The organism is Gordonibacter sp. 28C, from assembly GCF_003339845.1.
Lineage (GTDB): Bacteria > Actinomycetota > Coriobacteriia > Coriobacteriales > Eggerthellaceae > Gordonibacter.
In genome coordinates, this window is sequence record NZ_PPTR01000002.1 from 286,940 (window position 1) to 344,610 (window position 57,671).

The 57,671-nt window shown below is 65.1% G+C and carries 40 protein-coding genes and 3 rRNA genes (2 of these 43 running past the window's edge); 10 read left to right on the forward strand and 33 right to left on the reverse strand.

Going from position 1 to position 57,671, the window contains the following annotated elements; translation table 11 throughout:
* The 3 genes from C1878_RS03585 to C1878_RS03595 form a co-directional block, all read right to left on the reverse strand.
* Window positions 1-55: the 5' end (the start) of an oxidoreductase gene (locus C1878_RS03585; RefSeq protein ID WP_114600332.1), read on the reverse strand. The gene continues 287 nt to the left of window position 1, outside the view; 55 of the gene's 342 nt are visible here — the first part of the coding sequence; its start codon is at window positions 53-55; the stop codon falls past the left edge of the window.
* Window positions 56-64: 9 nt separating this feature from the next.
* Window positions 65-2,302, reverse strand: a complete 2,238-nt coding sequence (locus tag C1878_RS03590; RefSeq protein ID WP_114600333.1) for a molybdopterin-dependent oxidoreductase — start codon at window positions 2,300-2,302, stop codon at window positions 65-67.
* Window positions 2,303-2,547: 245 nt separating this feature from the next.
* Window positions 2,548-5,181: an RNA helicase gene (locus C1878_RS03595; RefSeq protein WP_114600334.1), complete on the reverse strand. Its 2,634-nt coding sequence runs from the start codon at window positions 5,179-5,181 to the stop codon at window positions 2,548-2,550.
* Window positions 5,182-5,387: 206 nt separating this feature from the next.
* Here C1878_RS03595 and C1878_RS03600 point away from each other — a divergent pair, with 206 nt between their 5' ends.
* Entirely contained in the window at window positions 5,388-6,506 is a 1,119-nt protein-coding gene (locus tag C1878_RS03600; protein ID WP_114600335.1) for a hypothetical protein, read from the forward strand.
* A gap of 131 nt (window positions 6,507-6,637) precedes the next feature.
* Here the strand turns inward: C1878_RS03600 and C1878_RS03605 are convergent, their stop codons facing one another.
* Complete coding sequence (locus tag C1878_RS03605) at window positions 6,638-7,093, reverse strand: MGMT family protein (RefSeq protein WP_241963587.1); 456 nt, start codon at window positions 7,091-7,093, stop codon at window positions 6,638-6,640.
* A gap of 170 nt (window positions 7,094-7,263) precedes the next feature.
* On the reverse strand, window positions 7,264-8,709 hold the full coding sequence (locus C1878_RS03610) for an ABC transporter permease (RefSeq protein WP_114600336.1): 1,446 nt from the start codon (window positions 8,707-8,709) through the stop codon (window positions 7,264-7,266).
* A 139-nt stretch (window positions 8,710-8,848) separates the two neighbouring features.
* On the opposite strand from C1878_RS03610, the gene C1878_RS03615 reads away from it, so the two are divergent.
* The 4 genes from C1878_RS03615 to C1878_RS03630 all read left to right on the forward strand — a co-directional run bounded on the left by C1878_RS03615 (window position 8,849) and on the right by C1878_RS03630 (window position 15,598).
* Window positions 8,849-9,493, forward strand: coding sequence for a TetR/AcrR family transcriptional regulator (locus C1878_RS03615; RefSeq protein WP_114600337.1), 645 nt, complete (start codon window positions 8,849-8,851; stop codon window positions 9,491-9,493).
* Between the two features lie 145 nt (window positions 9,494-9,638).
* A complete protein-coding gene (locus tag C1878_RS03620; RefSeq protein WP_158539703.1) occupies window positions 9,639-10,256 on the forward strand; it encodes a putative ABC transporter permease in 618 nt (205 codons plus the stop codon).
* Window positions 10,257-10,406: 150 nt separating this feature from the next.
* The gene (locus C1878_RS03625; RefSeq protein ID WP_114600339.1) at window positions 10,407-15,029 is read left to right on the forward strand and encodes an acyl-CoA dehydratase activase; all 4,623 of its coding nucleotides are present in this window, start codon (window positions 10,407-10,409) and stop codon (window positions 15,027-15,029) included.
* Window positions 14,954-15,598, forward strand: a complete 645-nt coding sequence (locus C1878_RS03630; RefSeq protein ID WP_147272898.1) for a TetR/AcrR family transcriptional regulator — start codon at window positions 14,954-14,956, stop codon at window positions 15,596-15,598. The genes C1878_RS03625 and C1878_RS03630 overlap by 76 nt, the downstream gene beginning before the upstream one ends.
* Window positions 15,599-15,661: 63 nt before the next feature.
* Here the strand turns inward: C1878_RS03630 and C1878_RS03635 are convergent, their stop codons facing one another.
* Window positions 15,662-16,306: a TetR/AcrR family transcriptional regulator gene (locus tag C1878_RS03635; protein ID WP_158539705.1), complete on the reverse strand. Its 645-nt coding sequence runs from the start codon at window positions 16,304-16,306 to the stop codon at window positions 15,662-15,664.
* A 305-nt stretch (window positions 16,307-16,611) separates the two neighbouring features.
* Here C1878_RS03635 and C1878_RS03640 point away from each other — a divergent pair, with 305 nt between their 5' ends.
* Window positions 16,612-17,712 (forward strand): putative ABC transporter permease, encoded by a 1,101-nt coding sequence (locus tag C1878_RS03640; RefSeq protein WP_114600342.1) that lies wholly within the window; start codon window positions 16,612-16,614, stop codon window positions 17,710-17,712.
* Between the two features lie 22 nt (window positions 17,713-17,734).
* A complete protein-coding gene (locus C1878_RS03645; protein WP_114600343.1) occupies window positions 17,735-18,337 on the forward strand; it encodes a putative ABC transporter permease in 603 nt (200 codons plus the stop codon).
* A gap of 164 nt (window positions 18,338-18,501) precedes the next feature.
* On the opposite strand, the gene C1878_RS03650 is transcribed toward C1878_RS03645, so the two are convergent.
* The 16 genes from C1878_RS03650 to C1878_RS03725 form a co-directional block, all read right to left on the reverse strand.
* Entirely contained in the window at window positions 18,502-19,074 is a 573-nt protein-coding gene (locus tag C1878_RS03650) for a hypothetical protein (RefSeq protein ID WP_114600344.1), read from the reverse strand.
* Between the two features lie 133 nt (window positions 19,075-19,207).
* Entirely contained in the window at window positions 19,208-20,137 is a 930-nt protein-coding gene (locus C1878_RS03655) for a DUF4013 domain-containing protein (RefSeq protein WP_114600345.1), read from the reverse strand.
* A gap of 240 nt (window positions 20,138-20,377) precedes the next feature.
* The gene (gene rplL, locus C1878_RS03660; protein WP_015540270.1) at window positions 20,378-20,755 is read right to left on the reverse strand and encodes a 50S ribosomal protein L7/L12; all 378 of its coding nucleotides are present in this window, start codon (window positions 20,753-20,755) and stop codon (window positions 20,378-20,380) included.
* A 90-nt stretch (window positions 20,756-20,845) separates the two neighbouring features.
* Window positions 20,846-21,367 carry a 50S ribosomal protein L10 gene (rplJ, locus tag C1878_RS03665; RefSeq protein WP_114600346.1) on the reverse strand — a complete coding sequence of 174 codons (522 nt, stop codon included), beginning with the start codon at window positions 21,365-21,367 and terminating at the stop codon, window positions 20,846-20,848.
* Window positions 21,368-21,650: 283 nt separating this feature from the next.
* The gene (locus tag C1878_RS03670; protein ID WP_114600347.1) at window positions 21,651-23,561 is read right to left on the reverse strand and encodes a Tat pathway signal sequence; all 1,911 of its coding nucleotides are present in this window, start codon (window positions 23,559-23,561) and stop codon (window positions 21,651-21,653) included.
* 98 nt (window positions 23,562-23,659) lie between these two features.
* Window positions 23,660-26,338 (reverse strand): aconitate hydratase AcnA, encoded by a 2,679-nt coding sequence (gene acnA / locus C1878_RS03675; protein WP_114600348.1) that lies wholly within the window; start codon window positions 26,336-26,338, stop codon window positions 23,660-23,662.
* 79 nt (window positions 26,339-26,417) lie between these two features.
* A complete protein-coding gene (locus tag C1878_RS03680) occupies window positions 26,418-27,506 on the reverse strand; it encodes an isocitrate/isopropylmalate dehydrogenase family protein (protein WP_114600349.1) in 1,089 nt (362 codons plus the stop codon).
* Between the two features lie 95 nt (window positions 27,507-27,601).
* Window positions 27,602-28,210 (reverse strand): hypothetical protein, encoded by a 609-nt coding sequence (locus tag C1878_RS03685; RefSeq protein WP_114600350.1) that lies wholly within the window; start codon window positions 28,208-28,210, stop codon window positions 27,602-27,604.
* 302 nt (window positions 28,211-28,512) lie between these two features.
* Window positions 28,513-28,626 (reverse strand): 5S ribosomal RNA (rrf, locus tag C1878_RS03690).
* A 107-nt stretch (window positions 28,627-28,733) separates the two neighbouring features.
* Window positions 28,734-31,700 (reverse strand): 23S ribosomal RNA (locus tag C1878_RS03695).
* A gap of 279 nt (window positions 31,701-31,979) precedes the next feature.
* Window positions 31,980-33,487: ribosomal RNA gene (locus tag C1878_RS03700) — 16S ribosomal RNA — on the reverse strand.
* The 16S, 23S and 5S rRNA genes sit together here, the layout of an rRNA operon.
* Before the next feature lie 761 nt (window positions 33,488-34,248).
* Window positions 34,249-35,172 carry a hypothetical protein gene (locus tag C1878_RS03705; protein ID WP_114600351.1) on the reverse strand — a complete coding sequence of 308 codons (924 nt, stop codon included), beginning with the start codon at window positions 35,170-35,172 and terminating at the stop codon, window positions 34,249-34,251.
* Window positions 35,169-35,660, reverse strand: a complete 492-nt coding sequence (locus C1878_RS03710; protein ID WP_114600352.1) for an RNA polymerase sigma factor — start codon at window positions 35,658-35,660, stop codon at window positions 35,169-35,171. Before C1878_RS03710 ends, C1878_RS03705 begins: the two co-directional genes overlap by 4 nt.
* Window positions 35,661-35,684: 24 nt before the next feature.
* A complete protein-coding gene (locus C1878_RS16530) occupies window positions 35,685-36,089 on the reverse strand; it encodes a hypothetical protein (protein ID WP_158539707.1) in 405 nt (134 codons plus the stop codon).
* Between the two features lie 152 nt (window positions 36,090-36,241).
* Window positions 36,242-37,453, reverse strand: a complete 1,212-nt coding sequence (tyrS, locus tag C1878_RS03720; RefSeq protein WP_114600354.1) for a tyrosine--tRNA ligase — start codon at window positions 37,451-37,453, stop codon at window positions 36,242-36,244.
* Window positions 37,454-37,753: 300 nt separating this feature from the next.
* The gene (locus C1878_RS03725; RefSeq protein WP_114600355.1) at window positions 37,754-40,219 is read right to left on the reverse strand and encodes a U32 family peptidase; all 2,466 of its coding nucleotides are present in this window, start codon (window positions 40,217-40,219) and stop codon (window positions 37,754-37,756) included.
* 240 nt (window positions 40,220-40,459) lie between these two features.
* Between C1878_RS03725 and C1878_RS03730 the strand changes: the two genes are divergently transcribed.
* Window positions 40,460-42,589, forward strand: a complete 2,130-nt coding sequence (locus C1878_RS03730) for a penicillin-binding protein (protein WP_241963588.1) — start codon at window positions 40,460-40,462, stop codon at window positions 42,587-42,589.
* A 121-nt stretch (window positions 42,590-42,710) separates the two neighbouring features.
* Here C1878_RS03730 and C1878_RS03735 read toward each other — a convergent pair whose 3' ends face one another.
* From C1878_RS03735 to C1878_RS03785, 11 genes are all read right to left on the reverse strand, one after another.
* Window positions 42,711-43,214, reverse strand: coding sequence for a hypothetical protein (locus C1878_RS03735; RefSeq protein ID WP_114600459.1), 504 nt, complete (start codon window positions 43,212-43,214; stop codon window positions 42,711-42,713).
* 75 nt (window positions 43,215-43,289) lie between these two features.
* Complete coding sequence (locus tag C1878_RS03740) at window positions 43,290-45,695, reverse strand: transglycosylase domain-containing protein (protein ID WP_199519280.1); 2,406 nt, start codon at window positions 45,693-45,695, stop codon at window positions 43,290-43,292.
* A gap of 346 nt (window positions 45,696-46,041) precedes the next feature.
* Complete coding sequence (argH, locus tag C1878_RS03745) at window positions 46,042-47,430, reverse strand: argininosuccinate lyase (protein WP_114600357.1); 1,389 nt, start codon at window positions 47,428-47,430, stop codon at window positions 46,042-46,044.
* A gap of 14 nt (window positions 47,431-47,444) precedes the next feature.
* Window positions 47,445-48,779, reverse strand: coding sequence for an argininosuccinate synthase (locus C1878_RS03750; RefSeq protein ID WP_114600358.1), 1,335 nt, complete (start codon window positions 48,777-48,779; stop codon window positions 47,445-47,447).
* A 238-nt stretch (window positions 48,780-49,017) separates the two neighbouring features.
* Window positions 49,018-49,446 (reverse strand): arginine repressor, encoded by a 429-nt coding sequence (locus tag C1878_RS03755; RefSeq protein WP_080143495.1) that lies wholly within the window; start codon window positions 49,444-49,446, stop codon window positions 49,018-49,020.
* Between the two features lie 280 nt (window positions 49,447-49,726).
* Window positions 49,727-50,995 carry an aminotransferase class III-fold pyridoxal phosphate-dependent enzyme gene (locus tag C1878_RS03760; protein ID WP_114600359.1) on the reverse strand — a complete coding sequence of 423 codons (1,269 nt, stop codon included), beginning with the start codon at window positions 50,993-50,995 and terminating at the stop codon, window positions 49,727-49,729.
* Window positions 50,996-51,026: 31 nt separating this feature from the next.
* Window positions 51,027-52,010: an acetylglutamate kinase gene (gene argB, locus C1878_RS03765; RefSeq protein WP_114600360.1), complete on the reverse strand. Its 984-nt coding sequence runs from the start codon at window positions 52,008-52,010 to the stop codon at window positions 51,027-51,029.
* Window positions 52,007-53,341 (reverse strand): bifunctional glutamate N-acetyltransferase/amino-acid acetyltransferase ArgJ, encoded by a 1,335-nt coding sequence (argJ, locus tag C1878_RS03770; RefSeq protein WP_114600361.1) that lies wholly within the window; start codon window positions 53,339-53,341, stop codon window positions 52,007-52,009. The genes argB and argJ overlap by 4 nt, the downstream gene beginning before the upstream one ends.
* A gap of 50 nt (window positions 53,342-53,391) precedes the next feature.
* Window positions 53,392-54,462 (reverse strand): N-acetyl-gamma-glutamyl-phosphate reductase, encoded by a 1,071-nt coding sequence (gene argC / locus C1878_RS03775; protein ID WP_114600362.1) that lies wholly within the window; start codon window positions 54,460-54,462, stop codon window positions 53,392-53,394.
* Window positions 54,463-54,801: 339 nt separating this feature from the next.
* Entirely contained in the window at window positions 54,802-55,692 is an 891-nt protein-coding gene (locus C1878_RS03780) for a nucleotidyl transferase AbiEii/AbiGii toxin family protein (RefSeq protein ID WP_114600363.1), read from the reverse strand.
* A gap of 3 nt (window positions 55,693-55,695) precedes the next feature.
* Entirely contained in the window at window positions 55,696-56,331 is a 636-nt protein-coding gene (locus C1878_RS03785; protein WP_158539709.1) for a type IV toxin-antitoxin system AbiEi family antitoxin domain-containing protein, read from the reverse strand.
* A gap of 449 nt (window positions 56,332-56,780) precedes the next feature.
* On the opposite strand from C1878_RS03785, the gene C1878_RS03790 reads away from it, so the two are divergent.
* Both C1878_RS03790 and C1878_RS03795 read left to right on the forward strand, forming a co-directional pair.
* Window positions 56,781-57,140 carry a hypothetical protein gene (locus C1878_RS03790; protein ID WP_114600365.1) on the forward strand — a complete coding sequence of 120 codons (360 nt, stop codon included), beginning with the start codon at window positions 56,781-56,783 and terminating at the stop codon, window positions 57,138-57,140.
* Window positions 57,141-57,218: 78 nt separating this feature from the next.
* On the forward strand, window positions 57,219-57,671 hold the beginning of the coding sequence (locus tag C1878_RS03795) for a hypothetical protein (RefSeq protein WP_114600366.1). The gene runs 1,104 nt beyond the window's last position; 453 of the gene's 1,557 nt are visible here — the first part of the coding sequence; its start codon is at window positions 57,219-57,221; the stop codon falls past the right edge of the window.

The window sequence follows — 57,671 nt, forward strand, 5'->3', positions numbered from 1 at the left end:
GCTCGCAACCGTGGCAGCCGTAGCACCAGCGAGCATCGATAAGCAGTGCTTTCATGGCTCTCTCCTATTCCTCGTACTTTCGGACGGCGCAGAGCTGCGCCTTGATGTTCGTGCCGAACCCGTGCTTTCCGCAGTCGTACTCGCACAGGTTGTTGACGTTCACGTCCATGACCCCGTACAGGTCCTCGGGGTCGCCCTCGGGGAACCACCAGGCATGGTCGGTCTGGATGTTGCCCTCCATGATCTCGGGCGTCACGCGCAAGCGCATGTGGGCTTTGCCGTTGTTGTTGTAAAGCTCCACGATGTCGTTGTCTTTCACGCCGTATTTCTCCGCATCGGCGGGGTTCATCTGGGCAAGCGGCTCCTTCACGATAGCGCGCATGCGCGGCATGTTGCGATGCTCGGAGTGGAACGTGGTCCAGCGACGCACGCCCGTGGTAAGGATGAGCGGGTACTTCTCGTACAAGTCCGGCGTGGCCAGCGGGCCGGGACGCACTTCCTCGTAGTAAGGCAGCGGATCCTGCCCGATCGACTGGAACATGCCGCACCAAAGCTCGATGCGCCCGGTCGACGTGTTGAAGCCCGGCTGCCCGTCGGGACGCAGCAGGCCCTTTTCATACTTGCGGTACTGGAATGCGGGGAGAACCGGAGACACCTCGCACAGTTCCTCGAAGGTGTATCCCGTGGGCTTGATCATCTCGGTGAACATCTCCTCGACCGTGTCCCACGGCCAACCTTTCGGGTTGAAGCGCTTGCCCAGCTCCAAGTTGATCTGCTGGTCGGATTTCGATTCGCCGCGCGGTTCGGTCACTTTGACCATGGCGGCGGCGCGCTGGGAGCCGGTCGTCAGAGCCACGCCGTTGCGCTCGGGGAACAGGCACACCGGCAGCACGACGTCGGCAAGCGCCATGGTCGTGGGCGTCATGTACGGAGTGACGTCGACGAAGAAGTCGAGCTTCTGGAAGGCCCTGAGCACCCGCTCGGGCTCCGGCGCCATGCAGCTGATGGGGTTCATCGTCTGGTTCCAGCAGGCATGCAGCTCGTAAGGCTCGCCCGACTCAAGAACCTTGAGCACCTCTTCCGATTCGGTGTACGGGGTGGCGAACGCGTACATGGGGTATTTTTTGATGCCGATCTTCTTGGCGAGCTGTTCCTGGCTGATGAGCTCCCTGCCCCAGCCTCCGGCGTATCCGCCGGGGAGGATGTCGGTCGGCATGATCATGCCGCCGGGCACGTCGACGTTTCCCGTGATCTGGAACACCGTCTGCATGGCATGCGCCGCCGGCACCGCTTCCGCATTGGACGAATCGGCCGCAAGACCCCATTGCAGGGCGGCCGGACCGTCTTCTACGATCATGCGGGTTGCCCGGACGATATCGTCTTCTGCAAGCCAGGTGATGGCGGCCACCTTTGAAAGCGGGTACTCCTTGGCGCGCTCCGCCAACTGCTCGAAGCCGTAGCACCACTTATCGACGAAGTCCTTGTCGTACAGGTCGTTCTCGATAAGGTAGTTGATCATGCCCATGGCCAAGGCGCCGTCGGTGCCGGGACGCGGGCGCAGGACGAGGTCGGCTCGGGACGACAGCCAGGTGATCTTGGGATCGACGTTGATGAGCTTCGAGCCGCGCTTGAGGCATTCGACCATCCAGTACCCCATCACCCCGTCGGAGTTGGACACGAGCAGGTTCACGCCCACGTTGAAGATGACGCCGGGAGCGCGCCATTCAGGATTGTCGAAGCGGTCGACGAACTGCTGCGAGTAATCCGCCAGCCAAAAGCCGCCCAGCGTGCCGACCATGCCGGCGATGCGCGGCAGATAGCAGGAATCGCCCGATTGCCCGACGCCGCCGAAGTTGGGACTGCCGAACGACCAGGAAAGACGCGTGATGTAAGGCGTGATGTCCCGCCCGGTTCCCTGCTGGAATATCACGGATTCCGCGCCGTACTTCTCTTTGATGTCGTTGAAGGTCGCCTCGATGAGGTCGTATGCCTCGTCCCAGGTGATGCGCTCGAACTTGTCCTTGCCGCGATCTTCCCGCGCCCGCTTCAAGGGATAGAGCAAGCGGTCGTCTGCCGCCAGCGCATCGGGAACCGCGAAGCACCGCGCGCACAAACGGCCCTGGTTGAACGGAGTCGCCTCATCCCCTTCGATTTTCGTGACGTTGCCTTGGTCGTCGGTGTGGATCTTGATGCCGCAGCCGTTGTGGCAGCCCGGCGCCGTCCAGGCGCTTGTGCGCGTTACCGTCTCCCCGTCTTTCCTCGTATGGAGCGGAAAGCCTTGTCCTGCCGCTATGGTTTCCATGCCGCCCTTCCTTTCCTCGTCCCTCGTCTTATGGGGCTTCATGAAACGAAGTATGGAAGGGCAACGTCCGGCTGTCTTAATCAACAGGAGCTTATTTACCGAGGCAGGCTGCGGATAATGCTGCAAGCATTATCCGCAGCCTGCCTTTTTCGCTTGAGGGGGAAGCTTGAGCGATAGGCGCGCCTTTGCCGTCCGAGCCCGCTCGCTCAGACAACCGGGCTCTCACGCTTTGCGCGAGCAGGCGGTCAGGAGATCGCCCCTACGGAGGGCGAAAGCAGTTCCTCGGCGAACCCCACGCGGAAGTTCTTGAACACGGCCTCGCCCTCCTCTTGGGTGGCGTCCAAATCCACATCCGCCATGATGCCGAAGTCGTGGTCGCCGGCCTCGTCGCTGAATATCTGGTGCACGTGCCACACGCGGTCTGCCTTCTCGTCTGCCTCGTCGATGGAGAGGTAGGCCATCGAGCGGGCGTCCGCATCGATGGATATCTCCTCGTGCGCCTCGAAGTACGCGTCCAGCGCGCGCTGCCAGCGCGGCTCGCCGCAGCCCCACTCCGCATCGATCGCTCCCAGCTCGGCGACGCGCCCCTGCGCGGCCAGCCGCACGCGGCGGAACAGCGCGTTGCGCACGAGCACGGTGAGCCCGCGGCGGTCGGCCACCACCGCGTCGCCCGCCTGCGGGGGCGCGGCGTCCAAGATGGATCCCGCGCTCTCCCATTCGTCCACCAGGCTCGAGTCCACCGAGCGCACCACGAAGCCGAGCCACGCCACGATGTCCTCCAAGCGCTCGTCGCGCCGCTCGGCCGGAATCGTGCGGTCGAGCACGCGGTACGCGTCGGCCAGGTAGCGCAAAAGCGTTCCCTCCGACCGCGCGATCTTGTAGCGGCCCACGTAGGTCTTGAAGTCCGACACCGTCTCCACCATGTCGCGCACCACCGACTTCGGCTCCAGCTGGAAGTCGCGCGCCCAGGGCACCTCCTCGCAGTAGCGCTCGAACGCGGCATCCAGCAAATCCTCCAGCGGACGCGGGTACGTCACCTCGGCGATGCGCTCCATGCGCTCGTCGTACTCCACGCCGTCGGCCTTCATCTCGGCGATGGCCTTCTCGCGCGCCTGGCGCTCCTGCGCGCGCAGCACCTGGCGCGGGTTCTCCAGCGTGGCTTCGGCCATGGAGATGACGTCGAGCGCGTAGCTCTCGTCCTCGGGGTCCAACAGCTCAAGCGCCGCCAGCAGAAACGGCGACAGGGGCTGGTCCAGCGCGAAGTCCTCCGGCAGATCCACCGTGGTCACGTACTCCACGGCGCCGTCCTCGCCCTCCAGGCGCTCCACCACGTCGGCGTTGACGAGCGTGTCGAATATCTCGTCGGCGCGCACCCGCAGCGCCGCCTTCTCCTCGTCGGTCTGCGCCGAGTCGGCGATGAGCCGGCGCACCCGGCTGTACGCGTCGCCGCCCTGCACCACCTCGGACAGCACCATAGAGTGCGTGATCTTCATGCGCGGCTTCAGCGTTTCCGGCACGGCCTCGATCAGCCGCTCGAAGGTCTGCTTGTTCCACGTGACGAAGCCCTCGGGCGGCTGCCGCTTCTTGATCTTGCGGATCTTCTTCGGATCGTCGCCGGCCTTCGCCAGCAGTTTCGCGTTCTCGATGTCGTGCTCGGGCGCGAGCGCGACCACCATGCCCTCGGTGTCGAAGCCCGACCTCCCGGCCCGCCCGACGATCTGATGGAACTCGCGGGCGCGCAGCCGGCGCATGCGGTGTCCGTCGAACTTCGTGAGCGCCGTGAGCACCACCGTGTGGATGGGCACGTTGATGCCCACGCCCAGCGTGTCCGTGCCGCAGATCACCGGCAGAAGCCCCTGCTGGGCCAGCTTCTCCACCAGCAGACGGTAGCGCGGCAGCATGCCCGCGTGGTGCACGCCCACGCCGCTTGCCAGCAGGCGCTTGAGCGTCTTGCCGAACGCCGTGGTGAAACGCGTTCCCTTCACCGCCTCCTTCACCTGCTCGCGCTGCTCCTTGCTGGCCACGCCGTAGCTCGACAGCGACTGGGCCGTGGCCAGCGCCGCGTCCTGCGAGAAGTGCACCAGGTACAGCGGGGCCTCTCCTTTGCGCAGCGCCAGCTCCACCGTGCCCTCCAACGGCATCTCCACGTACTCGTAGGCCAGCGGCACAGGGCGCGGCGCGTCGGCCACCACGTCGACGTCCGTGCCGGTGCGCTGTTTAAGCGACGCGGCGATGTCGGTCACGTCGCCCAGCGTGGCGCTCATGAGCAAGAACTGCGTCTTCGGCAGCGTGAGCAGGGGAACCTGCCACGCCCAGCCGCGGTCCGCGTCGCCGTAGAAGTGGAACTCGTCCATGGCCACGCAGCCCACGTCGGCGCGTTCCCCTTCCCGCAACGCGAGGTTCGCCAGTATCTCGGCCGTGCAGCAGATGACGGGCGCGCCCGCGTTGATGTGGGCGTCGCCCGTGATCATGCCCACGTTCTCGCGACCCAGCAGGTCAACCAAATCGAAGAACTTCTCGCTCACGAGCGCCTTGATGGGGGCCGTGTAGTACGCCCGGCGCCCCGTGGCCAGCGCCATGAAATGCAGCCCCAGCGCCACGAGCGACTTGCCCGACCCCGTGGGCGTGCCCAAGATGACGTGGTCGCCCACCATGAGGTCCATGAGCGCCTCTTCCTGGTGCGGCCACAGCTCGATGCCGCGCGCGGCCGTCCACTCGAGGAACCGATCGAGCGCCTCGTCCGGCGTCAGCCACGGCTCCGGCTCGGGCTCACCCTCCTCGGGCTCCCACCACGGGGGCGCGAGCCGCCCGAGCGAACCGTGCGCGAAGGCCTCCCCTTGGAGGGACTCCGTCGTTTCTTCTGCTGAGCGTTCAACCATGCGGGGCAACCTCCGGGGCTCGAAATCACGTCGAATGCGTATTTTACTCGCAACCGCCCCCGCACGCCGCCCGAGAACGCCGAATCAACCGAGGATGCACGATCCCTCCCGTCGCCCTGCGCGGCCCGCATACTGTTATAATCGAGCACCGAACAGACAAGGGACGGGCGAAACCCCTCCCTTCCACCTCGACCAGGAGGTCGACCATGAGCTTCGCATTGAACCCCTACACCGCGCCCGACTTCGCGAAGGCCCCGCTCGCGGACGCGCCGGACGCGGTCATGGAGCCCGCCCCGAAAGACGGCGTGGCCCCGCAAGGCTATCACGCCCTGAGCGTGTACCCCGAGTACTTCAAAATCGACGGAGAATGGCTGCTCGCCGAGGACAGCCGCATGGACTGCGTGCCCGTCTACGAAGGCGGGAAGATACACGTGCGCGAGTTCCGCCACCTCAAACAGGGCGACCTCGTGGTGTGCGGCCGCACGGAAACGGGCGCACACGGCATCTACGTCCATACCGACGGCTTCTGCCCCGCCGACTGCGGCGCGGAGGCGCCCGATGACGCGGGCCGACGCGCGGACAACTTCGCCTTCCGCCTGGGCCGCTCGCGGGAAACCGCGTTCTCCCGCGAGTACGACGAGCTCTACGAGCTGCTGAAGTACGAGCGCGAGCACGGCTACATCGTGTGGGTCATGGGGCCGGCGTTCTCGTTCAACGGCTTCTCGCGCACGGCCTTCTCGAAAATCGTGAACGCCGGCTTTGCCGACGCGGTGTTCGCCGGCAACGCGCTCGCCACGCACGACCTGGAGGGCTCGTACTTCCACACGGCGCTCGGGCAGGACATCGAGACGCAGGAGAACCGCCCGCTCGGCCATTACAACCACCTGGACACCATCAACCGCGTGCGGTTCCACGGCTCCATCGCCCGGTTCCTCGAAGAGGAGCAGGTGGACAACGGCATCATGTACGCGCTGGAGAAGAACAACGTGCCCTACGTGCTGGCCGGCTCCATCCGAGACGACGGCCCGATGCCCAGCGTGATAAGCAACGTTTACGAAGCGCAGGACGCCATGCGCCACCACCTGCGCAAAGCAACCACCGTCGTGTGCATGGCCACCATGCTGCATTCAATCGCCACCGGCAACATGACGCCGTCCTACCGCGTGCTCGAGGACGGCACCGTGCGGCAGGTGTACTTCTATTGCGTGGACATCGCCGAGTTCGCCGTCAACAAGCTCACCGACCGCGGCTCGCTGGCCTCGCGCGGCATCGTGACGAACGTGCAGGACTTCATCGCGAACGTGGCGAAGGGGCTCGGGCTGTAGCGGGCGCGCGCCGCCGTCCGGCCAACGGTGCACGGGCAGGCGGGCGGGCCGCACATCGCCGACGGGCCGCCGGACCGTCGGCGGCGCAAGGCCGGTCGGAGCCGACGGCTCGCAACCGGGGCCTCGAACGATTACCCGAGCGGCAGCGCCAGCTGCTCGGGTCCGCCGGACGTCTCGAGGGGAGGCCAGCGATGCCTCGCCATGTCGATGGTCTCGTCGTCCGCGAAGGCCACGCCCTCGTCTTCCAGAAGCCGCCGCTGCACGCGCTTCCCGCCGAATGCGTACGTCGGCGCGAGCGTTCCCTTGGCGTTCACGATGCGATGGCACGGCAGATCCCACCCGCGCTGCACGCGGCTCATGGCGAGCCCCACCTCGCGCGACGCCTTGGGGTATCCCGCCAGCTCCGCGATGGTGCCGTACGTGCACACCGACCCCGCCGGCACCCTGCGAACCTGCTCGTACACGCGCTCGAAGAACAGGTCGTCCATCTCGATCATCCCCGAGCCCGCTGCCGCCGCATCCTGCACGGCCACCACCCCCTCGCCCGTCCCAATGCCCCAGAAGAGGCCAGGCTCCTTTTGGGGCAAGGCACCTTTTCGAACGCCTTTTCAAGATCATGATACCGCAACCTGACGCCCGCGCCCGGCACCCCCGACGCAGCCTGCGATAGAGCGCTGTTCTTTTTGCAGTTTGAGAGCGCAAACGCAGGAAGGCGGGCCGAAGCCCGCCTTCCGTTTCGCGCGCTATGCAAGGTCGGCTAAGCCGCGACGACCTCTTTCTCGGCCTTCTTGCCGGGAAGGAGCGCCGCGATGCACGCCAGCGCCGCACCGACCACGCCGACGATCACGAGCGGGGCGCTGCCTGCGTTCCAAGCACCCGCATCCAGGTACAGGATGGCGCGGATACCCTCGCTCATGAAGCGCTGCGGCGCCCACGGGTACACCCAGTCCTGCCAGAACGCCGGCAGAGCTTCGAACGGGAACGTGCCCGTCATCATGCCGAGCGCGAATCCCACCACCGCCAGGAGCGCACCGAGCCCTGTGGAGATGTTGAACGCCCCCACGAACAGCAGCATCACGCAGAAGCTGGCGAGCCACATGAATGGCACGATGGTGCCCATGGGAGCCTCGATGCCCGCAACCCACAGCAGCATGCAGTACGCGCACAGGCTGACGATCAGCGAGGCCGCAACGGCGTATGCCGCCTGGATGCCGATCGACTTCCAGCGCTCGGCGCTCGTCGCGCCGGGCTTCTTCTTGAAGATGCGGCTCAGGAACAGGCCGGTCATCATCGAAACCATGAACAGGGGCATGATGGCAAGCTGGAGCGACACCATGCCGGACATCGGATTCGCCGATGCGGCGTCGTCGCCGGAAGCCGTGCCGGTGTGGATGGTCTCGACGTCAACCTCGACGCCCATTTCCTGGAACATCGACGAGATGCTCGTGCTCATCTGGCTGGCCACCAGGGGACTCTTCGCCTTGTCGATGATCACCTTGAGCGCGGGGGCCTCGACATCGGCGGTTTCCGTCGCCGTTTCGGACTGCCCGGCAAGCGCGGACAGCGCGGCGGCCTGGTCGGAAGCGCCGGTCTGACCGGCCGCGGCGGCCATCGCGGCGGCCTGGTCGCTGCTTGCGTCAGTCGCCCCGCCCGCAGCTGCGGCGGCCATAGCCGCAGCCTGATCGCCCCCAGCAGCGTCGCCGCCAGCGGCCAGCGCCGCCATCGCCGCGGCCTGGTCGCCCGCAGCAGCGGCGCCACCGGCAGCCGCGGCCTGGGCGGCGGCCGCCGCCTGCGCCTGCGCGGCCATCAGAGCCTGGGCCTGCGCCAGCGACGCCTGCGTCTCGGCCTGCTTCGCAGCCATCTGCTGGGCGCTGAAGTCCGCAGGCACGACCAGCGCGCCGTAGTACTCGCCGTTCTCAAGGGCCTCGTCCAGCTCCTCCTGGCTGCCCACCTTCGTCCAGGCGATGGGCGATTCCTCGCCGTCCTCCGTCGTCGAGGACGTGATGCCCTCGATCATGGTCTCGCCGGCGTTCATGGTGCCCTGCGACGTCTCCACGCCCTCGTCGAGCGAGAGCACGGCGAACGGCAACCCCTTCATCTCCATGTTGGCCATGGGGTAGAACATGACGGACATGACGCACGCCACCACGATGCCGAGCACTAACGGCACCACGTATTTCGCTTTCCCGAGTTTTTCGAACATCGGGAGCCTCCTTCCAATCTGCCGCCGGGCACTTGACCGACCCTTCGGCATCACTTATCCTTAGAGGGCATTTTATTGGTCTATCTGACTAATTAAAATAGATAATATTGTTCTCGTTGTCTAGTTTTGAGGTGCAGCGATGCCACGACCGCGCAAAGACCAGGAGGGGCCCAGCGCCCGCGAACGCATGGAGGAAGCGTTCTGGGAGGCCCTCACCGAGAAGCCCTACGCCAAGATCACCGTCGGCGAGATCGCGCAGCGGGCCCATGTCAACAAAAACGCCTTCTACTACCATTACGACGGGCTGCAGGCGCTGGCCGAACAGGCGCTCGACCATATGCTCCCTCGAGAGGTCGCCCGCATGCTTCTGATGAGGGGAGGGTTGCCGGAGGACATGGACGACGCCCAGATAAGCGCCCTGGCAAACGAGCCCAACCTTAAAAAGCGCCTGGATCGGGCGCTGCTGGTCGTGGGCAAGCACGGATCGAGCGAGCTGGTGTCCGTGCTCAAAAACCTGGTCATGCAAACCTGGTTCGACCTGTTCAACGTGGACGGGTCGCGCTTGAGCAGCGAGGCCATGGTGGTGGTCAGGTTCACCTTGGGCGGCCTGCTCGAGATTATAAGCGACGAAGCCTGCCACGGGAACAACGCCAATCCGATACAAGCCATCCTCGGCTCGGGCATCGCGGCAACCGCCTCGGCGAAGGTCGTGGAAACGCTGCGAGCCGCTGCAAGCGAGAACCCTCACGGTCGACCGTCCCGTCCGCAAGCGGAAAACCAGTAGCGCCGTGTTTGCCTCGGCGAAGCATCGGAAGCGCGCACGGGGGCCGAAAGGAACCCCCGTCGCAAACGTCGCGCACGGCAAGCGCCCCGTCGATCCCGGTCGCTTCGTCGCCCCGAGCTTCTACAATCTGTTTTGGATTTTCATCGTGTGCAGCGTCGGAGGCTTGGTCGTGGAAACGCTGGTGAGCTATCCCGTGGACGGCGTATGGAAGGATCGAGCCGGGCTGGTGTGGGGCCCGCTCTCGCCCATCTACGGCGTGGGCGGCGTGCTGGTCACCGTCGCGCTCAACCGGCTGCGCGACGCGCGAACCATCGTCCTGTTCGCGGCGGCGGCCGTCGTCGGCGGCCTGTTCGAGCTCGTGGCCGGCTGGTTCTGGGAAAGCGCGTTCGGCATCGTCGCCTGGAGCTACGCCGACCAGCCCTTCAACATCGGGGGTTACACCTGCTTGGGGATAGCGCTCGTCTGGGGCTTGGCCGGCCTGGTGTGGATGAAAGGGGTGCTGCCGGCCGTCATGCGCCTCGTCGACCTGATCCCCGCGCCCTTGCGCACCGCCGCCACGGCGGTCCTGGCGGCGTTCGTCGCCGTCGACGTGGTCGTCACGCTGATGGCCTTCAACTGCTGGTTCGAGCGGCTGGCCGGCGCCTCCGTCGACACCCCCGTGCAGGAGTTCTTCGCCGAGCACTTCGACGACGGGTTCATGGAAGGGCGCTTCCAAACCATGTCGCTCTACCCCTCCCTCGCCGATCGGGGCGACGATCGTTGAACAAAATATTACAATTTGTTTATTTTATTTAAACAATATGCCTAATACAATGCAACTAGAGGACATCACGTTACGCGGTTGGCCCGTTCTTTCGCAGGCTGCGCTAGATCAGGAGGGCAAAAGAACCCGGCAAGATGTCGAGGAGTTGCCATGTCACGAACGGTACCGGAAACGGAACGAACCCCTTCGCCCTCCTTGCGCGTCGGCATCGACGTGGGGTCCACCACGGTCAAGGCGGTCGCCATCGACCCCGCGACGAGCGAGGTGCTGTTCTCCCGATACCGCCGCCACCATGCGCGCCAAACCTCGAGCGTCGCGCATCTGCTCGAAGAGATCCGCGAAGCGCTGCCCGGCGCGACCATGCGCTGCGCCGTCACCGGATCGGGCGGCACCACCGTGGCCGAAGCTCTGGGCGCACCTTATATCCAAGAAGTGGTGGCGAACTCCGTCGCCCTCCAACACCGCCACGCTTCCGCGCGCACGGCCATCGAACTGGGCGGCCAGGACGCGAAGATCGTCTTCCTCTCCCCCGACGAGCGCACCGGGCAGCCGACAGTCTCCGACATGCGCATGAACGGCTCGTGCGCCGGCGGAACGGGCGCGTTCCTCGACGAGATCGCCGCGCTGCTGAACGTGCCCGTCGAAGAATTCGACGCGCTGGCCGCCTGCGGCACGTCGGTGCACGTCGTGTCGGGACGTTGCGGCGTGTACGCCAAAACCGACATCCAGCCCCTGCTCAACCGCGGCGTGCCCAAAGAGGACCTCGCGCTGTCCACGTTCCACGCCGTGGCGAAGCAGACCATCGGCGGTCTGGCTCAGGGCCTGGACATCGAGGCCCCCGTCGTGTTCGAAGGAGGCCCCCTGACGTTCAACCCCACGCTCGTGCGCGTGTTCGCCGAACGACTCGGCCTCGACGACGGGGACGTCGTCGTGCCCAAGCATCCCGAGACCTTCGTCGCTCTGGGCGCCGCGCTCGCGGTGGGAGGCCCCCTTGCCGAGAACGCCCCCGCCCTCGAGCTCGATCGCGCGGCGTCCGTCCTCGCGATCCTCGACGACGACGCGGCGCGCGCGGACGACGCGGCCGCCGCCTTTTTCGCCGACGCCGACGAGCGCCGCGCCTTCGAGCTGCGCCATGCGGCCGCCGACGGCCGCCGACACGAGCCCCGGCGCGGCGAGGCGGTGCGAGCCTACCTGGGCATCGACTCAGGCAGCACCACGACGAAGTTCGCCCTCATCGGAGAAGACGGGGGCCTTCTCGACTGGTTCTACGCCTCGAACGAGGGGGAGCCGCTCGCCGTGACGCGCGACGCCCTGCTCGCGCTGCGCGACCGCTACCGTCGCGCGGGGGCCGGCCTCGACATCGTGGCCGCGGGAACCACCGGCTACGGCGAGATGCTGTTCGCCGAAGCGTACCGCGCCGACTGCCACGTTGTGGAGACCTCGGCCCACGCCCGGGCCGCCCGCACCTGCCAGCCCGACGCCACGTTCGTGTTGGACATAGGCGGCCAGGACATGAAGGCCATTTGGATGGACGACGGCGTTATCACGAACATCGTGGTGAACGAGGCGTGCTCGTCGGGGTGCGGCTCGTTTCTGGAGGGGTTCGCCGCAACGCTCGGCATTCCCGTGGAGGGCATCGCCGAGGCCGCGTTCTCGTCGGCGTCGCCCGCGTCGCTCGGCAGCCGCTGCACCGTGTTCATGAACAGCGGCATCGTCACCGAGCAACGCAGCGGGAAGACGCCCGCCGACATCATGGCGGGGCTCTGCCGCTCCATCGTGGAGAACGTGTTCACCAAGGTCATCCGCGTGTCGAACCTGGACGGCCTGGGAGAGCGCATCGTGGTGCAGGGCGGCACGTTCGCCAACGACGCCGTGCTGCGCGCCTTCGAGGCCTACATCGGCCGCCCTGTCGTGCGCGCGCCCCACCCCGGGCTCATGGGAGCCCTCGGCGCGGCGCTCTTGACCAAGGAGCGGGTGGAGGCGGAACCGGGCGGGACCGCCGCCCATCGCACAAGCTTCATCGGGCTCGACGCGCTGGAGACGCTCTCGTGCACGCAGGAGCAGGACGTGCCCTGCCCGTTCTGCTCCAACCGTTGCAACCGCACGCTCGCGCGGTTCTCGTCCGGCACGGTGCTGGTCACCGGCAACCGCTGCCCGAAGGGCGAAGTCGTCGGGGATCCGGCCGATCCCGCAGTGCGCCAGAAGGCGAAGCGCGCGGCCGAAGAGCGCAACGGCGTGCCAAACCTGTTCGACGAACGCGAGGCCCTGCTGTTCCGAGATTACCCGCACGCCCGGCTGGCGCCCGAGAACGGAACGGTCATCGGATTGCCCCGCGTGCTGTCGCTCTGGGACAACGCGCCATTCTGGCGCACGCTCTTCCGGTCCCTCGGTTTCACGGTGAGGCTGTCGCGGCCCAGTTCGCGCGCGCTGTACGAAAGCGGGCTGTCCTCCGTCACCTCCGACACGGTGTGCTTTCCCGCCAAGCTCGTCCACGGGCACGTGCGCGACCTTGCCGAGCGGGGCGTCGACCGCATCTTCATGCCCATGGTCACGGTGGTGGAGCCCGAGGGCACGGCGGACACGAGCGAGTCCATGTGCGCAGTGGTCAAAGGCTACCCCATGGTCGTCCGCTCGTCCGACGACCCGCAGAGTCGCTGGGCCGTTCCCTTCGACACGCCGCTGTTCCACTGGTACACCAACCGCGACCGCGAACGCCAGCTCGCCGCATACCTGAACGAGACGTTCGGCATTCCCGCCGACCAGGTCAAGCTCGCCATTGCGGCGGGCGACGCGGCACAGGCCGCCTTCAAAAGCGAGCTCGAGCGGCGCGGCGCCGAAGTGCTGGAGAGCGTCGAGCGCTCGGGCGGCTACGCCGTGGTGCTGGCCTCGCGCCCCTACCAGAACGATCCCCTGGTCAACCACGGGCTCCCTGGGCTGTTCGTGGAATACGGCGTGCCCGTGCTCACCGCCGACGCGGTGCCCGGCGTGCGCGACGTCGACCTTTCGAACAGCCGCTTGGACATCGTCAACAACTACCACGCCCGCATGCTCGCCAGCGCGCTCATAGCCGCGCGCAGCGAGCACCTCGAGTACGCGCAGGTGGTGAGCTTCGGCTGCGGTCACGACGCCTACCTGTCCGACGAGATCGCCCGCCTCATGAAAGAGGCGGGCGGCAAGGCGCCGCTCGTGCTGAAGGTGGACGAGAGCGACGCCGAGGGTCCGCTGCGCATCCGCGTGCGCTCGTTCGTGGAGACCGTTGACCTCCGTCGCCGAAAGGCCATCCGGGCCGGAAGCGAAGCAAACGCCGGGGCGCGCCCCGCGCCGGGCGCCGCAGAGGCGCGGAGCCTCCCCGCGCCGCGTTCCCTGCCCGATCCTTATCCTGCGAAGTACCGCGAGCGGGACCGGCGCGAGAAGGTGGTGCTCGTGCCGAACACCTCGCATGCGTTCTGCCGCCTCATGACGGCCGCGTTCCGCAAGCAGGGACTGCGCGCCGAGCCGCTCGACATCGGCCGCGACGACGCCATCCGGCTGGGAAAGCGCTACGTCCACAACGACATCTGCTTTCCCGCGCAAATCGTCATCGGCGAAGCGCTGGCCGCCCTCGAGAGCGGTCGCTACGACGCGGACGAGGTCGCCATCGGCATGGGCAAGTACATCGGCGACTGCCGCCTCACCCACTACAGCGCGCTGTTGCGAAAGGCTCTTGACGACGCCGGATACGAGCGCGTCCCCATCCTCACGAACGACGACGCGGACGACCACGACCTGCACCCCGGCTTCCGCCTGAGCGTCGCGTCGGCCGTGCGCATCGCCTTCGCGCTGCCCATGGTCGACGTGCTGGAGGAGCTGCTGCGCAAGATGCGCCCCTACGAGCTGGAACCGGGCTCCTCCGACCGCGCCTTCGAGGCCGCCCTCGACCGCGTGGTCGAAGGCTTGGAGCGCGACGGCGTCGGCGGCGCGAAACGCGGCTTCAAGCAGGCCGTGCGCATCATGGGACGGGTGCGCTACGATCGCTCCCGTCCGCGCCCGCGCGTGCTCATCGTCGGCGAGTACCTCCTGAACTTCCACCCCGGCGCGAACCACGATATCGAGGCTTACCTGGAGCGCAGCGGCTTCGAGGTCGTCGAAGCGCGCATGACCGACGTCATCCGCAAGACGTACTTCTACCAACACGCCCAGGTGAGAGAGTACCACGTCGACCGCCCGCTGCCGAAGAGGGCCTGGTTCGCCGTCGCCGACAACGTCTTCGAGGTCGCCCACGACGCGTGCGACCGCATCGCGGCCGCCCACCCACTCTACGAGCGCGCCGTTCGCATGCCCGAGCTGGTGCGCGAAAGCGACGACATAGTCCACCACACGTTCGATGCGGGCGAGGGCGTGCTCATCCCCGGCGAGATACTCCATCACGCCGCGCACGGCTGCCGCGCCTTCGTCATCCTGCAGCCGTTCGGCTGCCTGCCCAACCATGTGGTGGGGCGCGGCATCGCGAAAAGCCTGAAGCGGCGCTATCCTAACGTGCAGATACTGCCGCTGGACTACGACCCCGACGTCAGCTTCGCCAACGTGGAGAACCGCCTGCAGATGCTCGTCATGAACGCCCGCGCGCAAGCGGCCGAGCCGAACGCGATCGACCCGAACGAGGCAACGAACACGATCGGCGCCATCGCGCCGTCGCCGTCGCGACCCAAGGAGCAACCGTGGCAAGACCGAAGAAGCAACCAGGAGAACCCGACGTACGGCAACGCATCGGCGACGCCTGCTGGGAACTGCTAGAGACCCGCCATCTCCGCGACATGACGGTGGGAGACGTCACCGACCGGGCGCGCTGCAATCGCGGAACGTTCTATTACTACTACACCGACCTGAACGACCTCGTAAGCAGCGTTCTCGAGCGCGAGCTCACCGCGGACGGCTCCTGGCCGGCGGCCGTCTTCCGCCTGACCGCCGGCCAGGAGCCGTCCGAGAACTGGCAGAAAAGCGTTCGAAGCATCGAGCGCGTGCGCCTTGTCATGGACCGCGGGGGCATGGGCCTCGTGCTGGCGAAGACCTTGGAAGTGGCAATGCGGATGTGGACGACCGTCCTCTGCCCCGACGGCTCGCCGCTCAAAGAAGAGGCGCGGCTCGCCATCGAGTACTCGGTCAGCGGCACGCTGGGACTGCTCGCGCTCGCAGGCGCAACCAAGTCGGGCGGCACCGACGCCTATCGACCGGCGCTCATGTTCCTGCAGAGCAACGCCTGGTTCCTGCTCGACAAGATCAGCGCGGCGCAGAACGTTTCCGAGAACGAGCTGCGCGCGCGGCTCGCCATCGTCGCCCGCATTGCGGAAAGCACGAAGCCATGACGTCGAGGGGCCTCGCGCCGTCGCGTCGAGGGGCCCCTCGACGCCTCCCCGCCGACGAGAACCTCACTCCGTCGACAGCTGCATGAACCGATTGAACATCTTAAGGCGCAGGAGCACCTCGTCTTGGGGTATTCCCTGCGCCTCGCTGATCTGCGAAAGCATGAACGAAGCCGACTCGCCCATGAAGCGTTCGGGAATGCAAACCTCCCCTCCCTTCGCGTCTTGGCTGCCCGCGAACGAGAGCACTCCCAATACGCCGCCGACCGCGTACTCAACGATGAAACGCGCGTCCGGCGACAGTTCCGCGCCGTCCGGGCACAGCACCGTCCGCCACATGCCCAATATCGTCTCCTTGATCAGCCCCTCCACCCGATCCATGCCGCCCCGCTTCATCACGAGAGCGAGGCGCTTCATGCGATTCCCCTCCACAATGCGCGCGAACAGGTCTTCGCCGGCTCCGGTCACCAAGTTGAAGATATCGTTCGGCAGCGCTCCGTCGCCCATCAGCTCGCGTTCGACGGCGGCGGAAACGAGCGCGTCGATATCGGCGTAGTGGTAGTAGAAGGTCCCGCGGTTGCACTGCGCTTCCGAGCAGATGGCGCCGATGGTCAGATCCTGCAGGCGGCGATCTTCCAGCAATTTCCAGAACGCCTCCACCAGCTTCTGCCGGGCGTCGGGCGCCCCGGCGTCTTTCTTCGGTCTGCCCATGCGGTGCCGCCTCTCGTTTCCGCTCCCAGAATCTTCGAGCATTATAGCGAACAGATAATTTATTAAATATAGTGTATGGTGCTTATTATGCAATATGTTGTGTTTTCTAAGGGCGTTTCGCAAGTTCACCTGAGCACCGCGCAACGAGCGCCCCTCGAAACGCCACGAGCGACCGAAAGCCCTCTTATACGGCATCGATGGAAAGAAGCGTTACGGTATAATTGAAAAGCATATAGGCGAAGCGGCTGCGAAAGAGCCCTGCGCCCCGGCATCGGTTCGTCCCACACGGTTTGGAGACTCCGCCCATGGCAAAAGATTTCAGCAATCCGAAGAAGCTCGGCTTCATGCGGCTTCTCCAGTTCTTTTTCGCGTTCAACGTGGTGGTCACCATCGGGCTGCTGGTGTTCTACATCAAGGGCAGCTACGAGCTGGAGTTCTCGGACATCCTCGATTTCGTCAACCTTATGTTCGACGCCGTCAGCTTCTGGCTCATCTGGCAGCGCAAGCGGCTGGCGCGTTACTTCATCATCGGGTTCAGCCTGTTCAACATCGTCCTAGGCACCGCCTTCAACATCGCCACCGGCGTGTTCAACCCCGTGGACCAGCTGTTCGCCTGCTCGTCCGACATCGTCCTGCTCGTGTACTTCCTCACGTCGCGCCGCGCGAAGGCGGTGCTCACCAAGCCCTTCAACGCCGAGGTCAAGCAGCAGGAGCTCTCGAAGGACATCAACTACTACCGACCCAAGACCTGGGCGTTCTGGCGTAACCTCATCATATACTTCTGCGTGTTCAGCGTGGTGGGACACTGGATGGAGGCCGGCTACTGCACGCTCATCCGCTTCGGTCTCATCCCCGGCATCTACGACCCGAACTCCCAGATCTGGTCGGACTGGCTCTATCCCTTCCTCGTCTACGGGTTCGGCGCCGTGGCGTGCGTGCTGTTGCTTTACCCCGTCAAGAACCTCTTAGAGAAGCATATAGGCAGCCGCGTGGTGCCGCTCGTCATCAGCTTCGTCATCAACGCGCTCGTGTGCACGCTCATCGAGCTGGCCATGGGCCTCATGCTCAACCAGCCCGGGCCCGACGGCAAGCTGCCGCTCTGGGACTACAGCGACATGTTCTGCAACTTCATGGGCCAGGTGTGCCTGCAGAACGCCGTTGCCTTCGGCGTGGTGGCAACGCTCATGACCTGGGTCATCTATCCGGCGCTCGAGGGCCTGCTCGCCAAGGTGCCCCGCGACGGCATGAACATCGCCTTCATCGCCGTGGTCGTCGGGTTCTGCATCCTGTTCTTCCTGTACTGCATCAACGTGCTCATTCCCGGCATCGAGGTGACGTCGGACGACGACACGGGCGAAAGCACGATCGAGTTCTCGCGCCAGTACGACTCCGATGCGGGCGCATAGGGCCCTCGGGGACGCATAACCCATGCCCCTTCTATCCAAAGAAGACGAGCTCCATGGCTACGCGCCGGACTCCTTCGCGTTCTGGCGCAACCTGGCCGTGTACTTCTGCGTGTTCAGCGTGCTCGGACACTGGATGGAGATCGCCTACTGCTCGTTCATGAACCTGTTCGGCATCGTGGACGCCGACTCGCTCGTATGGGACGACCCGATGTACCCCTTCCTTGTGTACGGGGTGGGCACCGCCGTGTGCGTGATCGTATTGGTGCCGCTCAAGACGGCGCTGGTCGCCCGCCGCAAGACCTTGGCGGGCGCGGGTGTGCAGTTCTACGCGGCCACGGTGATCATCTGCATGCTCATGGAGCTGGCCATGGGCTTCATGCTGAACCAGCCGAATGCCGCAGGCGTCTACCCGCTATGGGACAACTCCCAGCTGCCGCTCAACGTGCTCGGCCAGGCATGGCTCGTGAACGACGTGGCGCTGGGCGCCGTGGCCATGGTGTACACCTGGATCATCTACCCCCTGTGCCAAAAGGCGCTCGCCAAGCTGCCTCTACGGGTGATGAACGCGGCATCGGCGCTCGTCATCATCGGCTTCATCGCCCTGTGCGCGGTCAAGTTCTCGTAATCACGCTTGCCGTCCGCGCGAAGACGGCGAAACGAGCGTCCGGGAGCCGCGCCGGGCAACTCCCGTCTCGCGTAACCGCCCTCCCAACGTCGAAGCGGCGCCGTCTGCGCGGCGCCGCTTCGATCCTGCTATATCTCGGGCCGACCGGCCCGCCGGGATCAGTGTCAACCGGTAAGGCCGTAGTTCTCCGCCAGCTGCGCTGATTTGACGCGAATGCCCTTTTCGTTGAGGGCCCAGTGTTCGAACAGCACCGTGTTGCCGCTCGTGAACACGTCGTAGATGCCGTCGAACGACAAGCCGCCGCAGGTGAACGCACCCTCGATCGACGTGAAGTACGCGGCCGCGTCTTCGTTGAAAGCCCCGTCTTCGAACGCGAGGACGCGCGCCTTCTTCCCGTGGCCGCCCAGCGGCACGAGCACGGTGTTCCCGGAGAACTCCACAGGCAGGCCGCGCCCCGCGAACGGCACGCGCTCCGCCGCCTGCGCCGGTTCGAAGCGATCGACCCACTGCTTGCCGTCGTGCCGAGCCCACGCGGCCCACGCCTTCGTGAAGCGCAGGGTATCGTCGCCGTACAGAGCCTCGAAGAACTCGCGGTACGTCGACGCCCCGTCCAGATGCTCGCGGAACTCGGGCCGCATCCCTCCCCCGATGGAAACCAGCGAGAGCACGCGGGTACAACCTTTGCGCTGCCGCTCATCTAAACCGTTGACCTGGTCTTTCAGCTCGCAGTAATCCATATCCTACCTCGTTTCCCCCTGTTCGCGTCCAAGCGCGCCTTTAGCATACAGTATAGCGCGCGGAACCACGCACGGCACCTGCGGCAACGAGCCCCTTTTACCGACGGGTCGAAGGGGCTCGAAAGAAGCTCTATCAGCGCGTCGGCGGCTGTTGGTTCGGCGGATAACCGGAACGATACGCCCCGCCTGCCAACTCGAACGGCATCGGGTCGTCCTGCCCGCGCCACGCCGGCACGTCGAACTGCCTCGTCCAATACCCCAACGCCCGCGTGACCATCGCCATGACGAACATCGCCAAAACCATGGACGCGAACCCCGCGAGCACCGCCAGCACGACGGCCACGCCGCCGATGGCGAACACCATGCTCACGATGGCCGCATCGGGACGGCTCGCGTTGATGTTGAGGTTGCCGCCCGTGACGGCGACGCCGACGGCCACGCACACGAACACCACCAGAAACGTGATGATGGACGCCACGACGGTCACCGCAATGCCCATCAGAACGGCCATGCCCAGAATGCGCAAGATGCCGTTGAAGTCATGGCGCAGCATGCTCCAGACCTTTCCGAACTGGAAGCCGGCCGACAAGCGCCCGTAGATGCTCATGCGCATGGAGCCGACCCAGAAAAAGAACACCGCGAACAGGCTCGCCGCTATCGACAAGACGAAGAACACCAAGCCGACAAGGCCCGACGCCATGCCCAGCGGAAGCGACATGAACCCGGAACGGTATCCCCAGCCAGCCCAGAACCCGAAGGAGCCGCCGGTCAGAATGGACCCGATGATCTCGACCACCCAGGGGAGCAGCGAGCACGCGAGCCCGATGACGAGCACGAAGAACCCGCGGCTGTACAACCTGCCGTCCTCGTTGCCGAAGATATGCTCGGGCATGGGCGAGCGAACGCCCCATGCCATGTCGCGCGCCCAACCGTACAGGTAGCCCGCCACCACGATGGCTCCGAATATAGGGATGAGACTCACCAAGCCCAGCAGCAACAGCTTGCCGAACCATCCGGGCGAGCTCTTGATGTCGTTCCAAGCGGCGGAAAAGTACCCTTGCATGGCGGCTCCTATCCGTTCGTCTGCACGCATGCGCAGCCCGTCGATTCTCTTGCTTACCAGTTTACGCGCTTAACTATACGGACGCTTCGAAAAACGAGAAAGAACCGTTGCCGACACGTCAGCCAATCTCGCAATTCCCGTCAGATTCGAAACCCGCATAACGACAAAAGGGGCCCGCTGCAAAAGCAACGGGCCCCTTGCGCGCGACCGCATGGCCGCGACTCAACACGCAGCGATAAGCTACTTGAGGGTGACGGCGGCGCCGGCTTCCTCGAGCTTGGCCTTGATCTCCTCGGCCTTGTCCTTGGCCACGCCCTCCTGGATCGGCTTCGGCGCGCCCTCGACCAGCTCCTTGGCCTCCTTCAGGCCCAGGCTCGTGATCTCGCGGACAACCTTGATGACGGCGATCTTGTTGTCGCCGAAGCCCTCGAGCACGACGTCGAAGTCGGTCTTCTCCTCGGCGGCGGCGCCACCTTCGGCAGGAGCGGCGGCGGCCACGGCCACGGGGGCGGCGGCGGAAACGCCAAAGGTCTCCTCGATATCCTTCACCAGTTCAGAAGCCTCGAGCAGGGACATCTCCTTGAGGGCCTCGATAATCTCTTCGCGAGTAACAGCCATGTTAGTTTCCTTTCAAAGCGGTCGGGCCTTCCCGACCGGTCTTGTACAACTTTCGGTTAGGCAGCGCTCGTCACGCTGCCAAGCTGCGGGTTAAGCAGCTTCTTTCTGATCGGCCACGGCCTTCGTGGCCTGGGCCAAACCGCTCGGCACGCCGTTGAGCGCCACGGCAAGGCCGCGGGCAACACCGGAAATGGCGCCGGCGATCTGAGCCAGCAGCTCTTCGCGGGACGGGAGAGAAGCGATAGCCTCCACCTGCGCGGCGGAAACCTGCGCGCCTTCCATCAAGCCGCCCTTGATCTCCAGGTTCTGGTTGGTCTTTGCGAACGTCTTCACGGCCTTGGCGGCAGCAGCCACGTCTTCGCCGGCGAACACGAACGCGCTCGGACCTTCCAGCATATCGTCGAGCGTGGGCAGATCCGACTCCTCCAGCGCGATGTGCATGAGCGTGTTCTTGTACACTTTCAGGCTCGCACCGGTCTCGCGGATAGCCACGCGCAACGCCTGGATGTCCTTCACCGTCAGGCCGCAGTAGTCCACGACCCACACAGCGGAAACGCCGTCCAGGTCCTCTTTGATCTTGGCGAGCATCTCTTGGTTCTTCACGTTGGGCATGTAGTACACCTCCTTCTTCTCAAACTCGGGTTCCGCCCCTCGCGGGTGGGATCGTCGCCTGAGAAAAGGGAACGACCCCCGCCGTCTCATGACAGCAGGGGTCGTCTAAGCGCGAAACTTATACAACCACCTCGGCGGGCCGCACCTCGTGCGATTAAACCTTGCGGTGCCTGCTGTCTTGGGCAGCGGAACTATCCATCATCGCGCCGCCTCCGAAAAGGCAGCCATTACATTGTGCCACCAATCCGGAGATTGTCAACCGTCTTGCCTTATAAAACCGAGCTTATGCGGCGTTCCCAGCCGCATCGCCCGTAGCCTGGGCCTCCTTGGCCGTGGCGGCCGCCGAGGCGCCGTCCGCCGCGAGGATCTCCTCGACGGGATTCGTGGGCTCGGCCTCCACGTACTTGAAGGCGATGGGGTCGCCCTCCTTGTACCCCACGATCTCGATGAGGCCCGGAAGCGCGAAGTCGTAGATGTCGGAGCCGTCTTCCAGCTTCACGTAGAAGTGGGAGTTGCCCTCCACCACCGCCTGCGCGATGTGCACGATCTTGCCCTGCGCCTCCAGCACGCCCAATGCCTCGGCGTCACCCGTCGACACGCCGTTGGTGGCCAACAAGGCCTGATAGGACTTCTGGCACTCCGCCACCGTGTCTCCTATGGCCACGTACTGGTACTGCTTGATGTTGATCATGGCGAATTTCTTCACGAGACCCGCGTCGTCTTTCAGCGCCATGAAGTACGTGGGCTCGTTCGACACGTTGATGAGCAGCGGGAACGTGGCCTGGTAGCGCAGGTTCTGCACCTGGCCCTCGGCCGACTGCATGGCCGACGCCTCCGTCGCGCCCGGCACCGAATAGAAGTGCGACTCGGCCGAACGCTGGTTCACCAGCACGAAGCCCACGATGGAGTTGTCGGCGGTGGCCGAGGTCACGCCCGTGTACACCCACACGTCGTCGTCCTTGGCGATGTAGTTGTAACCCAGGAGGCCGTCGGAGCCCGGCGTGGTCTGCACCACGCCCGCCTGACCGAACACCGAGTTCAGCCAACCGTCCTTGTACTTGCCGCTCCAGTTGTACTGCTCGATAAGCAGCTCGGCGGGAAACGCACGGTCGACCCACTGCGGCACGTCCTCGATGGCCAAATCCTGCGTCTCGCCCGTCGTCGCGTCGCACAGCACCACGCGGTTGATGGTCGTGCCGCCGAACAGGCCGATCGTGCGGGTCTGCACCGGGCAGATCCACCACGGATGGCCGTCCTCGTCGATCTCGAACGACTTCTCGTCGAACATGTAGAACGGATAGCTCAGCTGCACGTGGCGGTCGATGTTGCGCACGAGCGGCTCGGACTGCGAGTAGTGTATGGGGCTGTCGCCCAACTTCACGATCTCGGCATCCTGCGTCGTCATGTTCACCAGCGCGTAGGCGGGAATGCCCGCCTCGCGGTTCGTGAACCACTTGAACAGGTCGGCGTAGCCCAGCGGGCTCACGCGCACCGGCGCGCCCTTGTAGTTGATCTGGCTGTACAGCGGCGAAATCTCGAACTGGCTCACGAACTCGGGGATCGAGCCCATCTCGCGGTTGCCCAGAAGCACGGCGGAGTCGCGGTCGATGATGGGAATCTCCGAATAGTTCACTTCTTTGATGTCGTTGGCGAAGTCGAGCGTGTCGGTCTGCAGCACGTTCGCGTACTTCTCGGCGTTGCCGGGGAAGATGGACAGCGACATGATGGCGCCGATCACTCCCAGCACGGCCACGGCCACCGGCACGTAGCTCGCGAACTTGAACGCCTTGGCCTTGCCGGGGTTCGCCTCTATCTTGCCCGCGCCCGCCTTGTAGCTGTGCGACCGGCTCCAAAACACCAGGAACAGCGGCAGCAAGATGAACACGGCCACGAACATCCACGTGTCGGTGCTGTGGATGTTGATGGGCGGATGGAACCACCAGTAGGCGCACAGGCCGATGATCACGATGACGATGGCGGCGATGATGAGCGCCTTCTTGCCCCAAGCCGCCATGCGGTCCGCGAACGGGACCTCCATGTGCGCATGCGGCGGCTTCGCGCCGCCCCCGTTGCCGCCGGAGCGACCTGCGCCGTCCGACGGAGCCTCCGCGTCGGCGTCGAACCGACCGTCCACATTGACCCCTGATTGCTTGAGCGCCTCTAGCAGCGCGTCGATTCCGGATGTCTGTTTCACGGCATCCCTTTCCCGTATCCCTCGATTGCCTAAAGTATCCATTATACGGCAAAGCGCCCGGTTGCTCGTCGCGACCGGGCGCCAACGTTGCTTTGCCCTTACAATAAACTTCTCAACACGTACGGAAGGATGCCGCCGTGCTCGAAGTAGCACCCCTCGGTCGGCGTGTCCACGCGCACCGTCGCCTTGAAGGACGCCGCCGAGCCGTCGGCCCGCTCCACGCTCACGTCCACCACGCGCGGCTCGGGCAGCCCTCGGGAGAAGTCGATCGGCGCCACCGTGTAGCGCTCGGTGCCGTCGAGCCCCAGGCTCTCCGCGCTCTCGCCCTCGGCGAACTGCAAGGGCAGGACCCCCATGCCGATGAGGTTCGAGCGATGGATGCGCTCGAAGCTCTCGGCGAACGCGGCGCGGATGCCCAGCAGCGCCGGCCCCTTCGCCGCCCAGTCGCGCGACGAGCCGCTGCCGTACATCTTGCCGGCCACCACCACGAGCGGCACGCCCGCGGATTCGTACCCCATGGCCGCATCGAACAGCGGGCGCACGTCGCCCGTCAGAAAGTCGTGCGTCCAGCCGCCTTTCCTGCCCTCGGCCAGCATGTTCTGCAGCTTCACGTTCGCGAACGTGCCGCGCATCATCACCTCGTGGTTGCCGCGCCGCGCTCCGTACGTGTTGAAGTCGGCCGAAGCGACGCCGCGCTCTTCCAGATAGCGCGCCGCCGGAGAATCGGCCGCGATGGAACCGGCCGGCGATATGTGGTCGGTGGTGATGAAGTCGCCGAGCCGCGCAAGCGCCCGGGCTCCCTCGATGGGCTCCGGGGCCGACGGCTCGCGCTCCATGCCGTCGAAGTAGGGGGCGCGCCGCACGTAGGTGGAATCGTCGTCCCATGCGAACGTGTCGCTCGGCTCGCTTCCCAGCGCCTGCCAGGCTGCGTCGCCGTCGTACAACCCGCGCGCGCCGTCCTCGTACAATCCGCGCGTGACCTGCGCGTCTACCAGAGCGTCGATCTCCGCCTCGCTCGGCCAGATGTCGGCCAGGTGCACCGGCGCGCCGTCCTCGCGGTACCCCAGCGCATCGTGCTCCAGGTCCACGTCCATCGTGCCCGCCAAGGCATAGGCGACGACCGTGGCCGGCGCAGCCAGGTAGTTCTGCGACACGTCGGGCGAGATGCGCCCCTCGAAGTTGCGGTTGCCCGACAGCACGCTCGCCAGCTCGATGTCGTCGGCAACGGCGTGCAGCTCGTCGGCTACGGGGCCCGAGTTGCCGATGCAGCTCATGCAGCCGAACCCGCACGTGTAGAAGCCCAGTTGACGCAAACCGTCCAAAAGCCCGGCGCGTTCGAGCAGCAGCTCGGTGGCCTTGCTGCCCGGCGCGAGGATGGTCTTCACCCACGGCTTGGGCGAAAGGCCCGCCGCGGCCGCCTTCTGCGCCACGAGCCCGCAGGCCAGCATCATGCGCGGGTCGGTGGCCGTGGTGCAGCTCGTCACGGCCGCGATGGCCAGCGCGCCGTGCGTGAGCTCGTGCATTGCGCCCGCCAGCTCAACGTCCACCGTCTTCGCGCGATCGAGCCCGCGCTCGTCGCACACGGCGCGGAAGCGCTCCTGCGCGCCCGCCAGCGGAATGCGGTCGTGCGGACGCGAGGGCCCGGCCAGCGAACGCTCCACCGAGCCCAGATCCAGCTCGATCACCTCGGCGTACGTGCGCGCCGGAGCATCCGGATCGTTCCAGAACCCCTGGGCTTTCGCGTAGGCCTCGACGAGCGCCACCTGCTCTTCGGAGCGGCCGGTCAAGCGCAGGTACGCGAGCGTCGCGTCGTCCACGGGGAACAGCGTGCAGGTGCTGCCGTACTCCGGCGTCATGTTCGAGATGCACGTGCGCTGCGTGGCGTTCAAGCTGTCGAGGCCCGGTCCGAAGCACTCCACGAAGCACCCCACCACGCCCTTGGCGCGCAGCACCTGCGCGAACGTCAGCGCCACGTCCATGGCCGCCACGCCCTCGGAGAGGGCTCCCGTCAGCCTCACGCCCACCACCTTCGGCACGAGCGTCGTGATAGGCTGGCCGAGCGCCGCGGCCTCGGCTTCGATGCCGCCCACGCCCCAGCCCAACACGCCGATGCCGTTCGCGGTGGGAGTATGGCTGTCGGTGCCCACGAGCGTGTCGAAGTACGCCACGGGGTTCTCGCCGTCCGCTCGGACGATCCCCGCGTCGTCCGACGTCATGACCACGTGCGCGAACTGCTCGATGTTCAGCTGGTGGCAGATGCCCGCCCCGGGCGGCACGATGCGCACGTTGTCGAAGCTCTGCTGCGACCACTTCAAGAAGTCGTAGCGCTCCCTGTTGCGCGAGAACTCCAGCTCCATGTTGCGCTCGAGCGCGCCCGCGCAGCCGGCAACGTCCGCGATGACCGAGTGGTCGATCACCAGATCGCAGGGAATCTGCGGGTTGATCTTCGCAGGGTCGCCGCCCAGTTCGGCGCACGCCTCGCGCATGACGGCGAAGTCCACGAACACGGGCACGCCCGTGAAATCCTGGAACAGCACGCGCGCCGGCGAGAACTCCACCTCGCTGCCCACTTCGCCTGCGTTGCCCGCAGCCACGATGCGCCCGGCCAGCTCCTCGGCCGCCTGCGCGTCGCGCACGTTGCGCAGCACGTTCTCCAGCAGCACCGTGAGAGCGTAGGGCAGCGTCTCGGATCCCGGAACGCTTGAAACGGGATAGTAGGTGTAGGCCGTGCCGTCCACGTCGAGCGTGGCGACACGACGGTTGGTCTCGTCGGTCATGCTTGCTCCATTCCGCCGCACGAGGCGGCTAACGCGCGCGGAGATCGGAATCTCCCTCCGCGCTTCCCTCTCGTCTTCGCTAATCGAGCGCCGCGATGAGCGCGTCGGTGAACTCCGTGCAGGTCGCCGCAGGCCCCGCCGACCCGGATGCGCGACGGATATCGCCCGTCAGATGGGCGCCCTCCGCGTACACCGCGCACACGGCACGCCGTATGCGCGCGGCGGCCTCGGCCTCGCCCAGATGGTCCAGCATCATGGCCGCAGACAGGATCTGGGCCGTCGGATTGGCCTTGTTCTGCCCCGCGATGTCGGGCGCGGAGCCGTGCACGGCCTCGAACACGGCATACTCCTCGCCTATGTTCGCGCCGGGAGCCAGCCCCAAGCCGCCCACGAGGCCGGCCGCGAGGTCGCTCGCCAGATCGCCGTACAGGTTCGGAAACACGATCACATCGAACTGCGACGGATCCATCACCAGATTCATACAGCACGCGTCCATGATGCGCTCGTCGAACGCCACGCGTCCTTCGTACTCCTTCGCCACGTCGCGCGCCACGCGCAGGAACAGGCCGTCGGAATGCTTCATGATGTTCGCTTTATGGGCCGCCGTGACTTTTCTTCTGCCGTGCTCGAGCGCGTATTCGAAGGCATGGCGCACGATGCGCTCGGACGCGGTAACGGAAATGGATTTGATGCTTATGCCAGAATCGGGGCGGATCGACCCCGCGCCCTCCGCCTCGCAAAGCTCGATGAGCCTGCGCGCGCCCTTGGAGCCCTCTTCGAACTCCACGCCCGCGTACAGGTCCTCGGAGTTCTCGCGGACGATAACCAGGTCCACGTCGTCGTAGCGCCCTCCGGCACCTGGCAGCGACTGCACGGGGCGCAGGCAGGCGTACAGGTCGAGCTCCTTTCGCAACGCCACGTTGACACTGCGAAAGCCCGTGCCCACCGGCGTGGTCACGGGCCCTTTGATAGCCACTTTGTTACGCTTGACGGATTCGACAGTTTCTTGCGGAAGCGGCGTGCCGCACGTTTCCACGCAGGCCGCTCCGGCCGCCGCCACGTCCCAAACGACATCGATGCCGCTCGCCTCCACCACGCGCCGCATGGCGGCCGACGTCTCCACCCCGATGCCGTCGCCCGGGATGAGCGTCACCCTATGCTGTGTCATATGCTCTCCTTCACCGAATCCCCGTGCGCCGCAGATCCGGAAAGGCGCGGCGAAAAAGCGGACTCGAGAGGCCCGCCGCGTATATGAGGTAGAGGTCAGCTTGCCTGCACGTTGTCGACGATCTGCTTCGCGCGACGTTTGAGCGCGCCCTTGCCGTTCTCGGAATCGAACTTCATGCGGTCTCTCAGCTCCTCTTTCACCTGGGGTGCAAGCTTGCCTGCCGAGAAGTCGACCACCGCCACGAGCATGTCCTGGAACTCCATATCGCCATGCCAGCATTGAATGGCCTCGTCGATAAGGGGCCAGGTTTTCTCAGAGCGGTTCTCCGTCGTGGCGCCCAGCTTGCACAGGAAGCGCATGGCTGCAAGCCGCACCGGACCGCTCTCCTCGTCGAACAACGCGGCCTCGGCCCCCGCCACGGCCTTGTCGCACGTGCGGGAATCGTGGTCGACCAGCGACGTGAGGATGTCGAGGCACTCCCAACGCGTCTGGGCCTCGGGGCGATTGAGCGCGTCCACGAAAGCGGATCCATGGGGAACGAGCGACTCGGGAGCCCCCTTGGCGACGATGGCAAGGGCCGAAGCGGCGTTCTGGCGCGCACGTCGCGACCCTCCCGACAGCGCTTCCGTCAATTCTCCGAGCTTGGCCTCGTCGCTCATCGCCGACTCGGCCATCTTCGCCGCCTCTTGTGCCTTGTCGCTCACCAGACGTTCCTCCGTCCCCGTATGAAAGCATGCAGGTAGAATGCTCCTCGCTTCATTATACCCTCGGCCGAACCGCCCCCCGTTCCCCCGCGCAGAATCAACACGACCCCTCCCGGGAGCGGGCGGCGGGCGGCGGCGCGGGGAGCGGAGGGGCCGCCCCTCCCGCGAAAAAAAAAGGGGGGGGGCCGCCCGAGGGCCTCGCGCCGACAGCGAGCGGACATGGGAGCCCCCCCCCCGAAACGCCGACAGGCCCCCGGACCAGATGGTCCGGGGGCCTGTCGGAAAAGAGAAAGCATCCTCCGCGAGCGCGACGCCCTATCCTCCCACGGACTACACCGCAGTACTTTCGGCGATGGCGGGCTTAACTTCCGAGTTCGGAATGAGATCGGGTGATCCCCGCCTCCATGGTCGCGCTCGCGGGGGATGCTCCCGCGGGCATTTCTGCCCCGCCCGGCGGCCTGCGCCACCCTGGCGGTCGCATAGCGGGCATCGAATGATCGCGGAACCCTATGGATTCCAAGTTGTGAAGAAGAGCTCGGGCTATTAGTAGCGCTCGCCTGAACACGTTGCCGTGCTTGCAGCTGCGCCCTATCGACCAGGTGGTCTACCTGGGCCCTTACCGGAAAGGGAACTCATCTTGGAGGCGGCTTCCCACTTAGATGCTTTCAGCGGTTATCCGTGCCGGACGTAGCTAGGCGGCGGTGCCGTTGGTCGACAACCGCGTCACCAGAGGTCCGTCCACCCCGGTCCTCTCGTACTAGGGGCAGATCTCCTCAATTCCCTTGCGCCTGCGGAGGATAGGGACCGAACTGTCTCACGACGTTCTGAACCCAGCTCGCGTACCGCTTTAAATGGCGAACAGCCATACCCTTGGGACCGACTTCAGCCCCAGGATGCGATGAGCCGACATCGAGGTGCCAAACCTTGCCGTCGATGTGGACTCTTGGGCAAGATCAGCCTGTTATCCCCGGAGTACCTTTTATCCGTTGAGCGACGGCCATTCCACTCTGAGCCGCCGGATCACTAGAACCTGCTTTCGCACCTGCTCGGGTTGTAGCCCTCGCAGTCAAGCCCGCTTGCACTCTTGCGCTCTCGGGACGGTTGCCGACCGTCCTGAGCGGACCTTTGCGCGCCTCCGTTACATTTTAGGAGGCGACCGCCCCAGTCAAACTACCCGCCTGACACGGTCCCCCCGCCGGATCACGGCCGGGGGTTAGGTCGCCGGAACGACGAGGGCAGTATTCCAAGGTCGGCTCCACGGGAACTGGCGTCCCCGCTTCGAAGCCTCCTGCCTATCCTCTACGCGCCGAGCCAACGACCAATGTCAAGCTGCAGTAAAGGTTCACGGGGTCTTTCCGTCCTTCCGCAGGTAATTCGCATCTTCACGAATAATACAATTTCACCGGGTCCATGGTTGAGACAGCGCCCAAATCGTTACGCCATTCGTGCAGGTCGGAACTTACCCGACAAGGAATTTCGCTACCTTAGGACCGTTATAGTTACGGCCGCCGTTTACTGGGGCTTAGTTTCAGAGCTTCGCCGTGAGGCTAACCCATCCACGTAACCTTCCAGCACCGGGCAGGCGTCAGACCCTATACGTCGCCTTGCGGCTTAGCAGAGTCCTGTGTTTTTGATAAACAGTCGCTTGGGCCGTTTCGCTGCGGCCCCCTCCCGCTCCGGACGCGAGGTCCATCACCGGAAAGGGCGCTCCTTCTCCCGAAGTTACGGAGCCAGTATGCCGAGTTCCTTAACCATGGTTCTCCCGATCGCCTCGGTATGTTCTACCCGCCTACCTGTGTCGGTTTTGGTACGGGCGCCGACAAAGCTCCCTAGAGGTTTTTCTCGGAAGCATGGGCTCGCCGACTTCGGCTAGTGCCTTCGTCTCGCGTCTCGGGATGCGTGCTGCGCTGATTTCCATGCGCAACTCCCTACGCGCTTTCACGGGGACGTCCAGAACCCCGCCCGGCTACCCTTCTCCGTCACCCCGTCGGTCAAACGCTCGTCAGCGGTACGGGAATATCGACCCGTTGTGCATCGGCTACGCCTTCCGGCCTCGCCTTAGCTCCCGACTGACCCTGGGAGGATTAGCCTTGCCCAGGAACCCTTAGGCTTACGGCGGCGGCGTTTCTCGCGCCGCTCTCGTTACTCATGCCAGCATTCTCACTTCCACGCGGTCCACCAGCGGTCGCCCGCCGGCTTCGCCCCCCGTGGAAAGCTCCCCTACCACTGAAATAAATCAGTCCGCCGCTTCGGTGCCGTGCTTAGCCCCGTGAATTGTCGGCGCATGTCCACTTGACCAGTGAGCTGTTACGCACTCTTTAAATGCATGGCTGCTTCTAAGCCAACATCCTGGTTGTCTAGGCAAACGCACATCCTTTGCCACTCAGCACGAACTTGGGGACCTTAGCGGGCGGTCTGGGCTGTTTCCCTTTCGAGCACACAGCTTAGCCCACATGCTCTGACTCCCGATCTCTGGAGTGCCGGTATTCGGAGTTTGGTTCTTTTCGGTAGGCGGTGAAGCCCCCTAGAAGATCCAGTGCTCTACCTCCGGCACTAAACGATCGAGGCTAGCCCTAAAGCTATTTCGGGGAGAACGAGATATCTCCGGGTTTGATTGGCCTTTCACCCCTATCCACGGGTCATCCCCTCCGTTTTCAACCGAAGTGGGTTCGGCCCTCCACGGGGTCTTACCCCCGCTTCAGCCTGCCCATGGATAGCTCACCCGGCTTCGCGTCTGCGGCACGCGACTCACTCGCCATCTTAAAGGCTCGCTTTCACTGCGGCTCGGTTCAAACCTTAACCTCGCCGCGTACCGCAACTCGCTGGCTCATTCTACAAAAGGCACGCCGTCACCCCGCAAGGGGGCTCCGACTGCTTGTAGGCGCACGGTTTCAGGTACTATTTCACTCCCCTCTCGGGGTGCTTTTCACCTTTCCCTCACGGTACTGGTTCGCTATCGGTCACAGGAGAGTATTCAGCCTTGGAGGGTGGTCCCCCCGGATTCATACCGGATTTCACGTGTCCGGCATTACTCGGGTGCCTTCCTCGGAGGCCGCGGGGTTTCGCGTACGGGGCTCTTACCCGCTCCGGCCGGCCTTTCCATGCCGTTCCGCTACCTCGCGACTTTGTAACTCCGTCCCAGGTCTGAGGCCCTGGAAATGGAAGGTCCCGCAACACCGCATGCAGCAACGCCCTCAAGCTTACACGTGCATGGGTTTGGGCTGGTGCGCTTTCGCTCGCCGCTACTCGCGCAATCTCGGTTGATTTCTGTTCCTCCGGGTACTTAGATGTTTCAGTTCCCCGGGTTGCCTCCTCGCACCCTATTCTATTCAGGTGCGGGTGACCGGGCATGACCCCGGCCGGGTTCCCCCATTCGGAAACCTGCGGATCGAAGGGTGTTTGCCCCTCCCCGCAGACTATCGCGGCTTGCCGCGTCCTTCTTCGGCTTCCTGTGCCAAGGCATCCGCCGTGCGCCCTTGACATCTTCTTTCCAACTTTGGTAATTCAGGTATCCATATCGTTCTTATTCGCGATCGTCAGATGCGAATCATTGTATTCGGCTATCGCCGAATCGTTGATTCTCATTTTCGATGCTACGCTATGCAACTGTCAAGGTGCGCGGGCGCGCAAGGCGCCCGAGGGCGAGAGCCCTCGAAACCGAATATTGCGAGGTCGGGCGGAGAGCCCTTCGAATCTCTTAGGTAGGTAAATCTCTTCCAGGCGAGGGAGCGGAAGCTCGACCTCGTCGGACACGTGAGTGTCTCCCTAGAAAGGAGGTGATCCAGCCGCACCTTCCGGTACGGCTACCTTGTTACGACTTCACCCCCCTTACCCTCCACACCTTCGACGCCTCCGCCCCTTGCGGGTTCGGCCGGCGGCTTCGGGTGCAGACGACTCGGGTGGTGTGACGGGCGGTGTGTACAAGGCCCGGGAACGTATTCACCGCGGCATGCTGATCCGCGATTACTAGCAACTCCGACTTCACGGAGGCGGGTTGCAGCCTCCGATCCGAACTGGGGCCGGCTTTGAGGGATTCGCTTCCTGTCGCCAGGTCGCGGCCCGTTGTACCGGCCATTGTAGCACGTGTGCAGCCCAGGGCATAAAGGGCATGATGACTTGACGTCGTCCCCACCTTCCTCCGGCTTGACGCCGGCAGTCCCATATGAGTCCCCAACTGAATGCTGGCAACATATGGCAGGGGTTGCGCTCGTTGCGGGACTTAACCCAACATCTCACGACACGAGCTGACGACAGCCATGCACCACCTGCGCAGGCTCCTCTCGGCCACCGGGTTTCCCCGGCTTCACCTGCATGTCAAGCCCTGGTAAGGTTCTTCGCGTTGCTTCGAATTAAGCCACATGCTCCGCTGCTTGTGCGGGCCCCCGTCAATTCCTTTGAGTTTTAGCCTTGCGGCCGTACTCCCCAGGCGGGACGCTTAATGCGTTGGCTGCGGCACGGAGGGTCGATCCCCCCACACCTAGCGTCCATCGTTTACGGCTGGGACTACCAGGGTATCTAATCCTGTTCGCTCCCCCAGCTTTCGCGCCTCAGCGTCAGTCGCGGCCCAGAAGACTGCCTTCGCCATCGGTGTTCTTCCCGATATCTGCGCATTCCACCGCTACACCGGGAATTCCATCTTCCTCTACCGAACTCGAGGCGTCCAGTTCGGAATCCGGCCGGGGGTTGAGCCCTCGGATTAGAGATTCCGCTTAAACGCCCGCCTACGCGCGCTTTACGCCCAATGAATCCGGATAACGCTCGCTCCCTACGTATTACCGCGGCTGCTGGCACGTAGTTAGCCGGAGCTTCTTCTGCAGGTACCGTCACTATCTTCCCTGCTGAAAGCGGTTTACAACCCGAAGGCCGTCATCCCGCACGCGGCGTTGCTGCGTCAGGGTTGCCCCCATTGCGCAAAATTCCCCACTGCTGCCTCCCGTAGGAGTCTGGGCCGTATCTCAGTCCCAATGTGGCCGGTCGGTCTCTCAACCCGGCTACCCATCGCAGGCACGGTGGGCCGTTGCCCCGCCGTCTACCTAATGGGCCGCGACCCCATCCCCCTCCGTCGGGGCTTTCCCGCCCCTCCCATGCGGGAGGGGCGGAGTATCCGGTATTAGCGCGGGTTTCCTCGCGTTATCCCGGGGAGGGGGGCAGGTTGGTCACGTGTTACTCACCCGTTCGCCACTCTATGCACGGCCGAAGCCGTCTTAATCGTTCGACTTGCATGTGTTAGGCACGCCGCCAGCGTTCATCCTGAGCCAGGATCAAACTCTCCGTTTAAATGGAGCGGCATCGCTGCCGCGTTCGATCTGGTTCTTTTTTCGCCGCCTCCCCCTGCCCTTCGGTGGGCCGGGTTCGGCGGACGGGTTCTCCGTACTTGATTCGATTCATCTCGCAATATCCGGTTTTCAAGGTTCTCGCCTCCCCTTCCGGGGGGCTCGCCGCTCCCTTTCGGGGCGAGCGGCGCAAGGAGATACTTTACCTTCCCGTTGCCTCGGTGTCAAGAACTTTTTTCAAAAACTTTCGAAGTTTTTCGAGGTGCCGTCGAAACGAGCTCCCGATCTTCGAGCCTTGAAGCATGCTCTTCCGAAGAAACGTCCCACGCTCTCCTCAAGCGCGGGTTTTGTATAATACCGGTAAGCTATTACCAACGCAATGGGTAATTTCAAAATTCTGTAAACTTTTTGACACCTTTCGACAAAATGCCTGATGAAAGCCCTTAGCATGAGTGCGGAGATTGTGAATGAGGTCGCTCTACGCCGCAAGAGCGCAATCGGGCGAACAAGGGACGCCCCTCCTCCGCAAGGTCGCGCTCGTCGCTTCGCCGTCGTTCCGCTTCAAGGGAATGCCGGCCCAGAGCGTGGCCGGAAGGGATCGGCGCGCCCTCGATGCAAGGTTGAAAAACGCCGCAGCCGCGTCACTCGTTTTCGGATCGTCGAGAAAAAGCGGTCTACTGGCAAGCGCCCCTGACCCCATCGTCCTTGCGCGCGGCTTCCGTATTGCGGGAAGCGGGAAGGCGCGCCCATGCGTCCCATGCGGCTTTAGCCGGCGTGGTGCCCTTTGCCGCCTTCGCCCCTTCCTTGGCCTTGGGCGCCTTGCCCATGGCCGCTGCCGCCCCCCGCGACATCGTGTGCCTGCTCGCCGTATCCCTCGCCCTGCCCCTCGGATCCGCCGGCTGCGTCTCCGCCGAGCGCCGCGATGCGGTCGCGCAGCTCGCGCATGCTCATACGGGCGCAATCTTCGAGCGTCAAGGTGTCGTCCAACGCCAGAAGCTGCAGCGCAGCTTGATAGCGCCCCGTGCCCATGCCGGACGCGGAGGCCGCCGCATGGGTTTCCTCGTCGACGGCATGGCAGGTCCCCTCGCATGGAAGATCGCGCAGGCGGGCGTCGCTTTGCGCGCGAAGCGCGTCGGACTGGCGGGCGTCGTCGGCCGCGACGCTTATCGCCACGAACGCGTCACTGCTCATATAAGGTTCGAATGCGGCGCTCGAGGTGATCTCGGCGACGGCATCGTCGTAGCGTTTGCCCGTTATCGAAACGGCATCGAGCAGCGCTTCGCCGTCGCCGTTGTACGCACGGGCCGAAACAACGATGTCGAACCGGTTGATACCGAGCTCGATCGAGGGGTTCACATCTATGTCCACGAAGGCGGTCTCCTCGAAGTACAGCCGCGAGCCCGTCAGACCGACGACCGCCAGCACCAGGCATGCGGCGAGGGCGACGACGGCGCGGCGCCACACGACAAGGCGAGGGACGCGGCGCGCAGCTGCGGCAGCGCCGTTTCGCACGGCAGGTTCGGCCGTTTCCCGCGCATCGGATTCGACCGTCTCCTGCACGGCAGGCGCGGCGGCGCCCTTCTCCTGCGCGGCCAAGGCATCGATGGCGGCGAGGGTGCGGGCCCTCGTTTCGGAAGGAAGCTCCACCTCGTCGAAGGCCTCGCGAACGCGCTGCTCCAAATCGTTCATGACAGGGCCTCCTTCAACAGCGTCTTGCCGCGCGCGATCCACGAGTAGACCGTGTTGACAGGTGCGTCGACCATGCGCGCGATCTCAGGGGCGGTGTACCCCTCGTACAAAGAGAGGTACAGGGGCGTGCGCGGCGGATCGGCAAGGCCGCGCATGGCATCCACCACCTCGCTGGAAAACGATGCGGGCTGCGCTTCCACGTCGCTCGAAACGAGCCCCTCCGCCCGCGTGCCCTCGTCGAGCGGCACATTGGCGCGGCTCGCCGCCTTGAGCATGTCCTTGCAGGTGTTGGTCGCCACGCGGATGAGCCACGCTTTGCGGTGCTCTTCGCCGTTGAACGTAACGGCATCGGCCAGCGAGTACTTGATCATCGTGTCCTGAAACGCGTCTTGGGCGTCGGCCGAAGCGCGAAAGTAGAGGACGCACACGCGCCATACCGTCGACCCGTGCGCGTCCATCGCTCGCTCTATGTCCTCGTGCGACCTCATGCCTTGCTCGACGCGCCGGAGGCGCTAGCAGCCCCGGCCGTGATGGCCGCCGCCCCGAGCCTGGCCCTGGCCGGCCCCTTGGCCGCAGGCGCCGCCGTTGCCGCATCCGCCGCCCTGGCCGTTGCCCGGGCAGACACCGGCAGCGTAGTTGTCGCAAACGCCGTCGCTGTCGGCATCGACGTAACCGCGGTGGTGGGTTCCCTGGGCGGTGGCGTCGCAGTTGTCGCAGACGCCGTCGTTGTCGGCGTCTGCGAAGTTCGCGCAGGGCGCGGCGGCGCGTTCGGCGGCAGGTACGGCAGCCTGCGTCTCTTGCATCGTCGCGAGTGCCTTCGGCAACGCGGCGGGCATCGCATTCGCGAACGCGATCGTGGGCACGGCCACCACGGCCAGCATAAGGGCGGCGGCGATGGCGATCGTTCTTTTCTTCATGGGTCGGTCCTCCTGCGGTTCGGCTCGGTTCTTCCTTCACCGCTAACACGAGCGAGGCGGGCGAATCCTTGCAAACATTTTTAAATGTTTTCGCCCTATGCGAAAAAGCCCGCTCCGCCCAAGGGCGAAACGGGCATGTAGCGTTCCCGAACCTAAACCAGGCGCACGAACTTGCGCTTGCCCACCTGGAGCGTGGCGCCCTCCAGCATGGCCGGATCGACGTTGTAGGACTTGGCGGCCACGGGCTCGCCGTTCACCTTCACGCCGCCGCCGTCGATGAGGCGGCGCGCCTCGCCCGCGCTGGCCGCAAGGCCCGCGTCGGCGATGAGCTTGGCCAAGTAGACCTTGCCCTCGTCGTTCGGCGCGAGGTCGGCCTTGATCTCCGGGATGTCGTCGGGCACGGCATGCTGCTTGAACACGAGGTCGAACTGCTCCTCGGCCGCTTGCGCGGCGCTTTCGTCGTAGTAAGCCGCCACGATGTTCCGAGCCAGAGCCCGCTTCACCTTGTTGGGATGCAGCTCGTCGGCGGCCAAGCCGCGCTCGATATCGTCGATCTCGTTCACCGGCAGGGCCGAGGCCAGGCGGTAGTACTTCACCATGAGCTCGTCGGGGATGGACATGACCTTGCCGAACATGTCGGCCGGCTCGTCGGTGAGGCCGATGTAGTTGCCGTAGCTCTTCGACATCTTCTGCACGCCGTCGGTGCCTTCGAGCAGCGGCAGCGTGAGGCACACCTGCGGCTCCATGCCCATCTTCTCCATGAGCTCGCGGCCGGCCAGCAGGTTGAACAGCTGGTCGGTGCCGCCCAGCTCCACGTCGGCCTCGATGACGACCGAGTCGTAGGCCTGCATGACCGGGTAGAGGAACTCGTGCAGGCTGATGGGGAGGTTGCCGGTGTAGCGCTTGTGGAAGTCGTCGCGTTCGAGGATGCGCGCCACCGTGAAGTTGCTTGCCAGCTTCAGCAGGCCCTCCATGTCGAGCGCGAGCAGCCATTCGGAGTTGTAGCGCAGGGTGGTCTTCTCGGGGTCGAGGATCTTGAAGGCCTGGTCGACGTAGGTCTGGGCGTTCGCCTTGATCTGCTCGGACGTGAGCTGCGGGCGCGTGGAGTTGCGGCCCGACGGATCTCCGATGAGCGCGGTGCCGTCGCCGATGATGAGCGTGACGCCGTGGCCCAGGTCTTGGAACTGGCGCAACTTGCGCAGGGGCACGGCGTGGCCCAGATGGATGTCGGGAGCCGTGGGATCCACGCCCAGCTTGATGTTCAGGGGCTTGCCGCGCTTGAGCTTCTCGAGCAAGGCGCTTTCCGGCACGATCTGCGCGGCGCCGGAAGCGATGGTGTGCAGTTGTTCTTCAGCGGATAGCATCGAGTCCTCTTTCCTTACTATATATAGTGTTGGAGATTCTAGCATATATGGGGGTCGGTTTCCCGGCTTCGCCGGAACGGACGCTCTGGAGAGCGCCCCTCGAGGGGCGAGGGCAAGGTTGCAGGGGAATCAGAGCACGGTTCGCCATGCGGGCGAGGGGCCACGGGGCGCCCTCGCAGGGATCGGGTGCGTTGCTCGCCGCAGGGGCCCCGCACTCGCGAGGCGCCGCGCCGGGGGGGCAGCAGCCCGCCCCTACAGTCGACCGGCAAACCCGGCAATTGGCTCCGACGCCACAGTGACCTACGAGACGCCCCGGAACAGGTGGCCGCTCGTGGTGCCGGGGGTTTTGGCGAGGGCGTTGCCGTCGCGCTGGGCCACGTCACGAGCGCGAACGGCGCGGGCCACGGCGGACGCGGTCTCCTCGCCGTTCATGAGCGTGGCGTCCACCATGAGCGCGGACACGCCGGCCGCGATAAGGTCGGGCACAACCTGCGCCACGTCCAAAACCACGCCGTTGTACACATGGCTGCGCCCGAGGGCGTCGGTGACCACCGGGAACTCGTAGTCCTTGCGGTCTTTGAGATAGTGCGGGCTCTTGCGGCGGACGCACTCGTCGCAACGCTCGTCGCACGGACCTTGGCCCATGAGCAGGCAATGCTCGCACACCATGAGCTCCTGGGCGCCCATGATGGTGAGGCCGAGCGCGACGGGCGCGTTCTCGGCAAGATCGGCCACCTGGCCCAATGTGAGCTCGGGGGAAAGCCATACCCGCTCGACACCCAGATCGGCCATCGTCTCGAGCGAAAGGCGGTTCGTGACGGGCAGATGCGGTCCCGCCTCGACCACGGCCCCCATCTCGAGGGCGCGCGCGACGGCCCCCAGGTTCTCGGCGAGCACGGGCTTGCCGGGCTTCACGTAGCGCCACGGGTCGAAGCCGAGCGCCTCCTCGCGCGTGCCGGGCACCGGGTCGTGGTCGACGACGGGCAGCGCCGTGACGCACTGCTTCGGATATCCCGCTTGCTCGGCCGTGCCGGTGCGCTGGCCGGCGATGACGGCCTCGCCGCGCTTGTAGTTGAGCGCGGGAACGTAGACCACGTCGGCGCCGGCGCGCTTGGCCGCCCGCGCGCACACCGGATTGGTCGTCCATGCGGCGATGGAGCAGCCGCGGCGCTCGGCCGGAGAGCGACGGGCACGCTCCTGCACGCGCGGCAGTGCGCGGTCGCGATAGGGTGCGAGCAGGCGCATGGCGAGATCGTCGAGCGCCTCGGCGCGAACGCGATGCAGCTGGGAGAACCCGATGCCCACGCCGTCGTCGAGGTCGACGTCGAGCGACACGAGCTCGAACGGAGTTTGTCCAAGCCGGTCGATATGGGTCCGAACGTCCTGAGCCTCCACGGCTTTCGTGCGCGCGGCTTCCACGACGTCGCCTTCGGCGGAACCGACGACGCGGGCGACACCGTGGGCGTCGACAAGCGAGAACTCCATGCGCAACGGCTCGCCTCTGCGCAGCCTCGCCGAACCTGCGACGGGAATGCGCGGCGCAAGCGGATCGTCGGCGAAACCGGCGGCCGCGTTGCGCACGCGGAACACGCGGTCGCCCTTTCCCACCGCACGCTGCGGCGCCGTGCGCACGTTCCCCTTCTTGTCGACCTCGACGGGGCCGAGCGTATGGGCGAAATGCCCCTTGTTGGTCCAAAACTCCAGCACGTCGCCCTCGTGGAGCTCCTCTTCGACCGCAATGCCCGCCACCCCGTCGCGCGCGTACGCCACGCGGCCCACGAACACGCCTCGGTTGTTGGGACGGCCGTAGCTCATGATGTCGTTGCCGCGTTGGCCGGTGAGGTACGCCGTGGTGAAGCCGCGCGAGAACGCCTCCTCGAGCACGCGGCGCTCCTCGTCGGTGGCCCGCACGGAAACGTCCGGTCGCGCCGCGAGCACGCGGTCGAGCACGGCCCGGTAGGCGGACGTGACCGCGAACACGTAGTCGGCGGACTTCATGCGGCCCTCGATCTTGAGCGAGGCGGCGCCCGCCTCCACCAACTCCGGCACGAGGTCGATGGTGCACAGGTCCTGCGGAGAGAGCAGGTGGTCGCCCGGCGAGGGCAGTTCCTTGCGCTGCGCCCGATTGCGCAGCTCGTAGGGCAGGCGGCACGCCTGGGCGCACAGGCCGCGGTTGGCGGAGCGCCCCCCTATCATCGAGGACATGAAGCACTGGCCCGAATAGCACACGCACAGCGCGCCGTGGGCGAAAGCCTCCACCTCCATGCCGAGACCGGACGCCACGGAGGACAGATGCGCGACCTCCGCCAGCGACAGCTCGCGCGCGAGCGTCACACGGCGGGCGCCCAGCTTGGCGGCGGCTTCGATTCCGGCGGCGTTGTGGGTGTTCATCTGCGTTGATATATGCAAGCGCGCCTGGGGAAGCGTCCGCGCAAGCTCGGCCGCCAAACCGATGTCCTGCACGATGAACGCATCGGCCCCCGCACGGTAGGCTTGCCGCGCGCATTCGAGCGCGCGATCGGCCTCCGAAGGCAAGATGGCGGTGTTCAGCGTCACGTACACGCGCACGCCGCGCAGATGCGCGTAATCGCAGGCGTCGCCGAGCGTGGCGAGGGTGAAGTTGTCGGCGTTGCGGCGCGCATTGAACGCGTCGAGGCCGAGATAGACGGCGTCGGCACCGCCGGCGACCGCCGCGTGCAGAGCCTCCACGCTCCCCGCGGGGGCGAGCAGCTCGACCGGAGGGGCTTCTTCGATTTGATGCGACATCTCATTCCTTACTGCGTATATTCTGCGGTCAGTTCAAATTTATGCGTGCGAACAGCCGCTTTATGCTCATTTCCTTGCGCCGGCCTGCCTCGTTACGATTCGGCAACGGCAGTATGGTAGTATAATCCAACCATGAAAATACGGCGAAAACAGCGCGAAACGCGCACCCATGCCGCAAAGTGGCTTCTGCTCGTCGCAGCGGTGGCCCTTTGCTTCGTAGCGTACCAGGGCGTTCAAGGCATGCTCCACGTGATGCGCGACTGGACGAACGACCTTCCCAGCCTTGCGAGCACCGACGCGTTCAACTACGCGCAGGAGTCCACCATGTACGCGGGCGACAACAGCACGCTCCTGGCAGAATTCCAGCTGGAGAAACGCGACCCCCTCGCGTCCCCCGACCAAGTGAGCCCCTACGTGCTCAAAGGAACGGTGGACACGGAGGACGTGCGTTTCTACGAGCACGACGGCGTCGACCTTCCCGGCATCGCACGCGCCGTCTTCGTCAACCTGGGCGGCGGAGCCCTCGAGGGCGCCTCGACCATCACGCAGCAGCTCATGCGAAACACCGTGCTGTCCGAGGAGGCCAACGACATCTCGTTCGAACGCAAGATCCGCGAAGCGCAGCTCGCCGTCGACTTCGAGAAGATGCACACGAAGGACGAGATCCTTCTTATGTACCTGAACACCATCAACTACGGCGACGGCTGCTACGGCATCGAGGCGGCGGCGCAGAACTACTTCCAGGTGTCCGCGCTCGACCTGACGCTCGCGCAGGCGGCGACCCTGGTGGGCATCCCCCAGTCCCCCACCTACCTCAACCCCAAGACGAACCCCGAAGCGTGCCAAACGCGCCGCAACGTGGTGCTCGACCGCATGCTCACGGCCGGCGACATCACGAAGGAAGAGCACGATGCGGCGCAGAGCGAGGAGCTGAATTTGAACCCGGCGCCCGACGCGCCCGCCGACGGCATCTACGCGTACCCCTTCTTCACGAGCTACGTGCGCAATCTTTTGCTCTACCACAGCGAGGATTACGGAATGTCCGAAGGCAACCTGTTCGAGGGCGGCTACACCATCTACACGACGCTCGACCCCGCCATTCAGAATATGGCAGACGAGGCGTGCGAAGCGCAACGAAACCGCATGGACGATGATCTTGATGCGGCGCTCGCTGCGGTGGAGCCCTCCACCGGAAAGGTCTTGGCACTTTCCGGTGGCAAGGATTTCGAAGCGAATCAGGTGAACCTCGCCACCGGCGACGGCGGCAGCGGCCGCCAAGCGGGTTCGACGTTCAAGGCCTTCGCCCTCGCGGCAGCCATCAAGGACGGAATCAGCCCCACGACGCGCATCGACTGCACGGGCCCTATGACCCTGTCCGACGGCACGGAAATCCAGAACTTCGACAATGCCAACTACGGCATCCGCACCATTCAGAGCGCCACGGCCATCTCCTCGAACACCGGCTATATCCGACTCACCCAACAGCTGACGCCGGGCAAGGTCATCGACATGGCCCGCTTGGCGGGCATAACCTACGACCTCCCCAACGTCCTCACCGTCACCACCGGCGCCGGCAGCGTGACGCCGCTGGAGATGGCGAGCGCCTACGGCACGTTCGCAACAGGCGGCGTCAAGCACAACCCCGTTGCCATCACGAAGATAGTCGACAAGAACGGCGAGACCATTTACGAAGCTCCCACTGAGGGCGAGCGCGTGATAAGCGAAGAGGTTGCCGGCGCGACGACGAAGGTGCTGCGCACCGTATTCGAGACGTCGGACGGAACGGCATACGGTTCGGGGCCCTCGAACGGCCAGCCCGTGGCGGGCAAAACCGGCACATCGCAAAACTTCGCCGACCACTGGCTCGTCGGATACGCTCCACAGCTCTCCTGCGCCGCGTGGATCGGCAACCCTGCCGGCAGTATCGAAACGGACCATTACCTGAAGGCCAACGACCTGTGGCAGGACTTCATGTCACGCGCGCTTGAGGGCACGGAGGTCGCACAGTTCCCTGAGACGAAGGATCCGGAGTACAAGAACCCGTTCAACACGGAGCAGCAGAAGAAGTACGAGAAAGAGGACGAGAAGGACGCCTCGAAGGCGCCCAACGTGGTGGGCAAGACGCTCGAAGAGGCCACGAGCCTGCTTGGCGGCTACAATGCATACGCGGCGTACGAGTATTCGGATACCGTTCCGGCCAACGTCGTGATGAGCCAGTCCGTGCAAGGGTCGAACATCATCCTCACGATATCCAAGGGGCCGAAGCCGGCCGATCCGACGCCAACGCCTGCGCCCGATCCTACGCCGACGCCGGATCCCACGCCAGACCCGCCACCCGACCCGACTCCGACCCCTGATACCGAAACATAAGAGTCCCTAGGCACTCATCACAAACGACGCCCCGTCCGCAATTGCGGACGGGGCGTCGTTTTGCATCCAGCTTGGCTGCCGCAAGGGTGTTTCCGCACCGGAAAACACCCTTGAAAGATCCCTAGTTCTTTTCGGTGGCCTTGTTGTCGCCCGACTGGAGCTTGCCTATGCCCTCGTCGTATGCGCTCTTGATATCAGCGATACGCTGGTCGTACGTGGAATAGTCGAAAGGCTGGGCCTCGGTGGCGCTGTCGATTTCCGTGTAAAGCTCGATGTAGGAATTCAAGGCGTCCTTGAGCTTGCTCGAACCGTCGACGTACTCCTGCTGGACGTCCTTCAAGTCGTCGGGGACCGTGAGCTTGTCCAATTCGTCGAGCGCCTTGAAGGCGTTGTCGGCCTGCATCCTCATGCCCACCACGTCGCCGCGCGACACCGCGTCGGTGAAACTGGACAATCTGCTTTTCAGATCCTCCATGACCTGGTTCACCTGGGTCATGTACTGCCGGTTCTCGGCCTGCTGCTTCGTCGCGGCGCTTTCCTGCGAGGCGCAGCCGGCGAGCGCGGCGACCATCACGGCAGCCGCGCATACGACGCCGACGACCTTGATGAGCATGGAACGTTTCATGTACAACCTACTTCCCTGTCGAGTAAAGCGCCGCTCGGATGCGGCGCGTAAGCTTATATGGTTCCAGTTTATCTATTATGCCGCAAACAGTTCGAGCCCGCGCGACCAAATCGTCGGAGCAGCGAACCTGACTGCAAGCGAAGCCGGGGTCGTTCCGCCTCCGGTGCCGCCGCCTGATTCTCCGCCGGACTCACCGCCCGTTCCGCCGGTGCCGCCGCCTGATTCTCCGCCGGTGCCGCCGGTGCCGCCGGACTCACCGCCCGTTCCGCCGGTGCCGCCAGATTCACCGCCTCCGGACTCGCCGCCGCCGGTCGTACCGCCGCCCGGCGTGCCGGTTCCGCCAGTCGTACCGCCGCCAGTAGACGAACCGGAGCCAGTGCTGCCCGAGTCGCTTGGTTTCGTCTTGTCATCTGAAGAATCGTCCGAGCTCGAGGAGCCCGAGCTCGAGGAGTAACCGTATCCGCCAACATGGTAGGTGCTGTCGGAGAACGTCTTGTACGGAGGGTCGGCGGCATCCGCGAAATCCTCGAGCGGGCGGCCGGCCAGCGCCTCGTTCATGAAGTTGCTGAACACGTCGGCTGCAGTGGTATGGTTGGGCAGCGCGACCCCGGTTTCCGGATCGGAAGAAGAGGGGTCGCCCAACCAAATGGACGTGGACAGCTGAGGCGTGATGCCGCAGAACGTGATGTCCATGTAGTTCTCGCTCGTTCCGGTCTTGGCGGCCACCACTTGGCCGCTGGACAGCGCCGCCTCGGGGCCGGTCGCCTCCGCGCCGGTCACCACGGTTTCCATGACCTCGGTGGCCGCATGGGCCACCTCGGGAGAGATGACCTGCTTGCTCGTCGTCTTCTTGAGATCGCTGCCCTCTTCGGCCGTGTTGTCGATGATCAGGTTCCCATCGCCGTCGTACACCTTCAAAATGGGGTTGGGATCGTTGTAGACGCCCTCGTTGGCGATGGCCGCGTAGGCACTGGCCATGTCGAGCATCGTCACGTTGTTCGTGCCGAGCGTCATGGCCGCCGTCCGGCTCAGAGGGGACGTGATGCCCATCCGCTCGGCCACCTCGGCCACCTTGTCTATGCCAACGGCCATTTGCAGCCGCACGAAGCCTGTGTTCGACGATGCTTCGAAGGCGCGCGCTATGCTGCGCGTCCCGTAGTTTCGGTTGTCGATGTTCTCAAGAGGCGGAATCGTCGAACCGTAAGGGGTGTTGGGAATGGTTGCGGGCGAGGTGCAGTCGAGCATCGTCTGAGGCGAGATGCCCGCCTCAAGCGCGGCAATGAGCGTGAACGTCTTGAACGACGAGCCGGTGGGCCGACCAGGGCTGTTCGGATCGCCGCCTTCGCCGGTGGCGAGGTTCACATCGGAGGGGCCGCCCACCATGGCCTTGATGTTGCCCGTCGACGGCTCGATGGACACCAAAGACCCCTGCAGCGCGTCGCTGCCGGTGGCCTCGTGCAAGCCCTCTACCTTGTCGTTCACGGCCGCCTCGGCCTGCTCCTGCGTTGCGGGGTCGAGCGTGGTGACGATCTTCCAACCGCCGCCGCTCACCTCGTTCAGCGAGTACTTGTAGGGACCCTCGGGATCGGTGAGCAGGTTGCGCACGTAGCGCACGAAGTGGGGGTACTGGTAGATTCCCTCTTCGGCCGGAAGCGTTTGGTTGAGCACCAATTCCTCGGCCTGGGCGGCATCGTGCTCCTCCTGGGAGATGTAGCCGTTCGACAGCATGCGGTCGAGCACGAGGTTGCGACGGGTCAGGCAGTTCTCCCCGTTATTGACAAGCGGATTGTTGACCGAGGGCGACTGGGGAATGCCCACGAGGGCGGCCGCTTCGGCCAGCGTGAGGTCGGTCGCGTTCTTCGAGAAGTAGCGCTGCGAGGCGGCCTGGATACCGTAGGTGGCGTTGCCGTAGTTGATGGTGTTCAGGTACATGCGCAGGATCTCGTCTTTGGAGTACACCTCTTCGAGCTTCACGGACAGGTACATCTCGCGCACCTTGCGCTTGATGGATATGTCGGTCATCTCGTCGGCGAGGATGGTGTTGCGCACGAACTGCTGCGTGATGGTGGACGCGCCCTCGCGGCCCGAGCCGGTGAGCGTGACCACCGCGGCGCGCATGATGCCCCACAGATCGAAGCCGCCGTGCTCGTAGAAGCGCTCGTCCTCGGTTGCCACCGTGCCCTCGAGCACGTATTGGCTGATCTCGTCGAGGCTGACGGGATCGCGGTTCTCCAACTGGAACCGCGCCATCTGCGTGGCCTCGTCGGACGCATACATGTCAGACGGCATGGCCGTGTTGAACGACTCCGCCTTGGTGACGTCGTAGTCGGTCAGGTCGCCTATCCACGAGGAGCAGGCGGCGAAAACGCCCACGCCTCCCGCGAGGACGACGGCCGCCAGAACGCAGACGACGGTGAGCAGCCCGATCTTGGGATGCTTCTTCTTGGCACTGGGCCTATTCTTTATCGAACGTGAAGCCACGTGAACACCTCCAGAAAAACTCCCGCCATTGTATCATCGGGAGAATGCCCCTCTTGAATCAACATAAGTTTGTTGGAAAATGGTCACAACGATATAAGGGCCGATGAGAAGCCAAAAACCAAGCGATATGAAGGCTCGTTCGGAGGCCGGATGACAGACAGGTAAACGATTGCTTGAAGGCCGGGCTAAGCGCGCAGCCTCTCGCGGAACGGGGAAATCGTCGGCTTCGACCGCCGCTCGCCTGCCGCCCCGAGCGAGCAAGGCGGACCCCTTGCCGCTCACGCGAGATCAGGGAAAGACGCCGCCCGCGCGGAGTTAGAGCGCGCGGGCGGCGTGCGTCGACGTCCTAGAGGGAGGCCTCGTCGGCTTCGAGGACGGCCTTCGCCTGCGCGAGCTGTTCGGCCACCACGGCGTGGCCGGTGCCGCCTTCGGTGGTGCGGGCGGCCACGATGCTCTCAAGGTCAAGGCAGTTCGCGATGTCGGACTCGAACAGCTCGCTTTCCGCGCGGAAGTCGTCGAGCGCCAGGTCCTCCAAATCGCAGCCGCGCTGCTCGCACAGAAGCACCAGGTGCCCCACCACCTCGTGGGCCCGGCGGAACGGCATGCCCTTCTTGGCCAGGTAGTCGGCCACGTCGGTGGCGGCCAGGTAGCCCTTCTTCGCCTGGGCGCGCATGCTCTCGGGCTTCACGGCCATCGTCTCGACCATGCCCGCGGCGCATACGAGGCAGTCCTCGAGCGTCTTGGCGGCGTCGATGGCTCCCTCCTTGTCCTCCTGCAGGTCCTTGTTGTACGCGAGCGGCAGCGCCTTCATGGTCACGAGCAGCGCCACGAGGTCGCCCACCACGCGCCCCGTCTTGCCGCGGATGAGCTCGGCGAAGTCGGGGTTCTTCTTCTGGGGCATGATGGACGAGCCCGTGGAGAACGCGTCGGAGAGCTCGATGAAGTCGAACTCGGCGGTGGACCACAGCACGATCTCCTCGCACAGGCGCGACAGGTGCATGCACGACACGCTGCAGGCGTAGGACAGGTCCAGCAGGAAGTCGCGATCGGACACGGCGTCGAGCGAGTTCGGGATGACGCGCGAGAAGCCCAGCTGCTCGGCCGTCATCTGCCGGTCGAGCGGGTACGTGGTGCCTGCGAGGGCCGCTGCGCCGAGCGGGCTCGCGTCGGCGGCGCGCCGGGCCGCGGCAAGGCGCTCGAAATCGCGCGTGAGCATCCACACGTAGGCGAGCATATGGTGCGCGAACAGCACGGGCTGGGCGTGCTGCAGGTGCGTGTAGCCCGGCATGACGACGTCCGGATGGGCCTCGGCCTGCGCGACGAGCGCGTGGCGCAGCGCCACGTTCGCGTGCATGAGGTCCTCGCAGCGCTTCTTGGCGAACAGGCGCGTGTCGGTGGCCACCTGGTCGTTTCGGCTGCGGCCCGTGTGCAGGCGCGCCCCGGCGTCGCCGATGTCGGCGATGAGCGCGCGCTCGACGGACATGTGGATGTCCTCGTCGTTGATGTCGAAGGAGAACTCCCCCGCCTCGATGCGATCCTGCACGCGGTCGAGGCCGCCCGCGATGGCGGCGGCGTCCTCGTCCGCGATGGCGCCGGCCTTCGCCAGCATGGCCGCATGGGCTTTCGAGCCGGCGATGTCCTGCGCGAAGAGCGCTTTGTCGACGGGCAGCGACGCGCCGAAGCGCTGCGTGAACTCGCTCACGTTCTCGGTGAATCTGCCTGACCAGAGTGCCATGGGTTTCCTTTCGGCTAAGCCAGGACGGCTTCGGCTTCTTTGACGACGGCTTCGGCGCCCAGCGGGGTGACGTCCTCGTACTTGCCCTTCTTGAGGGGGCCTTCTTGGTTCTCGGCGTCGAAGAGCTCGGCCGGGGCGCCTTCCTGCCTGCGGTTCTTCGCCCAGGTCTTGGTGGACAGGCCGTGCAGTTCGATGAAGCCCTTGGCGGCCGCGTGGTCGAACGAGTCGTCCTTGTCGTAGGTGGCCAGCGCGTAGTCGTACAGCGAGTAGGCGCTCTTCCGGCCGACGACCGTGCAGGAGCCCTTGTAGAACTTCAGCTTCACCGTGCCGGACAGGCAGCGCTGCGTGGAGGCCATGAACGCGTCGATGGCTTCCTTGAGCGGGGAGAACCACTGGCCGTTGTACACGGCGGTCGCCCACGCCTGCTCCATGCCCAGCTTGTAGTGCAGCACCTCCCGCTCGAGCACGAGGTCCTCGAGCGCCTTGTGCGCCTCGATGAGGGCGAGGCCGGCCGGCACCTCGTAGCACTCGCGGCTCTTCACGCCCACGAGCCGGTTCTCGATCATGTCGATGCGCCCGTAGCCGTGCTTGCCGGCGATCTCGTTCAGCGCGTAGATGATGCCCAGGAAGCTCTTCTGGTCGCCGTTGATCATGTAGGGCAGGCCGCGCGCGAACGTGAGCTCCACGTACTCGGGCTCGTCGGGCGCCTGCAGGGGGTCGGCCGTCATGGTGTAGATGTCCGCCGGCGGCTCCATCCAGGGATCCTCGAGCACGCCGCACTCGATGGCCCGGCCCCACAGGTTGTCGTCGATGGAGTACGGCGACGCCTTCGTGGCGGGCACCTCGATGCCGTGCTTCTGCGCCCACTCGATCTCCTCAGGCCGCGTGTGCAGGTCCCACTCGCGCACCGGGGCGAGGATCTCGATGTCGGGATCGAGCATGGTGATGCTCGACTCGAAGCGCACCTGGTCGTTGCCCTTGCCCGTGCAGCCGTGCGCGATGTACTTCGCGCCGAACTTGTGGGCCGCGTCCACGAGGTGCTTGGAGATGAGCGGGCGCGACAGCGCCGAGACCAGCGGGTACTTGTTCTCGTACATGGCATTGGCGGCGAGAGCCTTGGCCAGGTACTCCTTGGCGAACACGTCGCGCATGTCCACCACGAGGCAGTCGAGCGCACCGGACTTCAGCGCCTTCTGCTTGATCTTCTCGAGGCCCTCGTGCTCCTGCCCCACGTCGCCCACCACCGCGATGACGTCGACGCCCTTGTTCTCCTGAAGCCACTTGATGCAGCACGACGTGTCGAGGCCGCCCGAGTATGCCAGAACCGCTTTTTCCTTTTGATCAGCCATGATGATAACCCTTTCGCATTATTTGCTTTTGATGGATGTATGCCCGGGTCTACGATGCGGGTACAGGTGGGCCTTGGATCCGCGCGGTCTTCAAGGACTTGCGGATACACGGATTCCCGTGCGCATCGCGGCTTTTCGCGATGGCGTGAGCGCCGGGCGGCCCTCACGACTTTATGCTGCCAGGCAGCCTTGGGGGAGGTGGAGGGGGAAAAGCGCCCCTCACGAGAAAAGTAGACGACTAACGTCGTCGCAGTCGGTCGATGGCGCGCTCTACTTCGACAGCGGCCTCGGGGCTCTCGGCGGCGATCATGATCGTGTTGTCCCCGGCCACGGTGCCGAGCGCGCCGCGCAAGCTCGCTTTATCGAGCGCAGCGGAGACGCCGGCGGCTCCGCCGGAGAACGTCTTGACCACGATGAGATTGCCTGCCACGTGTACCTCTTCAACCAGTTCGGAAACCATGCGCTGGAGGCGCATTTCCTCCGGCAGCACGTAATAGCCTTCGCGGGACTTCACCAGGCCCATGTCCATGATGTCGCGAGAGATGGTGGCCTGAGTGCAATCGTAGCCGGCGGCTTGCAGCTGATCCGCGAGATCGCGCTGCGTTTTGACATTATGCTCGCGAATGATGTCGCGGATGATGTCGTGCCGTTGCTGACGTTTCCTCATGCCCTCGACTCTCTGTCCCTTGCCGGAGAACTATCACATACGGTTTCACAGCCATTCGCTCGGTTATGCAGAAAATCGCAAGACCGGCAAAATTTATGCAGTAAATAGTAACCCATGACACTGCGTTTGCGAAGCGGGAATTTCCAAAAGTGCGAAAATTCCCGTAAAGCGGTCATATCGGCCGCGCCCGACGCACCTCGAGGCGGGTTTTAGGCCGCCTGCGCGCACGTTCGAGCGAACGACGCCCTGCGAAGCGTCGGCGCCGGCGCTTTTCGCCGCCCTACTCGCCCAGCAGCCGCGCCAGCCCCTCCACGAGCGCGTCCACGTGGCGCTCCTCGCACACGAGCGGCGGCAGGAAGCGCAGCGTGCGCGGACCGGTGGCGTTGAGCACGAGGCCCTCGCCCAAGCCGCGCAGGACCACGTCGTTCGCGTCGACGCCTTCGGCGACGTCGGCGGCCGCCATGAGGCCCAGGCCGCGCACCTCCGTCACACGGGGCAGCTCGGCGAGGCGGGCGCGCAGGTAGGCGCCCACGCGCTCGACGCGCTCGGCGAAGCCCTCGTCGGCGAGCGTGCGCAGCGTGGCTTCCGCCGCGGCGACGGCCAGGTTGCTGCCGCCGAACGTGGAGCCGTGGTCGCCGGGCTCGAAGGAGGCGGCCACGCTCGCGCGCGCCGCGCACATGCCGGTGGGCATGCCCGAGGCCACGCCCTTGGCGATGGTCACCACGTCGGGCACGACGCCGAAGCGCTGGAACGCGAACGGCGCTCCGCAGCGGAAGACGCCGGTCTGCACCTCGTCGCATACAAGGAGCGCGCCGCGCTCCTCGGTGAGCTTGCGCGCCGCTGCGAGGAACGCGGGAGTGCACGGATGGACGCCGCCCTCGCCCTGCACGCATTCGACCATGACGGCGCAGATCTCGTCGCCCCGGGCCGCGAACAGCGCCTCGAGCGCGGCCACGTCGTTGAGCGGCGTGTGCGCAAAGCCGTCGGGCAGCGGCTGGAACGCCTCCTGCTTGGCGGGCTGGGCCGTGGCGGCGAGCGTGGCCATGGTGCGGCCGTGGAAGCTGCGCTCGAGCGTGACGATGACGCGCGGCGCGGCGGCCGCGGCGGCGCGGGCCTCGTCCTCGCCGACGCCGGCGGCAAGGGCCCGGGCCTCCGCGCGCTTGCGGGCGTGCAGGCGCGCCAGCTTGATGGCGCACTCGTTGGCCTCGGCGCCCGAGTTCGCGAAGAAGCTCTGCCACGGCTCCGCATCCGCGGGTGCGCCGTTGTTGAGCAGGTCGGAAAGGCGGCGCGCCACTTCCCCGCGGCCTTCGATGTAGTAGTAGTTGCTCACGTGGATGAGGCGCTCAGCCTGGCTTCGCAGCGCCCCGGCGACGGCCGGATGGCAGTGCCCCAGGCTGATGACGCCGATGCCGGCGATGAAGTCGAGGTAGGTGTTGCCCTGGTCGTCGACGAGCTCCATGCCCTCGCCGCGCACGAACTCGACGGGCTTGCGCCCGAACGTGTGCATGACGTAGGTCGCTTCCAGGTTCTGCTGTTCTTCGAGGCTCATGGGGATCGCTTCGCTTTCGGTTGGAGGACGGCTACGATTGCGGGTGCTGGGCTTCGCGCAGGGCTTGTTCGCGGTTCTCCAGCAGCTTGGAGGCGAAGTTGCCCAACGGGTGCGTGTCGAGTTTGCAGGCCTCCTCCGTGGAGTGCATGGTGGTGCCGACGCCCGTGCTGGTGAGCAGCTCCAGCAGCAGCGAGTGCGGCGTGGTGCCGTTCAGGATGTGCGCTCGGAACACGCCCGACTCCAGCGCGTGCACGCACGACTTCAGCTTGGGGATCATGCCCGTGGACACCACGTTGTTCTCTATCATGTACTGGGCCTCGAACAGCGTGAGGTTCGAGATGAGCGTGTCCTTCTCGCCGAAGTTCTCGTACAGGCCGTCCACGTCGGTGAGGAACACCACCTTGTGCGCGCCGATGGCGGCGGCGATGTGCCCGGCCACCATGTCGGCGTTCACGTTGTAGAAGCCGCCGTCCTCGCCGAGCGCCACCGACGCCACCACGGGTATGTAGTCGCCGGCCACGAGGTCGTCCAGAAGCGGGCGGTTGATGCGCGTGATGCGGCCCACGCGCCCGAGGTCGGGGCTGGCCTGCTCGGCCACGATGACGCCCGCGTCCGCGCCGCTCACGCCCACGGCGAAGTTGCCGTGCTCGTTGAGCGCTTCCACGAGCTCGGTGTTCACCTTGCCCATGAGCACCGTGCGCACCAGGTCCATGGCCTCGGGCGTGGTGACGCGCTGGCCGTCCTTGAACTCCACGGGGAACTGCATGAGGTCCATGGCCTGGGTGATGGCCTTGCCGCCGCCGTGCACGATGACGGGGTTCACGCCGACGATCTTCAGCAGCACGATGTCGTTCATGACGTCGGCGCGCAGCTGCGCGTCCACCATGGCCGAGCCGCCGTACTTGATGACGACGGTCTTGCCGGTGATGTTCTTGATCCAGGGAAGCGCCTCGACGAGCACTTCCGCCGCTTTGTGCGATACGCCCTTGGGGCGCGTGTCCTTTGCGTACTTCATGAGCGGTAATCTCCGTTGATCGTGACGTAGTCGTGACTGAAGTCGCACGTCCATACCGTCGTGGCTGCATCGCCGGCGCCGAGGTCGACGTCGATGACGATTTCGGGGTTCTCGAAACGCCGCAGCGCCTCGTCCTCGTCGAACGGCACCGTGAGCCCGCCCCGGCACACGGGCATGCCCATGATGTCGATGGCGGCGTCCTGCTGCCGGAAGGCCGCGCCCGACTTGCCGATGGCCATGGCCACACGGCCCCAGTTGGCGTCGTGGCCGTACACGGCAGTCTTGACGAGCGGCGAGTTGGCGACGGCGCGCGCGGCGGCGTCGGCGTCCTGGGGCGTGGCGGCGCCGGCCACGTTCACGGTGACGAGGCGCGTGGCCCCCTCGCCGTCGGCGGCCATCTGCCGCGCGAGGTTCTGGCACACGGCTTCGAGCGCCTGCTCGAAGCGGGCGAGCGCCGGAGAGCCCGGATGGAAGGGAACGGTGCTCGACGTGGCGCCGCCATTGGAGAACAGGAAGCACGAGTCGTTCGTGGACGTGTCGGAATCGACCGTGACCTTGTTGAAGCTGCGGCCCACCGCGCGGGAGAGGGCGGCGTGCAGCGCGTCGGGCCGGATCGGCGCATCGGTGGTGAGCACGGCTATCATGGTGGCCATGTTCGGCATGATCATGCCCGAGCCCTTTGCCATGCCGCCCACCGTGAACGTGCAGCCGTCGTAGCCGATACCGTCGCCCGAGAACGTGACCGCCGCCTCCTTCGGGCGCGTGTCGGTGGTCATGATGGCGCGGGCCGCGTTGGCGCCGCCGCTGACCACCGAGAGCTCGAGGGCTGCGAGGGGGATACCCGTAGCGAACGGCTCGAGCGGCAGGTGCTCGCCGATCACGCCGGTGGAGGCCACCAGCACCTCGGCGGGCGCGCAGCCGAGGACGTCGCTCGCGATGCGGGCCGTTTCGCGCGCAGCCGCGAGCCCGCGCTCTCCCGTGGCGGCGTTCGCGTTGCCGGAGTTTACGACCAGGGCCTGCGCGATGCCGTAGCCGCAGTCCTCCAAATGCTCGCGGGACACCGTGACGGGCGCTGCACAGAACACGTTCTGGGTGAACACGGCCGCGCACACGCACGGCTTGTCGGCGGCCACGAGCGCAAGGTCGAAGCGGCTGGGGTCTTTGCGAAAGCCCGCATGGACGCCGGCCGCGCGGAAACCGCGCGCCGAGGTGACCCCGCCGCCCTCGACGACCGCGAGAGCGTCGGGGAGGGGCACCGGGGTTTCTGCGCGCAGTGGCGTTACGCTGCTGGTGGATGACGGCGGGGCGGATGCGGCGTGCGTGTCGGTCATGGCGGCTTCTTTCTGGTTGCGTTGCTCGGGCTGTTCGCTGGCGGGTTTCTTCAGACGGGCACGGCGACGGCATCGAAGCCTCGTCGCTCGGGCAGGCCGCAGACGATGTTCGCGCACTGCACGGCCTGGGCGGCCGCGCCTTTGCCCAGGTTGTCGATGGCGCACACGGCGATGAGCATGCGCGCGGCCGCGTTCACGGCAAGGCCGACGTGGGCGTTGTTCGTGCCGGCGACCGAGGAGGTCTTCGGCATGGAGCCGGCTCCGAGCACGTGCACGAACGCGCTGTCGCGGTAGAAGTCGCGGTATAAGTCCACGTAGGCGGCGGCGTCGGCCGGCGCGTCGGGCGCGAGCGGGACGTTCGCCGTGGAGAGCAGCCCGCGGTTGAGCGGAGCGAGATGCGGCGTGAACACGAGGCGGCCCTGCCCCGCGATGCCGAGGATCTGCTCGATCTCGGGCGTATGGCGGTGCGTGCCCACGCCGTAGGCTTCCAGGTTCTCGTCGGCGAAGCAGAAGTGCGTGCGGACCGTGGCCTTCTTGCCCGCGCCCGTAACGCCCGATATGGCGTCGACGACGACCGTGCCGTCCGGAGCTGCGAGACCCGCGCGGATCGCGGGCGCGGCCGCGAGCGAGGTTGCCGTGGGATAGCAGCCGGCGCAGGCCACGAGCGCGGGCTCGCCGGCGGCGCGGGCTTGGGCGACGCGCTCGAGGTCGTCGTGGAACAGCTCCGGGAGGCCGAACGCCGCGCGCGCCAGCAGGTCGGTGGCGGTGTGGGGCGTGGCGTACCATTGCTCGTAGACGGCGGGGTCTTTCAGGCGGAAGTCGGCCGAGAGGTCCACGACGGTCGCGCCGCCGGCCACGAGGCGCGGCGCCATGGCGAGGGCCGCCGTGTGGGGCACGGCCAGGAACACGAGCTCGCACGCGTCGAGCGCCGGGTCGTCATGCGCGGCGAACGCGAGGTCGGTGGCGCCGGTGAAGCCGGGGTACTCCGCAGCCACAGACGTGCCCGCCAGCTCGTTGGACGTGACGACCGCGAGATCGAGGTCGGGATGGCGCAGCACGAGGCGCACCAGTTCGATACCGGCGAATCCCGCAGCGCCCACGATACCCGTCTTGATAGCCATGTCGATCCCTCGTTTGCCGTCGCGCCGAGCCGAACCCGACTTGCCGAGGCGCAGAAACCTCAAAATCGTGCATCTGCACAAAAATACGCCGCAGCATCGTTGCGCTCCATCGTAAAAAAGAACGGCACGTTTGGCAAGGCGAGAAATGAAATAGTTACAGGAAACGAACCACCCCGTCCCATGAATTCGGGGGCGGTTTTATCCCTTAGAACGAATGCCTCAGGCTATTTGGAGATAGCGGAAATGACAGCTTCGTATTTCGCTCGATCCAACTCTATCATCTACGCTTCTCTCTGCAGTCGGGCCTTTTCGACGCGCATCTGCCCCGCCGATACGACTCTAGCACCGCGCCCATCGAAGACTCATATGCCTCCATTCGGCATCTCCTGCAACACCTTCAAAGAGGGCGGGGTCGAAGAACTCCGCCGCCAGCTTCGCCGCCGCGTCGAACCCCGCGTAATCCCGAGGAACGCCGTTACGTTTTGCGAAAGCGGCGAAGCGCGGCCGCCAGATCGAGGGGGCCTCAAAGCGCTTGGGAACCGTCATGTTCCTCTTCCCGCATTCGCTCTCGATGGCGGTTGCGAGCTGGCGCAGGGAGAAGTCCTCATGGGTCGCGTAGGCGACCACGTCGACGAGGTCCTTCATCCTCGACGACGGCCAACCTCCAGGCTGCAGCTCCATGATGGCGCACAACTTGTCGGCGAGTTGGTCGGGCAGAGGATAAGCAAGGTAGTCGCAGGTCTCTGCACCTTCGATCTTCACGCGGTTGGCCGGGGATACGCGCTCGGGCGGCAGGGTGGTCGAGCAGTCGAGCGAGAGGTCGATGAGGATGGGGTCTTTCTCCTCGTCGCCGATGAAGCTCGCATACCGCAGCCTGAGCAGGCGCGAATAGCCGTTCTCGTCGAGAGACTCTTCGCTGTTCGTGAGCCTGAAGGAGCAGAAGTCGCCCAAGTCCCTTGAGGCGAGGACGTTCAGCGTCCGGAGGATCGTCTCGGCGCTCTCCCGCGAGCTCGTGGCGAAATCGATGTCCTTCGTCGCGCGGGCGTCGGGAATGCGCGCGAGCAGGCCGCTTCCGCCCTTCAGCACGAACCTGCCGTCGGCACCGCCGAACACGCGGCAGAGGAAACGATCCCTCAGCATCTCCCGGTACGCCGTCCCAGGATCGCGCCCCGACTCCTTGATGGACCTCTTCGCAGTCCGGTCGAACTGCTCCGCGCTCTCGAAAGCCATTCGTTACTCGCCTTCCGCCAACAGCCTGTAAAGGCTCTCGCCCTTGGGAATCCCGGCCTTTCTGCCACGCAAGTCGACCTCCTCTGCGAGTTTCCCCACATCAGCGACAAGGCCCCTTTCGAGGGCGTCTCTCAGCACGCTCGCCACGAGGCTCAGATCCTCTCCGCAGTCGATAAGGTCGAGCACGGTACGCGCGGGCGACGTAGCGAGGATGCCGCTTGCGTAGACGATATCCTCACTGCCGATGGCCCTCTTCCGCACCGTGAGGCCGTCGCGTTGCGTCTGCTTTCTCTCGACCGTGCAGAACTCCATCGGCGTGGGACCGATTTCCCCAAGCTGTTGCAGCCACGCCGAAGTCGCCCCCGTTGCGACGGGCACACGAGCTGCGTCGGTCGGCGTCCCCGGCTCGCGCCCCGGGTCGAGCGAGAGCCAGACGGCGATAACCTCTTCCTCGCGCAAGCTCGGCGCGCCGCCCATACGGTACACGCCCCTGACCACCCGCTCAATAGAGCCGTCCTTTTCAAGACGCGACAGGACGTAGCGCTCCACGCCCAGCCTCTTCGCCTGGGCCGAGGTGAAGAGACCCTTCTGGTAAGCTGAGATACTGTTAAGTTTTTTTATTGTCTCAATCGTCTTCATGCTTGAATTGTAGCATTTTGTTTGCAACATTTCAAACATAAAGGCAGGTTGGATCCAGAGCGGAACTGCGCTTAGCAGCCTTGCGACGGACTCTCTTAACGCGCTTCTTCATTTTGCGTTTATGGTTCTTCACGTCCACCGCAATAGGCTCACCAGCGAAAACCGCTTGCGCTTTGTCGACATAAGAGAGAAAGTTCCCCCGGCTTGTCTGTCTCTCGGCACGTCGGCGTCCTTTCTTGTTCTTTTTCGGGTCGCGGCCCCAATCGCTGAAATCCCGATCGCTACCGCCATTTCGGTATCTGTTTTTCTTAATCGCACCTTCTTTTTACGTCCGCATCTCAAATGCGATCGCAAATCCAAATACAGAGCCATCATTACCCCCTCTCCCGCCAAATCTTGTTAAGCTGATCTGTAGACTCTACAATATAGAGACGACGGAAGAAGGAGCCATGGATTTACTCAGCCTGATGCAAGCATGCGTCGACGGACTCGCTAGCGGCAGTCTTTCGGCTTTCGGGTCCGCCCTTGGGGCGGCTACTGTTACTCTGTTCAAAAAGCTTGCCGGACGAAAAGAAGATATGGACGAGAGCGAGCTGAAAGCGATGGGGTCTTTGGCAGATCCCGAAAAACTCGCTCAGGAAGCAGCCAGACTCGCAAATGAAGACTCTGATTTCGACGAGCTTCTTGCCAAGTGGTGCGATCTCATGGAAAAGCACCTCGAAGGCACACGGGAATCGAAGAACGCCTCGAATAGCGCTTCGGGGGTTTTCTTCAATAGCCCCGTTTCCCAAACGAATATCGTAAGATAAGACAATGACGCCCCCCCCCCCCGTCGCGTATTTGAGAACCCCTCTCCCCTGTTGAAGCCGGGCGGAGGGCCGAGGACCGTGGCGTTCGAGAAAACCGTTCTCGTCATGGTCAGAAGCCCCACCACCCTTGTCAGGTCGGCGGATTTGGCGAGACACCTCTTCTCCGATCCGAGGATTCAGGTCCTTTTCACCATATCGGAACCGCGATCGACCTTCTCGAACGAGCTTGAGCTTGCAATCAACCGGATGGGGCTCCCCTTCGTCCCCTGGAACGAAGCCGTTCTCGAAACGTATGATCTAGCCATCATCGAAAGTTCGCTCGATCCGCTTCCCGAAATCAAGGCCCCCGTCATCATGCTTTCCCATGGCGTCGGGCACAACAGCGTCCGATCCATCTCCGGCGCGAACACCGTCCATTCGAACTGGCTCGACGAAGGACCGGGGACGGATTACCCTCGCATAGTTGGCTTGGTTTCTGAAGACGAAACGAGGATGTTCGAAGGCCGCTGCCAAACGCGCGTGGTGGGCGAC

Excerpts from the sequence above, each read along its gene's own strand:
- C1878_RS03650 (WP_114600344.1), bottom strand. The coding sequence starts at position 19,074 with ATGGATTACTGCGAGCTGAAAGACCAGGTCAACGGTTTAGATGAGCGG.
- C1878_RS03785 (WP_158539709.1), bottom strand. The coding sequence starts at position 56,331 with ATGAAGACGATTGAGACAATAAAAAAACTTAACAGTATCTCAGCTTAC.
- acnA (WP_114600348.1), bottom strand. The coding sequence starts at position 26,338 with ATGACCGACGAGACCAACCGTCGTGTCGCCACGCTCGACGTGGACGGC.
- C1878_RS03595 (WP_114600334.1), bottom strand. The coding sequence starts at position 5,181 with ATGGTTGAACGCTCAGCAGAAGAAACGACGGAGTCCCTCCAAGGGGAG.
- C1878_RS03780 (WP_114600363.1), bottom strand. The coding sequence starts at position 55,692 with ATGGCTTTCGAGAGCGCGGAGCAGTTCGACCGGACTGCGAAGAGGTCC.
- C1878_RS03760 (WP_114600359.1), bottom strand. The coding sequence starts at position 50,995 with ATGAGCCTCGAAGAACAGCAGAACCTGGAAGCGACCTACGTCATGCAC.
- C1878_RS03640 (WP_114600342.1), top strand. The coding sequence starts at position 16,612 with ATGGCAAAAGATTTCAGCAATCCGAAGAAGCTCGGCTTCATGCGGCTT.
- argH (WP_114600357.1), bottom strand. The coding sequence starts at position 47,430 with ATGGCACTCTGGTCAGGCAGATTCACCGAGAACGTGAGCGAGTTCACG.
- rplJ (WP_114600346.1), bottom strand. The coding sequence starts at position 21,367 with ATGCCCAACGTGAAGAACCAAGAGATGCTCGCCAAGATCAAAGAGGAC.
- rplL (WP_015540270.1), bottom strand. The coding sequence starts at position 20,755 with ATGGCTGTTACTCGCGAAGAGATTATCGAGGCCCTCAAGGAGATGTCC.
- argB (WP_114600360.1), bottom strand. The coding sequence starts at position 52,010 with ATGAAGTACGCAAAGGACACGCGCCCCAAGGGCGTATCGCACAAAGCG.
- argC (WP_114600362.1), bottom strand. The coding sequence starts at position 54,462 with ATGGCTATCAAGACGGGTATCGTGGGCGCTGCGGGATTCGCCGGTATC.
- C1878_RS03790 (WP_114600365.1), top strand. The coding sequence starts at position 56,781 with ATGGATTTACTCAGCCTGATGCAAGCATGCGTCGACGGACTCGCTAGC.
- argJ (WP_114600361.1), bottom strand. The coding sequence starts at position 53,341 with ATGACCGACACGCACGCCGCATCCGCCCCGCCGTCATCCACCAGCAGC.
- C1878_RS03680 (WP_114600349.1), bottom strand. The coding sequence starts at position 27,506 with ATGACACAGCATAGGGTGACGCTCATCCCGGGCGACGGCATCGGGGTG.
- C1878_RS03600 (WP_114600335.1), top strand. The coding sequence starts at position 5,388 with ATGAGCTTCGCATTGAACCCCTACACCGCGCCCGACTTCGCGAAGGCC.
- C1878_RS03710 (WP_114600352.1), bottom strand. The coding sequence starts at position 35,660 with ATGAGGTCGCACGAGGACATAGAGCGAGCGATGGACGCGCACGGGTCG.
- C1878_RS03755 (WP_080143495.1), bottom strand. The coding sequence starts at position 49,446 with ATGAGGAAACGTCAGCAACGGCACGACATCATCCGCGACATCATTCGC.
- C1878_RS03625 (WP_114600339.1), top strand. The coding sequence starts at position 10,407 with ATGTCACGAACGGTACCGGAAACGGAACGAACCCCTTCGCCCTCCTTG.
- C1878_RS03750 (WP_114600358.1), bottom strand. The coding sequence starts at position 48,779 with ATGGCTGATCAAAAGGAAAAAGCGGTTCTGGCATACTCGGGCGGCCTC.
- C1878_RS03610 (WP_114600336.1), bottom strand. The coding sequence starts at position 8,709 with ATGTTCGAAAAACTCGGGAAAGCGAAATACGTGGTGCCGTTAGTGCTC.
- C1878_RS03725 (WP_114600355.1), bottom strand. The coding sequence starts at position 40,219 with ATGTCGCATCAAATCGAAGAAGCCCCTCCGGTCGAGCTGCTCGCCCCC.
- C1878_RS03635 (WP_158539705.1), bottom strand. The coding sequence starts at position 16,306 with ATGGGCAGACCGAAGAAAGACGCCGGGGCGCCCGACGCCCGGCAGAAG.
- C1878_RS03645 (WP_114600343.1), top strand. The coding sequence starts at position 17,735 with ATGCCCCTTCTATCCAAAGAAGACGAGCTCCATGGCTACGCGCCGGAC.
- C1878_RS03705 (WP_114600351.1), bottom strand. The coding sequence starts at position 35,172 with ATGAACGATTTGGAGCAGCGCGTTCGCGAGGCCTTCGACGAGGTGGAG.
- C1878_RS03730 (WP_241963588.1), top strand. The coding sequence starts at position 40,460 with ATGCTCCACGTGATGCGCGACTGGACGAACGACCTTCCCAGCCTTGCG.
- C1878_RS16530 (WP_158539707.1), bottom strand. The coding sequence starts at position 36,089 with ATGAAGAAAAGAACGATCGCCATCGCCGCCGCCCTTATGCTGGCCGTG.
- C1878_RS03590 (WP_114600333.1), bottom strand. The coding sequence starts at position 2,302 with ATGGAAACCATAGCGGCAGGACAAGGCTTTCCGCTCCATACGAGGAAA.
- C1878_RS03615 (WP_114600337.1), top strand. The coding sequence starts at position 8,849 with ATGCCACGACCGCGCAAAGACCAGGAGGGGCCCAGCGCCCGCGAACGC.
- C1878_RS03735 (WP_114600459.1), bottom strand. The coding sequence starts at position 43,214 with ATGAAACGTTCCATGCTCATCAAGGTCGTCGGCGTCGTATGCGCGGCT.
- C1878_RS03655 (WP_114600345.1), bottom strand. The coding sequence starts at position 20,137 with ATGCAAGGGTACTTTTCCGCCGCTTGGAACGACATCAAGAGCTCGCCC.
- tyrS (WP_114600354.1), bottom strand. The coding sequence starts at position 37,453 with ATGCTATCCGCTGAAGAACAACTGCACACCATCGCTTCCGGCGCCGCG.